Raw genomic sequence first — 57,671 nt, 5'->3', positions numbered from 1 at the left:
TAATGCCATGTAACCCGAACGTAGGTGGCAGTTCCAAAGGCCATCTGGTAAGAGAGCTTGATGCCCTGGGCGGTGAAATGGGAAAAAATATTGACAAGACCTTTATCCAGTCCAAAATGCTTAACTGTTCCAAAGGACCTGCAGTGCACTCCTTACGTGCGCAGGCTGACAAACAGGCATACAGCAATGAAATGAGAAAAACGCTTGAAAATACACCTAATCTGACTATTAAACAGGGAGAAGTAACAAAACTTCTGGTCGAGGACGGAAAGATTACAGGGGTAAAAACATATTCCGGTGCAACTTATAACTGTAAAGCTGTGGTCCTCTGTACAGGAACTTATTTAAAAGCAAGATGTATTTACGGTGATGTAAGTAATTATACAGGACCAAACGGACTGCAGGCAGCCAACTATCTGACTGATTCTCTGAAAGAGCTGGGAATTGAAATGTTCCGTTTTAAAACAGGAACACCTGCCCGTATTGCCGGAAATACAATTGACTACAGCAAAATGGAGGAACAGTTTGGAGATGAGAGAGTTGTACCATTTTCATTCTCAACTAATCCGGAAGATGTTCAGATAGAGCAGAAATCCTGCTGGCTGACATATACAAATGAGAAAACTCATGAGATCATTCGTGCAAACCTTGACCGTTCTCCGTTGTATTCCGGTATGATCGAAGGAACCGGTCCGCGTTATTGCCCGTCAATTGAAGATAAAGTAGTCCGTTTTGCAGATAAGAACCGTCATCAGGTATTTATTGAGCCGGAAGGTCTCTATACAAATGAGATGTATATTGGTGGAATGTCCAGTTCTCTGCCGGAAGATGTGCAGGAAGAAATGTATCATTCCGTACCGGGACTGGAACATGCAAAAATCGTAAAAAATGCATATGCCATCGAATATGACTGTATTAATCCACGTCAGTTATATCCTACACTGGAATTTAAGAAAATCAAAGGACTGTTCAGCGGCGGTCAGTTTAACGGAAGCTCAGGGTATGAAGAAGCAGCGGCGCAGGGACTGATCGCAGGAATTAATGCTGCTCTGGAAGTTAAAGGTCAGGAACAGCTGATTCTTGACCGTTCTGAGGCTTATATTGGTGTTCTTATTGATGATCTGGTAACAAAAGAAAACCATGAGCCATACAGAATGATGACCAGCAGAGCGGAGTACAGATTACTTCTCCGACAGGATAATGCGGATCTGAGACTTCGTAAAAAGGGATATCAGGCAGGGCTCATCAGTGAAGAGGATTATCAGAAAATCCTTACGAAAGAAGAACAGATAAAAACAGAGATCAGCAGAGTAGAACATACAAATATCGGAGCAAACAAAGAGGTTCAGACCCTTCTGGAAAGCTATAACAGCACACCGCTGAAATCCGGAACCACTCTGGCAGAACTGATCCGCCGTCCGGAACTTTCTTATGAAGCAATCAAACCACTTGATAAAGAACGTCCGGAGCTGCCATGGGATGTACAGGAACAGGTTGACATTAACATCAAGTATGATGGATATATCCGCAGACAGTTAAAACAGGTAGAACAGTTTAAGAAACTGGAAGCAAAGAAAATCCCGACAGATCTTGATTATGAGAAAGTTGGAAGCCTGAGAATCGAAGCACGTCAGAAACTGGAAGCATACAGACCGATTTCAATCGGACAGGCTTCCCGAATTTCAGGAGTTTCTCCTGCTGATATATCAGTTTTACTGGTGTATCTTTCCAGTACGAAATAATTAATATAATACGCTTTAATGTGCTTATAAAAACAAGAAATTGGCAAAAAATATTAAAATAGTACATAAAAGAGTAAAATAACGGACTATAAATAACAGATAAAATCATAAAAGCACATAAAACAACCCTGTAAAATATACAAAAATAATAAATAAAGGTAGAAAAAGGAGAATAATACATGCCGTATAATCTGACGACATTGGAAAATGGATGCAGAGAACTGGGTATAGAGCTGAGCCAGAAGCAGAAAAATCAGTTTATCCAGTTTTATGAATTTCTGGTAGAAAAAAATAAGGTTATGAATCTGACAGGTATTACTGAGTTTGAGGAAGTTCTTACAAAGCACTTTCTTGACAGTCTTGCCTGTGTAAAAGCCATTGATATGACAAAAGTAAAAACAATTATGGACATCGGTACAGGTGCCGGATTTCCAGGTGTGCCTTTGAAAATTGCTTTTCCACATCTGGAGGCATGTCTGCTGGATTCTCTGAAAAAGAGGGTAAACTTCCTTGAGGAAAGTTTTGAGCTTCTTGGATTAGAAGGGATTAAGGCGATTCATGGAAGAGCAGAAGAGTATGCAAAAAATAAAGAGTATCGTGAGAAATATGATCTCTGTGTATCCAGGGCAGTATCAAACCTTGCAACTCTGTCAGAATATTGTCTTCCTTATGTAAAGATAGGAGGAACTTTCATTTCCTATAAATCAGGAACTGTACAGGAAGAGGCAGAAGAAGCAGAGAAAGCAATCAATATCCTCGGTGGTCAGGTGAAAGACATCACATACTTTAAATTGCCGGACTCCGAGATTGACCGATCCCTTGTCATTATAAATAAGAAAAAATCTACACCTGGAAAGTATCCGCGTAAAGCAGGAACACCATTAAAAGAACCATTGTCATAATAAATCTATGTATAGTTGTCTCATGAAATCTTCTGGCAAAAAATGCCGAGATTTCGGGACAGCTATTTTTTTCAAACAAACATCACAGAATAATCACACTTTTATCCTAATTTCATCACAACTTCATCATAAACTATTTTTATAGAGATGTCCTCGGGTTCCCCCATTCTCTGTTTCACCTGGGGACATTTTCTATATTTTATTTTGGCAAAAATTAAGAGGAGGAGAACACATTGATTGAAGTAAACAATCTGGTCAAACGATATGGTAACCATACGGCAGTTGACCACCTTTCCTTTAAAATAGAGAAAGGCAAAATCTATGGATTTCTGGGGCCAAACGGTGCAGGAAAATCCACTACAATGAATATGATAACCGGATACATCGCATCCACCGAAGGAACCGTCAAAATTGACGGACACGATATCCTCGAAGAACCGGAAGCGGCAAAGAAATGTATCGGTTATCTGCCTGAACAGCCGCCGGTCTATTTTGATATGACTGTCCTGGAATACATGAAATTTGTGGCAGATCTCAAGAAAATCCCAAAAGATAAAAAAGCAAACATGATCGAAGAAGTCATGGATATGGTAAAGATTTCAGACATGAGAAACCGTCTGATAAAGAACCTGTCAAAAGGTTACAGACAGAGAGTTGGTCTTGCTGAGGCGATTATGGGGTATCCGGAGGTGATCATCCTGGATGAGCCGACAGTAGGTCTTGACCCTAAACAGATTATTGAAATCCGAACCTTAATTAAAGAATTAAAAAAGAAACATACCGTTATTCTCAGCTCGCATATACTTTCTGAAGTAAGCGCGGTATGCGATTACGTGCTGATCATTTCTCATGGAAAACTGGTAGCAAGCGATACTCCTGAGAATCTTGGAAAACTTGCAGAAGGATCCAATACTCTGGAGATGCTTATTAAAGGTGAAAAAACACAGATCAGGCAGGCTCTCGAGGGAATCGAGGGAGTCAACAGCGTAACAATGGAAAAAGATGAGAAACAGAATCTCTGGAGTGTGAAAGTTTCAACAGAGGAGCAGAATGACATTCGGGAAGAAGTATTCTACAAAATGTCGGAGATTAACAGCCCAATCTATGAGATGAAGTCTAGGAAAGTATCACTGGAGGAAATCTTCCTTGAACTTACTGCATCTGATAAACCAATATCTGCAGACGAAGTCCCAAATACACCTGAAGATAAAGATACTGATGCCGGTAAATCAAACGAGACAAACGTAAAACAGACATCAGCAGAAATACCGGAAGAACAGAATAATGATAAAGGGGGAGAGAAATAACCATGACAGCTATATATAAAAGAGAGCTGAAAAGTTACCTGACATCCATGGTAGGATATTTATTTATCTTTTTCATTCTTGTACTGACAGGTATTTATTTTTCAGCATATCAGCTTTCAGCAGCATATCCGAAATTTGAATACACCTTAAGTGCAATTACCTTTGCATTCCTGATCGGAGTACCGATTTTGACTATGCGTGTACTTGCAGAGGAAAGAAAACAGAAAACAGATCAGCTGCTTCTGACAGCACCGGTTTCTGTGAGCGGTATTGTAATAGGTAAATATCTTGCACTGGTAACTGTATTTGCTGTTCCGATGGCAGTTATGTGTACTTATCCGCTGATTATGTCCAGGTTTGGCACAGTAGAGTTTGCATCTGCATATACAGCAGTCCTGGGATTCTTTCTCCTGGGATGTGCAAATATTGCAATCGGTGTATTTATGTCAGCATTAACTGAGAGCCAGGTAATTGCAGCGGTACTCACATTTGTTTTCTTATTTGCATTTTACATGATGAATGGTATTTCTTCATTCTTCTCTCAGACATCTATGTCGACATGCGTGACATTTGGGTTATTGATCCTGGCAGCAGCCATCATTATCTATACCATGATCAAGAATATTCTGATCTCAGCAGTGATCGGTGTGATCGGAGAAGTGGCACTGATTATTATTTATGTAGTAAAATCCAGTATTTTTGAGGGCGGTATTCAGAAAGTCCTGGATGTGTTTAATCTGAGCGGACACTTTGATAATTTTACAAGTAACATCTTTGATATAAAAGGAATTGTATATTTTCTTTCTGTGATCGCAGTATGCCTGTTCCTTACAACACAGTCTATTTTGAAGAGACGCTGGAATTAGTGGGGAGGTGAAAGAAAATGAAACTGAAAGAAAAGATGAAAAATAATAACCATAAAAAATTTGACAAAAAGAAACTGATTGGCACCATCAGTAAGAAGCATATCAAAAACGGCTCTTACACAATGGTTATGTCAGTGATATTTATTGCAGTAGTTGTAGTGCTCAACATGATCGTAAATGCGATTCCGTCCAAATATTCAGAAATTGATATCAGCAGCCAGAAACTCTACAGTATTGGTGATGATACAAAAGCAATGCTGAAAGATCTGGACAAGGACGTAACAATTTACCAGATTGCACAGAGCGGTTCTGAAGATGAGAATATTACCAATCTGCTTAAGAAATATGAAGATGAATCCAAGTATATTAAAGTAGAGCAGAAGGATCCTGTAGTAAATCCTAAATTTGTAACGGAATATACAAGTGATGATCTTTCTGCAAACAGTCTGATCGTTGTATGCGGCGACAGAAATAAAGTCATTGATTACAACAATATCTATGAGAGCACAATTGATTATCAGACCTACAGCTCTCAGACCACCGGTTTCGACGGTGAAGGTCAGATCACAAGTGCGATCGGATATGTAACATCCGAAGATCTCCCGATCCTTTATACACTCGAGGGACATGGTGAGAAGGAGATGGATTCTACTATCAAAGAAGACATCGAGAAGGCAAACATGGATATTCAGTCTCTGAATCTTCTTACAGAGGGAAGTGTTCCGGATGATGCAGACTGCCTGTTCATTGATTCTCCATCCACAGATATTTCAGAAGATGAAAAGACTGCTATTATTGATTATCTTGAAAATGGCGGAAAGGCGATGATTTTCTCTGATTATACAACAGAAGACCTGCCAAACTTTGATGCAGTTCTGGAAAACTATGGTGTTCAGAGAGAAGCTGGAATCGTATTTGAAGGTGATAATCAGCATTATGCAATGCAGATGCCATATTATCTGGTTCCGACTATAAACAGCACAGATGCAAGCTCTGAGACTGTTTCCGGAGGATATTATGTACTTGTACCATATGCACAGGGAATCAAAAAAATGGATGATGTAAGAGATACCGTAACGATCAACAGTATCCTCACCACATCAGACCAGGCATATTCCAAGACAGATCTGAACAGTGATACTCTGGAGAAAGAAGACGGAGACGAAGCTGGCCCATTTGATCTGGGAGTAAGCATCACAGAGACTCTGGATGATGACAAAGAAACGCAGATCGTATACTATTCAACTTCCAATCTGATGGAATCACAGGTAAATCAGATGGTATCCGGCGGAAATGAGAAGCTGATCATCGAATCTCTGAAGTGGATGACAGACACAGAAGACAGTGCAACCGTATCTATCCCATCCAAGAGCCTGTCTGTATCTAATCTGACACTTACAGACTATGATGCTGCATTCTGGAAGATCTGCACCATCGGTCTGATTCCTGGATTCTTCCTTGTTGTAGGGTTTGCAGTTTGGATGAAGAGGAGAAAAGCTTAAATGAAGAATAAAACTGTAAAAATGGTTCTTGCAGTTGTAGTTCTTGGTGTCTGCTGCGGGGCTTACGCAGGTGTAAAAACCTACGTAGCCCATCAGGAGCAGAAAGAATCCGAAGAAGATTCTGAAGAAAGCACAACTGTATTTACTGCATCAACAGATAACATTAAATCTCTGGATTTTATGGTTGATGATACAGAGACAACATTTGAAAAAGATGATGACAGCTGGGTAAAGAAAGACGAAACAGATTTTCCGGTAAATCAGACTACTCTGGACAGTGCAGCATCTGCTATTGCATCTGTCGATTCAGACAGAGTTCTGGAGGACGTAGATGATCTTTCAGAATATGGTCTGGACTCTCCGTCAAACACGATTAAGATTGTAACAAAATCTGATGAGGAAGATGGCGATGACATAACAACTACACTGTATGTGGGAGATGAAAATTCCTCCACCAGTCAGTATTATGTAAGAAAAGATGATGATGAGAAGACAGTATACCTGATAGATTCTTCCTGCGTAGAGCCGTTTGCCAAATCATTGAATGATTATGCGCAGATGGAAGATTTCCCTGCAATTTCCAATACAGATACCATTACAAAAATTTCTGTAGACGGCGATAATTCCTATGAATTATCAAAAGACGAAGATACAAGTACCTGGTCAGTAAAAGGCAGCGAGGATGAAGAAAAAGCAGACTCAGCTACCGTAAGTTCTTTGGTATCTTCATTCGGAAGCATGGCATATAGTTCACTTGCAGATTATAAATGTGACGACAAGAGCAAATATGGTCTGGATAAACCATATGCAACAATCACAGTAGATTATCAGGAAGAAGTTGCTGATGATGACACTGATGAAGACACACAAGATGATACGACAGCTTCCGGTGAGACGGCAGATGAAGATGCTTCATCTGTGGAAGAAAACAGTGACGATGCTGAACAGGATACAGAATCAGACGAAAGTGTAAGTGAAACTACGGATGAAACATCTGAGGCTGAAGATACTGACGGTGAAGAAGCAGAAGATGAAACATCAGAAAACTCAGACAGTGCATCAGACAATGAGGATTCTTCGGAAGAAGAAACTAAGATGGCAGATAAGCAGCTTACAATTCTTGTTGGAAATGAAACAGATGACAGCAGCAGATATGTCATGGTAAATGACAGCAATGAAGTCTATACGATGTCAACGGATACTCTGTCCGCGCTAACTGATAAATCAGAAGAAGACTTCTGGGATATGACAGTAAGTTATGTATCTTTAAACAGCCTCGGAAGCCTCAAAGTAAATTATCAGGGCAGTGATTATAAAGTAAATGTTTCACGTGAAACATCCACAGATGATGATGGAAACGATACAGAAACAGTTACCTATAAACTGAATGGTTCTGATCTGGATGAAACAACATTTACAACATTCTACAATAAACTGATCAACATGACGGCTCAGAAACGTCTGACAGATAAATATGAACCTGACGGTGATGCAGAACTGACAGCTATATTTACAGAAGAAGACGGTGATACACAGGAAGTTGCATACTATAGCTACGATACAAACTATTATGCGGCAGTGGTGGATAATAAAGTATATCTCGTAAATAAGATGAATGTAAAAGAACTGTTCACAGCATTTGAATCAGTTGTCGGAACAGAAGAAGACAGTTCAGATAAGACAGATTCAGACGAAGCAACAACAGATGATACTAAATCAGATTCAACAGATATGCCAGGTGAGAGCATAGAAGAGTCCGATGACAGTACATCTGAAACAGCCGGCATAACAAACGATTCTGATACATCCGAAGAGGAGAATACAGATTCTCAGGAAACGGACAGTACAGAAGAGTAAAAGAATAAACGAATCTATAAAAGAGTGAGGCAGGCATATAGAATTTCTTACATATGCCTGCCTCATTTTTTGTTGTATTAGAGCGTGTTTGAAAAATCATTCCCACAATCTGCACGCCCCATTTTGCGGTATATTTTGTCCGAATTCGGTTGCTGTAGTCACCGCAACGTCGCCTTCTTCCGACTTGAAATAAAAAAATTTATCCTTCAAAACTGTCTCAAAATCAACTCGTCGACTCATTCTGGCTTAAATATAAGGCTTAAAAGAAGATTTTAACCTGTTCAAGAAACGCTTCAGGTGCTTCAACATGTGGAAGATGTTTTGTTTCTTTGAGAACAGAAACTTCAATAGCCGGGTTGGAGGCACAATAATCATCAGTGACAGCCTTTCCGTTTGGCTCTGTTTCACCTTCAACAATATAAATACTGTTATCCAGTGCCTTAAGTGCATGACAGATATTTATATTTATATACTTAGCTGCAAGACTGGAGTACAAAAATCTGGTATAATATCCACCTTTATGAGCTGCTTCATAATAAGCATCTGCCATTTGATTATCCACATGGAATGGATTATAATACATCTTCTCGATAAAAAGATTATTTATATTATCACGTGATACGATCATATGATAAACCAGAGTTCCGAAAATCGGAATTTCCAGAGCTGCTTTTAACAGGCGGTCCTTTCTGTTTGGCATCTGTTTTAATTGAGTCAGGCTGGGCGGATTTACCAGCATGATTTTGTTAAAAAGTTCTTTCTCATTGTGACAGGCCATAGTAACAAAAGAGCCTGAAAAACCACTTGCAATCACATCTGTTTTCTGACCAATTATTTTTTTGATAAAATCACTGATCATCTGAACATAAACAAAATTTGTATAGGTAATGCTGGATTTGTCCGAACGTCCGCATCCTAACAAATCAACAGTATATACGGTATGGTCAATTGCCAGTTCGTCTTCAATTTTGCTCCATTCATACCCGGAAGCTCCAGGTAAAGTGTCATGAATCAAAAGAATCGGTGACCCAGTTCCCTTTTTGGTATAATAAATGTTCCCAAAGCGCCATTCAAAGTAATTGTCATTAGAAATGTGGAGCATCTGTTTTAATTGTGCAGCAGTAGCAATCGTGTGGTTAATGAAATGAACAGCAACAGTTGCGCCGGTCATCAGAGCAGCAAATGTAAGAAATTTGTGCTTGTTTTTACTCATTTTCGGCCTCCTTTATCAAGCATAACAAGTGATTAGCCTGCTAAAATTATATACCCATATTATACCGCGATACTGTCTGTTTTACAAGAAAATATGATGCGAAAAAAAGAACCATATGGATTGATGATGTTACTGTTCACTCCGTTCACAGCAACACGCTTCGCGATGCACAGACTTTATGCTAATCGCATAAATTCGCGCGGTATGTCTCGGGTTTTCTGTGACCTTCACTCACAAAAAACACCTCGCGGGATATTACCAGTGAACAGTAACTTGATGATTACTGTTCACACATCACAATCCCGCGAGGTGTTTTGGCATGAATGTGCCAAAATCCCGAGACATACAAGCCAAAATTCCATTGCCGCAGGCAATCTGGAATTTTGGCTGCGTTACTGAGAACGGAGTGAACAGTAACGATTGATGGAAAAAGAAAATGTCAATCACCACAAAATATACAATATTTATGTTAAAAATAATGTGTTTTTTTATGTTTCACGTGAAACATTATGTGGCATGATTAAAATAAAAGTGTTATAATAAACATGCATATGCCTGTTGGCATTATAAAAAATAATGTAACAGGCAAAATAGGAATAACTACAATTAAAACCTCATAAAGGAGGAATGAAGTTGGGAAGAATTATAGCAGTTGCTAATCAGAAAGGCGGAGTTGGAAAGTCAACAACTGCAATTAATCTTTCAGCATGTCTTGCAGAAAAAGGGAAAAAGGTTCTCGCAATTGATATGGATCCACAGGGAAATACTACCAGTGGTTTCGGCGTTGATAAGAACGGCATAGAAAATACATTGTATGAACTTTTGCTTGGAGAGGCAGAAACGAAAGACACGATTGTAAAAGATGTTGTTGAGAATCTTGACCTGATTCCATCTAATATTAATCTTTCCGGTGCAGAAATCGAGCTGGTAGGAATCGATGATAAAGAATTTATCTTAAAGGGAATCACAGATAAGCTTCGACGTAAATATGATTACATAATACTGGATTGTCCGCCATCATTAAATATGCTGACGATCAATGCATTAACCGCAGCTACATCTGTATTAGTGCCGATCCAGTGTGAATATTATGCGCTGGAGGGACTTTCACAGCTGATTCATACCATTGATCTGGTAAAAGAAAGACTGAATAAACGTCTGAAAATGGAAGGCGTAGTATTCACAATGTATGACGCAAGAACAAACCTGTCTCTGCAGGTAGTGGAAAACGTAAAAGAGAATTTAAATCAGAATATTTATAAAACAATTATTCCACGTAATGTAAGACTGGCGGAGGCTCCAAGCTATGGACAGCCGATTAATATCTATGATCCGAGATCAGCAGGAGCAGAAAGCTACAGGCTTCTGGCAGAGGAAGTGCTCAACAGGGAGGATAATTAATGGCAGGAAGAAAAAACGGTCTTGGCAGAGGCTTAGATGCATTTTTTCCAGACAGAACATCTGTTGTCAAAGAACCTGCCAGAAAGACAATAACCAAAACAGTTAAAACAGAGAAGAAATCTGACGTAGCTGAAAAACAGACAAACCCTACTGTTGCAAAGAAGCAAACAGCGGATTCGAAAACAGGGGCAATGATCGTAAAGATCTCAAGTGTAGAGCCGAATATGGATCAGCCACGTAAACAGTTCGATGAAGATGCACTCATGGAACTGTCTGAGTCTATTAAACAGTACGGCGTACTCCATCCGCTTCTCGTGTCTGATAAAAAGGACTACTATGAAATAATTGCAGGTGAAAGACGATGGAGAGCGGCAAAGCTTGCCGGACTGACAGAGATTCCTGTAATTGTTAAAGAGTTTTCTGAGCAGGAATTAGTAGAAATTTCCCTGATTGAGAATATTCAGCGGGAAGATTTAAACCCTGTGGAAGAAGCGATGGCATATAAACGACTGATTGATGAATTTCATCTGAAACAGGATGAAATCGCAGAGCGTGTAGGGAAGAGCAGAACAGCAGTAACAAATGCAATGAGACTTCTCAAACTCAGCGAAAAAGTGCAGCAGATGCTGATTGATGAGATGATCACTGCCGGTCATGCCAGGGCAATCCTTTCGATAGCAGATAAGGAAAAGCAGGAATCAATTGCAATGAAGGTTTTTGACGAGAAATTAAGTGTTCGTGAAACAGAAGCGCTTGTAAAACGTATGCTGGAGCCGCCAAAAACAGCAAAGAAGAGCAAATTCAGTTCTGCTGAGGATGCAATATATGAGAGTCTGGAAGAAAAAATGAAAAGTATCATGGGTACCAGAGTCCAGATTCACAGAAAGAAAAATGACAAAGGTAAAATTGAAATTGAATATTATTCCAAGGATGAACTGGAAAGAATCATAGATCTTTTCGAATCCATTGGTTAGGAGTGACAGTAATATGAGTGGCATTTTTGAAAATCTTGGAATTGATTCCGGGATCATCATTATTATACTGCTGATTCTTACTATCTTCCTGCTGGTAAGGAATATCAGTATGAATATGCGCCTGAGCCGTCTGGAACGTAAATATAAGACGTTCATGAAAGGTTCAGATGCACAGTCTCTGGAAAAAGTATTCGTTAGAAAATTCGCTCAGATAGATAAGCTCTATGATGCGAAGGAAGAACATGATCATGATCTTCTTTTTATCAAAAAGAATCTTGATAAAATGTTTAATAAATATGGTGTAGAAAAGTATGACGCATTTGATGATGTAGGTGGAAAGTTAAGTTTTGCGCTGGCTTTGCTGGACAAAGAGAATACAGGTCTTATCTTAAATGCAGTACACAGCCGGGACAATTGTTTTTTGTATATGAAAGAAATTGTAAAAGGCGAATCCTACGTTATGCTCAGCCAGGAAGAAGTAGAGGCACTTCGTAAGGCAGTGAATTTTGGACTGGATAATATTGAAGAATAAAGTTTTTTAAAAGTTACTGTGAACGGAGTGAACAGTAATGTTTAAAAGCTGAAAATAAGAGCATACTAAAAGAGAATCTGTTTTGTGCAGGAATGCACATGATATGATAAATTGATATCAGGGGGAAAGTTGTTGCCAGATTTTACCCTGACATCATTACATAATGTAATAGAATATTTCAGGAGGAACAAGATGTTAGATATTAAATTTGTGAGAGAAAATCCGGAAGTTGTAAAACAGAATATCCGCAACAAATTTCAGGATAATAAACTGGAATTAGTGGATAAAGTTCTGGAACTGGACAAAGAGAATCGCGAAATCAAACAGGAAGTAGAAGCTCTTCGTGCAGAGAGAAATAAAATTTCCAAACAGATCGGTGCACTGATGGCACAGGGAAAGAAAGAAGAAGCTGAAGAAGTAAAGAAACAGGTAGCTGCTTCCGGAACCCGTATTGAAGAACTTTCCACAAGAGAAAAAGAGGTAGAGGAAGAACTTCTCAAAGATATGATGGTAATTCCGAATATCATTGATCCATCTGTACCGATCGGTAAAGATGACAGCGAGAACGTAGAAATCGAGAAGTTTGGTGAACCGGTTGTTCCGGATTTTGAAGTGCCATATCATACAGAAATTATGGAAAATTTTGATGGAATCGATCTTGACAGTGCAAGACGTGTTGCGGGAAATGGTTTCTACTATTTAATGGGAGATATCGCAAGACTTCACTCAGCAGTAATTTCCTATGCACGTGACTTCATGATAAACAGAGGTTTTACTTACTGTGTACCTCCTTTTATGATCAGAAGCAATGTTGTAACAGGTGTAATGAGTTTTGCTGAAATGGATGCCATGATGTATAAGATTGAGGGTGAAGATTTATACCTGATCGGAACAAGTGAACATTCCATGATCGGTAAATTTATCGATCAGATCATTCCTGAGGAAGAACTTCCGAAAACTCTTACAAGCTATTCTCCATGTTTCCGTAAGGAAAAAGGTGCTCATGGACTTGAGGAGAGAGGCGTTTACCGTATTCATCAGTTTGAAAAACAGGAAATGATCGTTGTCTGCAGACCGGAAGAGAGTCCGATGTGGTTTGATAAATTATGGCAGAATACAGTAGATCTGTTCCGTTCTCTGGACATTCCGGTTCGTACACTTGAGTGCTGCTCCGGTGACCTGGCAGACCTGAAAGTAAAATCTCTTGACGTAGAAGCATGGTCTCCACGTCAGAAAAAATATTTCGAGGTAGGAAGCTGTTCAAACCTTGGTGATGCACAGGCACGTCGTCTTAAGATCCGTGTAAACGGAAAAGATGGTAAGAAATATCTTGCACATACATTAAATAATACTGTTGTAGCACCGCCTAGAATGTTGATCGCATTCCTGGAGAATAACCTGAATGAAGACGGTTCTGTAAGTATTCCTAAAGCTCTGCAGCCATACATGGGTGGTATGACAAAGATTGAGAAAAAGCACGCTTAATGGAGGGTGAGCTTTTTCAGGGAGGTGTTCTTATGCACAGTTATCTGAGGGCAGTTGGTTTTTCCAGGATCACCAAAAGAAGCAGTATCAGACAGATCATTACGGATGTGGTTGAAACTTATGATGAGAAAACGGTCATAGAGAACTACCCTGATGGTATGTTTGCAGAGTTTTCCAAGAATTATGGATGCGATTGTGGAATTACTGTCTGCGGGCAGTATGATGAAAACAACGTATTTTATCCGGATTATTATTTTCCTTTTTTTCGCGGAACAGGCATTACAACACAGGAGAGTGTTGTGATAGAAAGACATGCAGACAAAGAATCTTTTGCAGGTGCCTGTGACGATCTGAGAATTGGGGTTACTTTAATTTTCTATCTTCAGAATGCTGCTGAGTATCTGCAACAGCGTGAAAAAGGCAACATACTTCCGGGTGGCCAGCCTTTAACCCTTTCCGGGCTGGCCAGGGAAGGAAAAATCCTTTTTCCTGTAGAGAAAGATAAAGAAGCAGTAAAAGCAGAACGTGAACTGACAAAGAACAGAAATCATCTCATTGCAGCCGCCAGAAACGGTGATGAAGAGGCTATGGAGAGCCTCACGATGGAGGATATGGATACATATTCCATGATTTCTCAGCGTATAGTTACAGACGATATTTTTTCTATAGTGGATTCCTATTTCATGCCATATGGAATTGAATGTGATCAATATAGTATCATGGGTGAGATTCTGGATTTTATGACATTCAAGAACATTATAACAGGAGAAGAAATCTGCCAGCTTACATTAGACTGTAATGATATGCAGTTTGATGTTTGTATCAATAAGAATGATTTGCTGGGGGAGCCAAAGATCGGACGTAGATTCAAAGGAATCATATGGCTCCAGGGACAGTTGCACTATTAATTAAAATGATTTATGATGGCATGGACGAATATTTCGCCTATGCCATCTTGTGATTTACAAGAATATGTTTCACGTGAAACATGCTTATAACAATCCGCTTGACGAGGGAGTGTTATAGATATACATTTGTTACTGTTCGTACACCACTATCCTGCGAGGTGTTTTGGCATGAATATGCCAAAATCCCGAGACATACAAGCCAAAATTCCATTGCCGCAGGCAATCTGGAATTTTGGCTACGTTACTGAGAACGGAGTGAACAGTAATATACATTTCACGCCGGATATTTGCAATTTATTCCAAGGGTAAGAAAAGAAAGAATTACTATGATATACTTGGGGCAGGTAAGTCGGAAAACTAAAAAAAGGAAGATGACATTATATGAAAAATAAATTATGGAAACAATGGATGTTAAGTGGAGTTCTGGTTTCTGCAATGGTTGTATCATGCGGGGTATCTGTAAGTGTACAGGCAGAAGAAACAACAGAGACAGAAGAAGCAGCAGAAACCGATTCCTCTGCTGAAAGTGAAGATGATCTGCGGATTCTTTTTGATCAGGCAGTTGAAGATGCGATGATTGCTGAGGATGGTGAGATTCTTCCGGTAGTAAGCCTGGATGAGGGAGAGCCTTATGCAGTTTATAATGAAGAGGGAAGAGTTCTTCTATATACATTCCATAAATATCCGGACAGTTATCCGGATGGCACTGATGTGAAACTGGAATGGGGAAATGTATGGACATTTACAGGTGGTGAACTGGAAGACTGGTATCAGGAAAATAAAGAGGGTGTAACAGACTGGCAGACAAGAATGAAAGAATTGCTTGGTCTGACTCCTGATAATGAATCTAACTATGTTACAGCTATGTGGGTAAAACCGGAAGATGTTTTTCGTCCGGCATATATTTCGGATATTGGAACAGTAGAAATGACAGATTCATTCTCCGAAGATGTTGATGCGGATTATAAAGCATGGTTTGATGCGAACATTATTTCCAGCTATTATGATGGCGAATATCCATGGACAAGATTGGGATATACTTATGACTGGGCGGATAATGGACAGGCTTACGGGTTGTCTGAGTTTATCGTTAAACAGGATAGTGATGTAAAAGTAGCATATACTGTTGAACTGGGTGAGATGATTCAAAAGCTGGAAGATAATACATGGAATCCGGAAGCAGAAAATTAGATAAGAAAAGCCAGATTGCACTTGTAATTTTCTTTGAAATATAGTATATTAGTTACTGTTCATACACCATTATTCCTCGAGGTATTTTTGCAAAAATATGCCAAAGTCCCGAGACATACAAGCCAAAATCCCATTGTCGCAGGTAATCTGGAATGAATTTTGGTTAAGTTACTGAGAACGGAGTGAACAGTAACTTATATTATGGGTGTTGATTAAATGTCCATATAGCTCAGCTGGATAGAGCACTCGCCTCCTAAGAGAAAGCCGAGGCATTCCCCAAAGGAAAAAATGAAAAACAACTTTCAGTTCGAATCTATTCTGAAAAATGCCAAAGGTGACAACAAAGCATTCCCCAAATTTGGGAACGTTCTAATGTTACCAACTCAAAAAAATCTGTAGATTGACAACTCAAAAAAGAGTTGATAATCTTATATATGGCCGAAGGGAAAAATCCCAGAACCCCAGTAAAATCAAGGGTTTGCGGCATGTGTCGTCATAGCTCAGCTGGATAGAGCACTCGCCTCCTAAGCGAGGGGTCGGAGGTTCAAATCCTCTTGGCGACGGGCTTCAAAGCGTTCGAAAATGTTAGCTGGATTAGCTGACAACGAACGCTTTTGTTATTTTTAAATCACGTTCGTGACACAAAATTCCATTCAAAATGATCAATTTCTAGCTAACGAAATCCGATTTTTGTTAGCTGACAGCTAATCAAAATTACCGGTTTGCAAACATGGGTTTTAAGAAGTCCAGCTAACATTTGGGTTCCGCTCCGTTGTCACCCCTTATTCGGGGATGTAAATCAGAAAAAAGGCGGGAAAAGAAACAATCTCTCCCAAACCTGCAAACATGAATTAGCTGAAACAGTATTCAATTCTATTAGCTACAGCTAATGGTCAAACAGCAATGTCTGTTTGGAACTTTACTATCTATAAAAGTTCCAGGCAGGCATTTTTTATTTCCTGAATCCTGGAGGAAAGGAGTCAAGATGACTGAGCCAAACAGACAATCAGGAGAAAACGAAGAAAGAATCATAGAAATTGAGATTGAGCGTCTTCGTCCGTTCAAAGAGCACCCGTTTCAGGTAAAAGATGATAAGGAAATGTTTCTTTTGCAGGAAAGCATTGAGAAGTATGGAATTTTAAATCCGCTGATCGTCAGACCGGTACCGGATGGATACTATGAGATCATATCCGGTCACAGAAGAAAACATGCTGCTGAGAAACTGGGATAGCGTAAAGTACCGGTAATCATCCGGGTATTAAGTGAAGATGATTCCATCTTGAGCATGGTAGATTCCAATCTTCACAGAGAACGGATCAGCTACAGTGAAAAAGCTTTTGCTTACAAACTGAAGAATGACGTATTAAAAAGAAAAAGTGGTCGAAAAAAGAGCCAAGTTGACCACAAAACACCAAGAAAGCGGGCAATAGAAATCATCAGTGAAGATTGTGGTGATAGCCCAAAACAGGTGCAGCGTTATATCTCACTGACAAAACTGATACCGGAGATGTTGCAGAAACTGGATGATGAGATTATTTCTTTTTGTCCGGCTGTAGAGATAGCTGCATTAAGTGAAAAAGAACAAAGAGAACTGCTTGTAGCAATGGAGTATGCACAGGCAATCCCATCACTCTCACAGGCCCAGAGGATCCGGCAACTGAGTAAAGAAAAACAGTTGTCACTGGAAAAGATGGAAGAGATCATGTGTGAAGTGAAAAAGGGTGAGATCACAAGAGTGGCATTCACAAACGAGCAGTTGCACAAGTATTTTCCAAATTCTTATACACCGGCAATGATGAAACGGGAAATACTGGCACTGTTGAAATTATGGAAAAAAGAATCATGGGAAAGTTAAAGGAGGAAGAAATCATGTGTAAAGTTATATCCGTAGTAAACCAGAAAGGTGGCGTCGGAAAGACCACCACAACCGTAAATGTAGGCATTGGACTGGCAAGAGAAGGTAAGAAAGTGTTGCTGATCGACGCGGATCCACAGGGAAGTTTAACCGCAAGTCTTGGATATGAGGAACCGGATGATCTTCGCATCACACTGGCAACGATTATGATGGATGTCATTAACGAAGAAGAAATCTCTCTGGAAGATGGTATCTTACATCACCAGGAAAATGTAGATCTACTTCCGGCAAATATTGAGCTTTCTGCCCTGGAAGTAACGATGGGAAATGTTATGAGCAGAGAAATGATCATGAAGGAATATATCGATGCGATAAGAGGCCGATACGATTATATCCTGATCGACTGTATGCCAAGTCTTGGTATGATGACAATCAATGCACTGGTCTCTTCCGATTCCGTGCTGATACCTGTACAGGCCGCATATCTGCCGGTGAAAGGACTTCAGCAGCTGATCAAGACCATTCTTACAGTAAAGAAAAGGCTGAACCGGAAACTGGCGATTGAGGGCATTCTGTTGACTATGGTTGATTTCAGAACCAATTACGCAAGGGACATTGCATCGAGAGTACATACAACATACGGAAGCCAGATAGAAGTATTTGAAAATGTGATCCCGATGTCTGTAAAAGCAGCTGAGACCAGTGCAGAGGGAAAAAGTATTTACATGCACTGTCCGAAAGGAAAAGTTGCCGAGGCATATAAGAACTTAACACAGGAGGTTTTGAAGAATGAAAAATAGAAGTGGCGAAAAGATTAAACTGGCAAGCATAGATGAACTGCTTGGTGTGGTAAATGAAGAATCTGCAATGGAGATAGAGATCAGTAAGATCCATCCGTTTAAGAATCATCCGTTCAAGGTGCTGGATGATGAAAAGATGCAGGACCTGGTTGAAAGCGTAAAGATCAATGGAGTATTGACACCGGTACTACTTCGCATGAATGAAAATGAAGAATATGAAATGGTATCCGGTCACAGAAGAATGCATGCGGCACATCTTGCAGGACTTACGACTATTCCGGCAATCGTAAGAGAATTATCGGATGATGATGCCATTGTGGCCATGGTGGACGCTAACATTCAGCGAGAGGAACTGTTGCCAAGTGAGAAAGCTTTTGCTTATAAGATGAAACTTGAGGCAATGAAAAGACAAGGAAGCAGGACAGATATAACTTCTGGTCAAAATGACCAGAAGTTGAAACCAGTAATATCGAGAAATATACTTGCAGATCAAGTTGGAGAAAGTTCTAAGCAGATTCAGCGTTACATCCGACTGACAGAGTTAATACCAGAACTTCTTGATCTGGTAGATAACAAAAAGCTTCAGTTCACGGTTGCCGTAGATATTTCCTACATCGATAAGGAAGTACAGGAATGGATTTACGAATATATCAGCGACACCGGATTTATTAAGCCAAAGCAGATTGCAGCACTCAGAAATCAGCTGAATGATGGACCAATCAATCAGATCCAGATGTTATCAATTTTCAATAACTGTGTGATGGCAAAGAAAGTATCCAGGTCTCTCACTTTCTCAGAAAAGAAACTGACAAAGTACTTTCCGGATGATTATACAGCCAAAGATATGGAGCAGGTGATTGAATCATTATTAGAAAAGTGGATGCAGGAACAGTCCTGTTAAGGATAGAAAAAGCTAAGAAAACAAAGTCAAAGAAGTTTAAAAAGAGGACTTCTTAGCAGAAAATGAAAGGAGGAAATTATGGAGAAAAAAATGACATTTAATTATTTTTACGGTACCGAAGCTGATCAGTTCAGCTTCTACCGCATACCAAAAGCATTATTTACAGACAGTTACTTTAAAGATTTATCGAGCGATGCTAAAATTTTATATGGACTGATGTTGGATCGAATGTCTCTTTCCATCAAGAATCAGTGGTTTGATGACAAAAACAGAGCATATATCTATTTTTCCATCGAAGATATCATGGAATTACTGAACTGTGGCAGAAATAAAGCCATCAAATCCATGAGAGAACTGGATGACGAAACAGGAATTGGTTTGATTGAAAAACGCAGACAGGGATTTGGAAAGGTGAACGTTATCTACGTGAAAACCTTTATGCCCGAGAAAACAGATGAGAAAAAATTTGAAGAGGAATTAAAGAAGTTTAAAAAACAAACTTCTGTGGAAAATGAGGAATCTACAGAAGTTTACAATTCAAACTTCATGAAGTCCCAAAATCAAACTTCTAGAAGTCCCGAAAACAAACTTCAAGAAGTTTACATTTCAAACCCTAATAATACTAATCTTAGTGATACTGAAATGAATGATAATAAATCTAATCCTATCATATCTGTGGATGAGAAAAGATTTGATAGCGATAATCACTCTGAGGATTATCAGGCTTATGAAAACCTTGTCAAAGAGACCATTGATTATGAATCACTGAAAGTAACCCATCATGACGATATGCGAAAGGTAGATGAAATCGTGAACCTGATCGTAGAAACTGTGATGTGTAAAAACGACAAGATATTGATTGCCAGCAATTGGTATCCGGCATCACTGGTGAAGAAAAAATTTCTGATGCTGACCTATTCACATATCGAGTATGTCTTACACTGTATGAGTGGTAACACCACAAAGGTGAAGAATATCAAGAAATATTTGTTAGCAGCCCTGTTTAATGCACCGTCAACGATGAACGGGTATTATCAGGCAGAGGTGAACCATGATATGCCAGGACTGGTAAGATAGGAGGTGCACATGTTTATTTTAAAATTTGCTGGGAAGATATTATTACTGCCGGTATGGCTGATCCTTTTTGTGATCGGCTTGGCAGTAAAAATGACAGTACAGACTTATGCGGTTGTCAGAGGAATCCTTGGGTTTATATTCACTTTATTGATCATAGCGACTGCATACTGTTACCATGATTGGGTACAGGTTGCATTCCTGTTTTCGCTGAGTGTTATTCTGTATCTGATCCTTTTTGCAGGAGTGTTCGTAGATACTGTACTGGACATGACAAGAGAACGTATTATTGATTTTATTATATCGTGAGGAGAATATGAAAATGAGTGAAAACAATGATTATATTCAGTTACCACCACTAAAAAAAGACACACCATCTGATGTGGTAGCATTTATGTGGAAGTACATGAAAGTACCGGAGAATTCAAGAGAAAAAGTTAAGAATCTGCTTAAAGATGCAAATGAAAATGGAGTAAAATTAAGTCATCAGGCACCAACCCTGTATGATGTTGTCCCAAAAATGGAAATAAAATGAAGGAGAAAAGGCGGCAGTTTAGAAAGGCTGTTGCCTTTTAGGAATTGTTGTTTATTTGTTGTTTTTTATAAGCTATACTATAAGGAAAAGATAACATTAGAGCCAGAGGTGAAATTTATGAACTATAAAATTTTAATGGTTGATGATGATAGAGAATTGCTAAAAATGCTGAATCAATACTTTACATTGAAGAATTATACGGTAATGATTGCAGAAAATGGCATAGAAGCAATGGAAAAGATAAGTGCAAATCCCGATATTATTTTATTGGACGTAAATATGCCGGGAATGGACGGAATTGAAGTGTGCAGAAGAATCAGAGATATGGTTTCCTGTCCGATTATTTTTTTGACTGCAAAAGTAGAAGAACAGGATCGAGTAATGGGATTGTTGTCTGGTGGTGATGATTATGTTTTAAAACCATTCAGTTTGAAAGAATTAGATGCTAGAATTATTGCCCATTTGAAACGTGAAGAACGTTTACATAGGAAAAAAGAACAAAGGTTTTATGGAGAATTAGTGATTGACTATGCCAGTAAATGTGTACATATTAAAGGGAATGCTTTAGAGCTTACGAAATTAGAGTATGAGATCATAGAATTTTTGTCTATGAACCCTGAAATGGTATTTGATAAAGAACGAATCTATGAGAAGATTGGCGGATATGATGCAGAAGGGGACAGCCGGGTGGTTACGGAGTTGATTCGCAGAATCCGCAAGAAAATGAAAATGTATTCGGAACACGAATATATTGCAACGGTATGGGGGAGGGGATATAAATGGGCAAAATAAAAAATCTTTCGTTAAGGAAAACCATTGTTTTGTATATGATAATTAGTTTAATAATTAGTTTTTATCTTTCAGCACTAATTATGCGAATAGCAAGCACAGTACAAAACAACATTTGGTGGAATTATGTAGACCAAGAAGAATATTTTGAAATGGCTGAAGGGGATGGTAGAAGGTATTTGCCAGATGTTCCGAGACCACATTCTTATGAAATGAAAGAATTTGATTATCATGTATCGGAAATATGTGATTTTCTTCAGACATTTACAGTGCTTATCGTATCTGTTGCAGGGAGTATTATAGCGGTATTTCTTTTTTATAAGCATAAACTGAAATGCCCTATCGAAGAATTAGAACTGGCTTCCCGACAAGTTGGTCGAAATAATTTAGATTTCCATATCACTTATGAAAATGAAGATGAGATGGGCGGATTGTGCAAAGAGTTTGAACGAATGAGAGGACAGCTGGCAGAGAATAATCAACAGTTATGGAAAATGCTTGAGGAAGAAAAGGCTTTGCGGGCTGCCATTGCACATGATATACGTTCTCCGCTCTCTGTGCTGGAGGGGTATCAGGAAATGCTTTCAGAATATCTTCCGAAGAAAGAGATAAATATGGAGCAAGCCTTAGAAATGGTAAATGAAAGCAAAAAACAGATTGAACGTATGGATATCTTTGTGGAAACTATGCGAAAGATGAGCAGTTTAGATACAAGGGAGTTAGTAGCAGAAGAAATTACCAGTAAACAGGTAGAAATAGACGTACGGGCAGAGATGAACGTGTTTAGGAAAAAATTTGGAAAGCTATATGAATTAGAATGTTCGGAAACAGAAGAAAAATTTTCAGGAGATAAGGAAGTGATTTTAGAGGTTATAGAAAACCTTTTGTCAAATGCCTTTCGTTACGCCAAGACAAAAGTGGAAATGGAAGTGTTTCTTACCTGTTCTGAATTACAGATCAGAATAAAGGATGATGGAGTGGGATTTACAATAGATAAGCAAAAGGCAACAGAGCTTTTTTATCAGCAAAATGTGAAAGACAGTTTGAAACATTCAGGAATGGGCATGTATATCAGCAGATTGTATTGTGAAAAGCATGGTGGTCAGTTATTGATAGAAAATGAAAAACAGAGTGGAGCTGTAATAACAGCAGTATTTCATCGGATTGCATGAGCGGTCCGATTTTTTTATACTGTTGTCTTTTTGTTGTGATTTATATTTTATGATGTCTATAACGAAGGAAAGGAGGAATACGTATGATTGCTATTTTTAAAAGAGAGATTAGGAATTATCTAAAGCGACCGTTATTTTGGGTAGGTGTTCTGCTTGTGATTTATGGTGTGTTTAATGCGACAAGTCCATATTTAACCACACATTATCTTACAACGGGGGAGGAAATCATCAATGATCAGTCCAACACTTCGGTTGAAGGAGAAGTGTATGAGGGCTATATTCCAGCCACGCCTGAAAAGCACAGAGAGGTATGGCATGAAAAGGTAAAAATAAAATTAACGGATGTGTTTGGATTGACGGATTCAGAAGCACAGAATGTCATTGAAAAGCTGGAAAGCATGAATTTAAAAGAGGCCTATGCGTATTTGGAGCAGGAATATGACTGGTACGGGGCAAGGTGTTTATACGAGGACAGTACGTATTATAAGGGAACGGCAGAAGAAATCAACGCATATCTAGATAAAAAATTGGAAGATAAGACATTTTCTTTTTATTACGCAAGAAAATTTGCTGATTTTGCGGGTCTGTATATGGTGTTTTTTGCAATTATTATGTTGGCGGTTTTATTTTTACAAGATACAAAAAAGCATACTTATGAATTGTTGCATACAAAGCCTGTGACTGCCGGGAAGTATGTAATGGGAAAAGTGAGTGCAGGATTTACAATTTGTTTGCTTGTGCTAACTATTTTGAATATACTGTTTTGGGTATTGTGCCGCATCTATACAAAGGATAGTGGATTTGAAGTGCGACTATGGGATTTTGTGGCTTCTACGGTACTTTATATATTGCCTAATATGCTGATGATTGTGAGTATATATACATTGATTTCACTCATATTTAAAAATCCACTTCCGGGTGTACCACTTTTGATTCTTTATATGGTGTATTCCAATTTGGGCGGAACTAATGCAGAGGGAGTTTACGGATATTGGGGCAAACCTTTGGCAATCATGGTACGATTTCCGGGGCAGCTTTTTGATACGACACCGCCCCCGATGGCGCTCTTAAATCAAAGTTTTCTTATTATTGTATCGGTAGTAATTATACTGATTTCGATACAGATTTGGAAGCGGAGGCGAATATAAATGAAGAAGGAAATGAAGATTGTTCTGCCATTTTATAAAATTGCTTATGCAGTATCCTTTGTTGTAATTTTAAGTGTGATTCGTGCAGTTGTTTTCACATATGAAATAGGACTATCCATAGAGCCGCCTTTTGCGATATTGACTGCTGTTTTTTGTGCAGATACTTATGTGCAGGAAATTACAAGCAACCGTTCCGAAGTTCAGAGACTGTATCAGATAAAAAAGAGAATCTATTCTATTATACAGAGACTGATGATACAGGGAACTTTTTTGCTGCTGCTCGCTGTTCTTGGATATGGATTGTTTTTTGCGTTTCAGAAACCAATTACACATCCAGTAACAGAAAGTGAAATACTTCAGTTTATTACCTGTTTTGGGGCGATTGTAGTAACTATTTTCTTTTGGGGAATATTGGCTAATACATTGTCTATGCTTTTTCGCAATATGTGGATGGGAATTGGAAGCAGTCTTTTGATATGGGTAGCAACAAATTCCACAGGTGGAGATAAACTTTTTGGAGCATGGAATCTGTTTTCTTATTCTTTTAGAGATATAGAAAATACTGCCGATATTACATGGCTGTATGGGAAAGGCTTGTGTATTTGTATCGGACTGATTTTGTTACTGGCATTGCCGAAGATCGTAAGAAAGAGAGGGTAAATTTATGAGTATTCATATTGAGGATTTAACGGTAAGATTTAAGAATAGTGTCACAGCAATCGACCATGCAGATTTAGATATACCAAATGGGATATTTGGACTATTGGGAGAAAATGGAGCGGGAAAGACAACTTTGATGAGAGTTTTGACCACTGTGCTTAAACCTACAAACGGAATGGTTACATTAGACGGAATTTTGTATAGCGAAGGAAACTATGAAAAAATCCAAAGAAAGATAGGGTATTTACCACAGGAAATTGAACTGTATCCTAATTTGACGGTTCAGGAGTGTTTGGAGTATATGGGAGATCTGGCAGGTGTTCCGAAAGCAGAATGTAGAAAGCGGATAGATTATTATTTGAAAAAGACCAGTCTTATAGAACATCGTAAGAAGAAAATGAAGCAGTTATCAGGCGGTATGAAGCGACGGGTAGGATTGGTGCAGGCGCTTTTAAATGAACCGGAATTTTTAATTGTGGATGAGCCAACTACCGGTTTAGATCCGGAGGAACGTATTCGCATCCGCAATTTGTTAGTAGATTTTTCTGAAAACAGAACGGTTTTGTTTTCAACTCATGTGGTAGAAGACTTAGCTGCCACCTGCAATCAGCTTGCAATTATGCATAAAGGTCGATTTCTGTATGCGGGTTCTATGAAGAATTTGACAGAAGAAGCACAGGGGAAAATCTGGATTTGCAAAGTACCTGATGAGAGAAAAGCAAGAGAAGTGGAACAGAAGTATCGTATTACATCTAAACAGTATGTTGAGGGGGGATTGCAGTTAAGAGTGATTTCTGAAATACAGCCAGAATTGGAGTGTATGTCAATTCCTGCAACGTTGGAAGATGCTTATATTTATGTGACGAATCAATACGAGTAGATAAAGCACCATCTGATGCTTTACTACCAGTTGCACGTTGTTCGCTTTGAATATTTGTGGAGAAAAAGTATGTATTATTTTGGCTTTCTATAAAACCTATAAACCAGCCATTTATATCCTGCCCGTTCACTCGTCCGGTTCCGGTTTTTCCATAAATTCTCCATTTTCAGAGGCGGTAAGATGGATGGAATTTTTGACGGCATGAATATTAGCAGGAGTAAAGTTGAAGTTGTTTCGATATAAATTTTTCAAAAGTTCAACTTGTTCTACTGGTGAAATCTTTAAGGATGACTGCATCCAGTAGAAAGAGAAATCTCCGGATATATTTTTATTGCCATATCCTATTTGCTGAAGGTATGAATTTATAGTGGAAGATCCGAGCTGCTTGTCGATTGATTCAAAATACCAGTTTGTATATATCTTTTAAAAGGTATATGATTAAGAAAAACGGCAGGAGGTATCTGAATGAAATCACATAAATATTGGTCTATCGGTGCACTGATTACAATGCTTGGAACTTTTTATACAGGTTATAAGGGATCAAAAGAAGGCCATAAGTACTTTGCAGCAAGTTCTTTGCTTTGCATGATTATGGCTATTTATACAGGACACAAGATGATTTCTGGTAAAAGTAGGAAGAAAAAAGAAGTTTCAGTAGAGAGTGTTGAAGATTAAAAAACAAAATATTTTAATAAATAACGCCGGTGCGGGATTTTTGATATCCAGTACTGGCGTTATTTATTCTACAGGGGCTTGGGGGTGTAGCCACCAAATATACTATTCGTTTTCTGCTTCGGCAAGTTTGTTAAGGATCCACTCCCTATTGCTAACTATTTCATCATCATTGCGGAGATCCTTGAAATCATCGCAGTGTGAAGAAGCAGATTCATACATATTGTCAATGTCAACTGCACCAGTAATCTCACCCTTATTAATGATTACAAGAATATTTGTTCCGTCGTTGTCGACAGCAAAGCGCAGTTCATCAAATTCTTTATATCAAAGATTGGCTGGAAGATACGATTGCAGAACAAAAAGAAGTTTCGGAAATGGATGATGTAGAAGAAATCATTTCGAAGATATCAGAAGAAAGTCCTTACAAACGGCGTCCAACACAAAAGCGAACCTGGATGACCGTGCCGGAAATGGGAAAGCTGCTGGGATTAAAAAAGACAGATCGATACTGGCTGGTGCATAAAAATGTTTTTGAATCTAAAGAGATTGCCGGAAAGATACGAATCAATATTGCCAGCTTTGAAAAATGGTACGCCAATCAGATTAAATATCATAAAGTTACCGGAGAAGAACCGGGGAAAGAATTGAAATCCTGGTCCTATTCCGTTAAGGAAGTCGCGGATCTGTTAGGTGTTGATGATTATCTTGTTTATGAATTACTCAAGAAAAATCAAATGGAAGCGGTTATTGTCGATTACTGGAAACGAATACCAAAAGAATCTTTTCAAAACTGGTATAAAAGCCAGTCTCGGTATCGAACAAAGGAAGACAGAGAAAAAGACGCTCTTCTGGAAGATGCAACAATTACGATGCCTGAGATGGCACAGCTGCTTGGAACAACCAGAAGTGCAGTATATACAACTCTTGATAATCCAAAGTATAGTCATTTTTTGAATTCATTGTGATTGCAGAAAAGAAAAGGATCACAAAAGAGAGTTTTCAAAAATTCCTGGAAGGTCAGGATTGGTATAAGCTGGATGTCTTCATCAACAAAGAATCACAGCGTATAAGAAAAGAATCGTTGAATGCATTGGATGAAGTCGATCCGGAACTTCTGGCAAAAGTATTGGCTAATCCAGAGATGCGGGCATTACTCAATTCGTTGGCGAAGACGATGAAGTAATGAATTCTATATCCCAATGAGTATATTTATTGGTTACTGTTCACACACAATGTCATTAACTTAAGCAATTTGCTAATACTGCATTGATGAAAATATCAGCAGAAGGATTTGATTATGATAAAAAAGGGGATATTGAGGGATTAAGATACAATGTTTTACTGAAATTTGGGTATAACAAAAAGACAAAATCAATATTTAACATTGAAATTTGTCTAAAGATGAAATATAGTAATATATGAGTTAATGCTAATGTCTATAACAAAAACTCATCGGAAGTTTAAACCTATGCTGGCGGGCAAAGGTTCTTCCAGGTCTGATCGGCTCAATATTTTGAGCGATCAGACCTTCTACATTTATCTTTGTTATCCCATCGTGAATCCTTAAAAAATCCCTGCATGTTTTAAGCGCGGATGAATAATTCGCCTGATATTCATAAGCACGATCTTCCCGATCAATAGTTACATTTATGATTATGCTGGAACTGAAATTATATAGAATAACTCTTGCCCATACTTCCTGCACAATATAATCATATTTTTTTGAGTGAAACGCTTTCAGACACAGGGAATATTTTAAATCTCGGAAAGAGTTTTCCTCCTGCCATCTCAGATGATAAAGAGCTTTGAAATCTTCAGCTTTAAACTCTTCTTCTGGAAGATTCGTAGCAATGTTTTCATAAGAGCCATCATCAAGCTGTACGCGTAACAAACGTAAAGCAAGGTCATATTCCGTTCTTTGATCATTGAGATAATCCATCGGAGCATTCTGATAAATGTATCGGTATGAAGAGAATAGTTCAGGTCTGGAATATTTGCTTACAGCTTTAGACCTCGTCAGTATAAGAGAGATATCTTCATCAAAAGCTGGCAGGGTATCAACCGGATATCCCATCATTCCGGAAGCTCTTTTATCGTTACATCGGATAAGGAAGTACTGCCCCTTTTCAATCACATGGGCAAAGTTGTTGTAAGAAGTATAACCTCTGTCCCCAAAGAAAATGACTTTGTAGTGTTCATGGATATCTGCAGAATCAACCATGGAACAAAAAGCAGAATACTCATTTCGCTTTCGGGCAGGCTGGACTAAAATATCAGTAAAACGCTTATCAAGTAAAGAAAACATAGCATTGATATGGATCTGGTTAAATCCTCTGGTAGATTTACCATTTGGTTCAAAATAGGTATCCTTATCTTCAGGGTTAAGGAAAATATCACAGGAAGAACCATCGCAGGCCCAGAATTCATATTTACCGTTATATAGTTTTTTAGGAAGTTTCCTGTTAAAAGCAAGAAGAAGATTCCGAAAAGCATCTTCCCTGATCTTTTTACGCTGTCTGTAAAAAGCCGCTTTGGAAGGTGCATCGATAGTACGTCCGAAAAAACGGTACAGTTCTTCCCTGATACAGTCAGCTTCCATAGTCAGAAACATCAGCATATAATCTTTAAAACCAAGTTTTCTGTTTCTGATAAAATCAACTCCGGGTTTGACAGCATATTTTTCCGGTGTTTTGGAAAGATCATTGATAGCAGCAAGTAAAATAGCTTTGATAGAATCTGAATAGTTCATAAATAAATACTCCTTTGATTAAGTAATTAAAAATAACAGTGCCTAATTAAAGGGCGTTATTACTGATTGATCAGTAATAACGCCGCATATTGAGGAGTATTTGTCAAGTAATATTTTAGGAAATATCAAGCAGGTATCAGAGAGAGCATTGCCCGTTTAACAAGCAACAATCTCTTAAGTTAATGACATTGGTTCACACACCACTGTCCCGCGAGGTGTTTTGGCATGAATATGCCAAAATCCCGAGACATACAAGCCGAAATTCCATTGCCGTAGGCAATCTGGAATGAATTTTGGCTACGTTACTGTGAACGGAGTGAACAGTAACATTTATTGTGCATATGGAGAATCTATCTCCATCAAATCTATTGAAATCTCCATCATTTAGCATTAAAATGATGGAGATAAATTCAAAATGAAGGAGATTTCAATGAGAAATTTTGATTATATTACAAATCCTGCGAAGTTGCTGACACCTGAAATTGTTCAGATGATTGGCAGTATTCATGAGCATAAAGGTAAACAGGAATTATTTCTGGAAGCAAACATAGATGAACTGAAAACATTTCTGGAAGTTGCTTTAATTCAAAGTACGGGAGCATCTAACCGAATTGAAGGTATATTTACAAGTGATAAACGTTTGGAAGAACTGGTAAGTCAGAAAGCAGAGCCACGTAATCGGTCTGAACAGGAAATTGCCGGCTACCGTGAAGTGCTGGCTACGATTCACGAAAGTTATGAATATATCACTCCAAGACCAAACATTATTTTACAGTTACATCGTGATTTATATTCTTATTCCCAAGGAAACATCGGTGGTACCCATAAGAATTCAGACAATGTAATTGCAGAAACCGATGCCGAGGGACACCAGAAAGCTCGTTTTATTCCCGCTCCAGCTTTTCAGACTGCAGAAGCAATAGACGAACTTTGCGCTCGTTTCCTTGAAGCATGGGAAGCTGACCGCATTGATAAACTGGTTTTGATTCCTATGTTCATTCTGGACTTTCTGTGCATCCATCCTTTCAATGACGGAAATGGTAGGATGAGCCGTTTGCTCACTTTACTGCTTTTCTATAAGGCTGGATATATCGTTGGAAAGTATGTCAGCATGGAAATGCTGATTGAAAAAACGAAAGAAACATATTATGAAGCCCTTCAAGCAAGTTCTACTGGCTGGTATGAGGGCGAAAACAGCTATGAGCCTTTTGTTAAATATTATCTGGGTATCATACTGAAAGCATACAATGAATTCGAAAGCCGTGTAGAACATTTGAAGTACCATAATCTTTCCAAACCGGATAGAATTAAGGCGGTGATTGATAATAAGGTCGGTAAGATAACGAAGAAGGAAATTATGGAACTATGCCCTGACATAAGTAAGGTTACCGTGGAAAGAACACTGACAGATTTAGTTAAGAGTGGGTATATCGCAAAGGTCGGTGCAGGTCCATCCACCGGTTATGTTCGTATTTGAAAAATTATTTTCAGATTTCCATAATAATAATAGTACTACTTTGAATTAACCAATTTGCCAGTCAAAAACGCATGGACAAACCGTCTCGTATGCGTTATATTATTTATAGACAAGAAAATATCTTGTGCTTTCGATAGGAAGTTTAATTGAATAATTGCGCGTCGCATTCTCGTTACTTAGTGATGAGTTAGACGCGCAAATTTTTTACCCAAAGGAAAACATATGTTTATTTTTAGCGCTATATGTGCTAAAATATAGCCATGGGTAGTAGAAAAAACAACAGAATCTGAGAAAAGAGTTATCAGGGAAAAATAAAAATGCAGATAATATCCAGTTATGGTGTAGAATTACGAAAACAGAATATCCCAATCTGCCAGACACTGGAGATCTATCGTTTTGCTGTCAGCTATCTGATTGGGATTTATGTGCAGGTATGGGAAGAATTAGCAGAAATCCCGGATGCAAAGAGGCGTTTTAATGCTGCAGAACATCTGGTACATACTACGAAGAAAAACCATGCCTGTTTTGATTTTGATATCCGGTTCCCAAAGATGCCTTCCTATCTGCGCAGATCTGCCATCCAGCATGCACTGGGGACAGTATCCTCTTATAAAACACGGCTGGATCTGTGGGAAAAGACCGACGGAAAGAGCGGGAAACCAAAGCTTGTATATGAAAATCACGCCATGCCGGTCTTCTACCGTGATGTCATGTATCGTGAAGGCGCGGAAGGGAAAGACGAAGCATACCTGAAACTCTATGACGGTCATGACTGGAAATGGTCCTGTGTACGTCTGGATCATACGGATATGGAATATCTGAGAAAATGCTGGTCAGGGAAAAAGGCATCTGCCCCGACTCTGGAAAAGAGACACCAGAAGTATTTTTTGCGTTTTTCCTATATAAAGAGGAAGTAACACTTACCAAAACACCTGTGAAAGAACAGATTATCTGCAGCGTGGACTTAGGGATCAATACCGATGCAGTCTGTACGATCATGCGGGCAGACGGAACTGTCCTGGGAAGAAGATTCATAGATCATCCCAGTGAAAAAGACCGGATGTACCGCACACTGGGACGGATCCGCAGATTCCAGAGGGAACATGGCTCTGCGCAGACACAGGGAAGATGGGCATATACGAAACGTCTGAACACAGAACTGGGTAAAAAGACTGCAGGTGCGATTGTAAGATATGCGGAAGAAAACCATGCAGATGTGATCGTGTTCGAGTATCTGGAGATGCAGGGGAAGATATCGGGAAAGAAAAAACAGAAACTGCACCTGTGGAGAAAAAGAGATATCCAGAAGTGTTGTGAACATCAGGCACACAGGAAAGGGATGCGGGTATCCAGGATCTGCGCATGGAATACCAGCAGATTGGCTTATGATGGTTCCGGGACGGTAACACGTGACCGGGAAAATCACAGCCTCTGTACTTTCCAGACAGGAAAACGATATAATTGTGACCTGTCAGCATCCTATAATATAGGGGCGAGATATTTTATAAGGGAACTTTTAAAACCCCTTCCGGCAACGGAAAGGTCTTTACTGGAGGCAAAAGTCCCTCCTCTAAAGCGTAGAACCTCATGCGTCTATGCAGATCTGAGGAAACTCCATTCAGAAATGGAACGTTTAAAAGCAGCATAGATACAGGCAGATATACAGCGGACTACCTGTAATGTGGGAACCTGCCATATCTGGCATGGGAAATGCGCATAACTGCGTACCTAAGTTACAGGCGTATCCACCGATATTCAGTCGGACGCCTAAAGCGTCTGGAAGCATGTGACTTCAGTCATGTGAGGTTCACCCATAAAGCTTTGGGGCGGAAGCACAATTCAGGACTGTGGTGACTCCTAATGTGGATCCGATCACATTTTTTAATAAGGCCAATGAGTTGATGGTAAAGAATTCTCCGGCAGCTGCGGATAAGGAAATGCTTGAAAAAATAGCAGCTGTGAATATAGGTCCTGGTATGGAATTTGACACTTCTGTTCTTACCGGTGATGTTGCAGAAAACTGGAAGACAATGCTGACAGAAATTCGGCTAAAGCTTATCAAAGAGGGCCAGAAATTCTCAAAAAAGCTTGGTCAGTGGGACTATTTTGGTGAACCGATCGGAGATTTCAATACAGAATATGCTTATCGTGCACTGGTAGCTCTTGCAGGGCTTGGTGCCAATACAGTTGAAGTTGCGCTGTATCCAAAGATAGAGCAGGATGCGGATGGAAATACTCTTCTTAACTTCCTGTAAAATTAACTCTCGATTCAAAAGAATGGCTTATTTATGCGGTTTATTCAAGATATGTAGTTAATAATATGAGAATTAATTACCTCTCGAGAGTTAACTTATAAAACAGCCACAAATCCATTGAGGTCAGAGTTCCTTATCGTGGAGCGACGACCTCAGTTTTTTTATAACCGTAAATTAACAAGGAAGATATTTGCATATGGACGGATATTGGATTCAGGTCTAAAAAAGAACTTTTCTCATACAGGTATATGATTTATAATCATAATAAAAGGAAGATACTATAGTAATTCTTGTAAATAATGTATATTGATTCAGCTCATCAGAACATGAAATCCTGTTGAACTGTCTTAAATGCATTAATTAAGAGGATTGTTAAACAGTGGCAACCGATGTTTCACGTGAAAACGAAAAGGATGGGATGATTATGAAAAATTACTCAGAAGATGTAAACAGACAGTATCATATTCAAGTGGCAAAAGGTGAAGTGGGCCGTTATGTGATCCTTCCGGGAGATCCGAAAAGATGTGTAAAGATTGCACAGTATTTTGATAATCCTGTGCTGATTGCAGACAACAGGGAATATATCACTTATACAGGAACACTGGATGGAGTGAAGGTCAGTGTAACGTCAACCGGTATTGGTGGCCCATCAGCGTCCATTGCAATGGAAGAGCTGTATCGCTGCGGAGCGGATACTTTTGTCAGAATCGGAACCTGTGGTGGAATGCAGACGGAAATAAAAAGTGGAGACATTGTAATTGCGACAGCAGCAGTACGTATGGAAGGAACAAGCAGAGAATATGCGCCAATTGAATATCCGGCAGTGGCAAATCTGGATGTGACCAATGCTCTTGTTGAAGCTGCGAAGGAGAAAGGATTTATATATCATACAGGTGTGGTACAGTCCAAAGATTCTTTCTATGGACAGCATGAGCCGGAAGCAATGCCGGCAGGTTATGAGTTGATCAATAAATGGGAAGCCTGGAAACGAATGGGATGTCTTGCTTCTGAAATGGAATCTGCGGCACTTTTCATCGTAGCCGGTAAACTCAGGGCGAGGATGGGTTCCTGTCTGTTGGTATTGGCAAATCAGGAGAGAGAGAAGCTGGGTCTTGAGAATCCGGTTGTACATGACACAGACATGGCAATCCGGGTAGCTGTAGAGGCAATCCGCAGAATGATTAAAGAAGATCAGGGACAAGTTCTGTAAGGACGGAGGTGACAGAGAATGCAGAATCTGGAAAAATCAATGATCAGCAAACTGATTGAGAATGCAATGGAACAGCTCAAATTTTCTTATACACCCTATTCAAATTTTAAGGTTGGTGCATCATTACTTACAAAAAACGGACAGATTTATACAGGGTGTAACATTGAAAATGCAGCATATACACCTACGAACTGTGCAGAACGAACCGCAATTTTTAAAGCAGTGAGCGAAGGCGTCAGGGAGTTTGACGCAATTTGTATTGTGGGTGGAAAAGATGGGATTTTGACAGAGTATACAGCTCCCTGTGGTGTCTGCCGTCAGGTAATGATGGAGTTCTGTGATCCGGAGACATTTCGGATTATTCTGGCAATAGATAAAGAACATTATGATATCTACACACTGAAGGATTTGCTACCGCTGGGATTTGGACTACGAAATCTGATAAATTCCCGAGAAATATAAGGTAAACGCCCATCATTGCAAGTGATTTTTAATTGCGAAAAGTAAAAAAGTGAATGACGAATAAAAGGGAACAGGAAAAGGTCAGCGATTAATAAAATGTAAGAGAAGGAGTAAACATAAATGAAAAATTACGACAGAATTTTTGTAATTGTACTTGATTCTCTGGGGATCGGGGCAATGCCGGATTCAGCAAAATTTGGTGACATTGGGGTGGATACTTTTGGACATATTCTTGAGAAAATGGGCTCTCTGGAGATCCCAAATCTTAGAAAACTGGGAATGTTGAATCTTCATCCGGCAGGAAAAATGGCGGGTGTTGAGAATCCCAAGGGGCGATATACGCATCTGGGTGAAGCTAGCAATGGAAAAGATACCATGACCGGACACTGGGAGATGATGGGAATCAAAACAGAAAAACCATTTAAAACCTTTACAGAAACAGGGTTCCCGCCGGAATTGATCGCAGAACTGGAGAAAAGATGCGGAAAAAGAGTGATAGGAAACAAGAGCGCAAGCGGAACGGAGATTATTGAGGAATTGGGTGAAGAGGAGATTCAGACGGGTGCAATGATTGTTTATACTTCAGCTGATTCTGTTCTTCAGATTTGCGGAAATGAAGAAACTTTTGATCTTCAGAATCTGTACCGCTGCTGTGAAATTGCAAGAGAAATTACCATGAAGGATGAATGGAGAGTTGGCAGAGTTATTGCAAGACCGTACATTGGTAAGAAAAAAGGTGAATTTAAACGTACCAGTAACCGTCATGATTATGCATTGAAACCCACCGGACTTACCACGTTAAACGTGTTGAAAGATCATGGATTTGATGTGATCGGTGTTGGAAAGATTCATGATATTTTTTGCGGAGAAGGCATTACAGAAACTCATCATTCAGACAGCTCTGTACATGGAATGGAGCAGACAATTGAAATCTGCAAGAGAGATTTCAGAGGGTTATGTTTTGTTAATCTTGTAGATTTTGATGCATTATGGGGACACAGAAGAAATGTGGAAGGTTACGGAAAAGAGATTGAGAAATTTGACAAAAATTTGGGTGTGTTGTTAGAAGAAATGAGAGAGAATGATCTGCTTATTCTCACTGCAGATCATGGAAATGATCCGACTTATACAGGAACTGACCATACAAGAGAATATGTACCATTCATTGCTTACTCAAAGAGAATGAAAAATGGCGGTGCGATAAAAGACGAAGATACTTTTGCTGTGATCGGTGCTTCTGTGGCGGAGAATTTTGGAGTGCCAATGCCTGAGGGAACAATTGGACATTCTGTTTTAAAAGAGTTAATGTAATAACGATTGTAAAAAAAGACAGGAATATTGAAAACAGGCGTTTTCAATCTCCTGTCTTTTGTGCTAAAATAGGAAAAGAATTTATCTGACTAAATCGTTAAAGAGAGACAAGTGATAAATTGTAAAAAGATAAAATGATACAGAAAGGAAACCGTTTTTATGGAAACAGGAACAATTTTTAAATTTCATAATGACCTGGATACAGACCAGATCATAGCATCACAGTATCTGTTACTTCCTAATCTGGATGAGATGAAAGGTCATGCATTTGAATCTCTGGATCCGGATTTTTCAAAGAAAGTAAAACCGGGAGATTTCGTGGTAGGTGGAGAAAACTTTGGATGTGGTTCTTCCAGAGAGCAGGCGCCTGGTGTTCTGAAAGCGTTGGGAGTACAGGCAGTTGTAGCAAAATCTTTTGCACGAATTTTTTACAGAAACTCTATTAATATTGGTTTGCCGGTAATTGTCTGCAAAGATCTTCCGGACGAAGTAAATACCGGAGATAAGATGGTTCTTCATATGTCAGAGGGAACAGTTGAAGCTAACGGAAAAACATATTCCTGTACAAAGCTTCCGGAATATATGCAGAATATTTTGAATCAGGGTGGTCTGATCGCATCTCTGAACAAGGAGGAGAAGTAAAATGGGAATGACAATTGCAGAAAAGATTATTGCTGCGGCAGCAGGTGTTGACAGCGTAAAACCGGGAGATATCCATACAGTTAAACTCGATCGTCTCATGAGTAATGATGGAACCACACATCTTACGGTTGATATGTATAACAATAAATTGAAAAATCCGCACATTGCAGATACAAGCAAGCTGGTGTTTGTCGTGGATCATAATGTACCATCTGACAGCCCGAAAACAGCAGCATCTCAGAAGAAGATGCGAGATTTTGCAAAAGAACATAACATTGATTTCTGGGAAGGAAAAGGTGTCTGCCATCAGGTTATGATCGAGAATTATGTCCGTCCGGGTGAACTGATCTTTGGTGCAGACAGCCATACCTGTTCATACGGTGCATTAGGTGCATTTGGAACAGGCGTAGGATGTACAGATTTCCTTTATGGTATGGTAACAGGTACTTCATGGGTACTGGTTCCTGAGAGCGTAAAATTTAATCTGACAGGTAAACTTCCGGAAGGAGTTTACGCAAGAGATCTGATTCTTACAATCATTGGGGAAATCGGAGCAAATGGATGTAACTATCAGGCAATGGAATTTACAGGCGAGGGTGCGAAAACACTCAGTATCAGTGATCGTATGGCGCTTTGCAACATGGCAGTAGAAGCCGGTGCAAAGACAGGTATCTTTGAAGCAGATGAGAAAGCTATTGAATATCTGAAAGAACATGGACGTGAGCCAAAGGCTGTATATCACAGTGATCCGGATGCAGTTTATGCGAGAGAATATACATTTGATTTATCAAAAGTCCGTCCTGTAGTTGCAAAACCTGATTTTGTAGACAATGTTGTGCCTGCAGAAGAAGCCTGCGGAATTGAAATCAATGAAGCATTTTTGGGATCCTGTAACAACGGACGTATTGAAGATCTGCGTGTCGGTGCAGAAATTATCAAGGGCAAGAAGGTTGCTGAGGGCGTCAGATTTCTCGTTGTGCCTGCAAGCCAGACTATTTACCGCCAGGCATTAAAAGAGGGGCTTATTGACACGTTTATGGAGGCTGGAGCCATTGTTATGAATCCGAACTGCAGTGTATGCTGGGGAAGCTGTCAGGGTGTGATCGGTGAGAACGAAGTTCTGATCAGTACAGGAACACGTAATTTCAAAGGTCGTGCAGGACACCCAAGCTCCAAAGTATATCTGGGATCAGCAGCTACTGTTACAGCATCTGCCATTACAGGAAAGATTGCGCTGGCAAGTGAGGTGTGATGCTAATTATAAATGTTTCACGTGAAACATTTAACCGAATCAAGTAAATTTCCTGCGAAGGTCGCGAAAAGCAATAGACAGCAGGTGGAGATTTGTTTGTATCAGGAGGAGAGCAAGCTCATCCTGATAAACTGCGGAGTAGTTATTCGGTATGGTATAGAGTCGCGTAGCAAAGCGGATATTCACAATTCATTTGAATGAATTTTAACTTGTGACTGTGAAAGTACTGAACAGTTACAAGTGAAGATAGAAGATAAGAGGTAAGATTATGGAAAAATTCACAGGAAAAGTGTGGGTTCTGGATGATGACATTGATACAGATATTATTATTCCAACAGAATATCTCGCACTGAAAACAATCGACGATATGAAACAGTACGGATTCAGTCCTCTGCGTCCGGAACTGGCAGGACAGATTCAGAAAGGCGACATTATTGTTGCAGGAAAGAACTTTGGATGTGGTTCTTCCAGAGAACAGGCACCGGAAATTATCAAAGCACTGGGAATTCAGTGTGTAATTGCCAAATCTTTTGCGAGAATTTTCTTCAGAAATTCTATTAATAATGGTCTGTTACTGATCGAGCAGCCAGATCTTCATGATGATATCAAAGAAGGTGATGAAGTCACTGTGGTAATGAATGAACATGTAGATTACAATGGAAAACAGTACCCGATTGCTTCTCTTCCGGAAAATCTGATGAGCATTATTCAGGCTGGCGGACTTGTAAAAGCCATGCGCAAACTGAATGGGCTGGATTGATTTGGAAAGGAGAGGAAAATGGGCGAGACAGTTATTGAGAAAATTATAAGAAACAATGTTGGAAAAACAGTAAAGCCTGGAGACATTGTAACGGTCAATGTAGACAGGGTTATGATTCATGATATATTTATTCCATTTGTAGCAGAAAAGTTTGAAGAAATGGGCTTTACGAAGCTCTGGGATCCAGATAAAGCAGTACTCATATATGACCATCTGGTTCCTGCAAGTCAGTTAGATGATACCAGACATTTCCATGCGGGAGATGCTTTTGCCAGGAAATATGGCATGAAAAATGTTCACAGAAGTGATGGAATCTGCCACCAGTTAATGACAGAGGCAGGTTATGTAAAACCGGGAAATATTGTATTTGGTACAGACAGCCATACCACTACCTACGGATGTGTAGGCGCTTTCTCTTCCGGTATCGGATATACAGAGATGGCAAGTATTCTGGGAACAGGAACTATGTGGATCAAAGTTCCTGAGACAATTAAGGTTGTGATCGAGGGAGAACTTCCGGAAAATGTTATGTCCAAAGATATCATCCTGCGTCTGATCGGTGATCTGGGAGCTGATGGAGCAACATACAGAGCACTTGAATTTACCGGCAGTACAGTAAAGAATATGACAGTAGCAAGCCGCATGACTATGGCAAATATGGCGATTGAGGCAGGGGCAAAATGTGCGCTGTTTACACCGGATGAAAAAACTGCAGAATATTGTGACATAGAGTTAAATGAGTTCCAGAAGAGCCTTACAGGAGATGAAGATGCAACCTATATGAAAACAATCACTTATCGCGCAGAGGATTTTGTACCGGTTATGGCATGTCCGTCTCAGGTAGATAAGATTAAAAATGTAAGTGAGCTTGAAGGAACAGAAATAGATCAGGTATTTATCGGTTCCTGTACAAATGGCCGTCTGGAGGATCTCAGAGCTGCAGCAGAGGTGTTAAAGGGCAAAAAGGTAGCAGATTACGTTAAATTGATTGTAACTCCTGCAAGTCGTAAAATATACTGTCAGGCAATTGCAGAGGGAATTATGGATACTCTGGCAGAAGCAGGTGCAATGATCACACATCCCGGATGTGGATTATGCTGTGGACGTGCAGGAGGTATCCTTACCGATGGTGAACGTGTAGTAGCTACAAATAACAGAAATTTCCTTGGACGAATGGGAACATCTAAGGTAGAGATTTACCTTGCATCACCAAAAACAGCAGCAGCGTGTGCAATTGCTGGTAAAATTGTAAATTCAGAGAAATAAAACGGACAATAAAACAAATGCAACATAAATCGTACAGATAAGCAACCAAACTACAGAATAACAAAAGAATAAAATTAACGGATAAGTCCACTGCATTATTTATAAAAGGAGTAAGCAGTGGACTTATTTTATGTTATAGGAGATTACTTTGTAATGTTCCTATAACATACATAAAGGCGCAGAGAAAGTAAAGCCTTCCGGGCAGGAGCGCACTGCGGTGTAGAGGAATTATGTCGCTGAAGCTAACCACCGCAGACGGAGAATCTTGCTTTCAGGATTTTCTTGTGTCAGAGAACGACACTAGAGCGTGTCTGAAAAATCATTCCCGCAATCTGCACGCCCCACTTTGCGGGATATTTCACCCGAATTCAGTTGCCGTAGCCCACTACGGCGCCCTCATCCGGGCAAAATATCCCACAAATTGTGACGCACATCTTGCAGAAAGCCTTTTTCAGACACGCTCTAGGATATGTTTCATATCACATAATAAATCATCTGACGGGATAATAAGGAAAGAAAAGGCGTGGAAAAGCCTGTAAATTTGATTGCATAGAAAAAGTTTCTCAGACAGAATTGTCCAGTGTGAGTCTGATCTCCGGCTAAAACATGTGGTTTTTGAACTTGAAATTGAACAAATAGAATCTGCAAAATGACGTAAAAACCGCATAAATAAAAGGAATTTCAAAAATACCAAGACTAAAATTGAACAGATATTGAACCAAAATAAGATAAGCTAAATTGTGGTTCAATATATAGTTTAAAGTATAAATTAAACTAATTGAACCAGAATAACAAAACAATTAGCATGTTCAATATAGTTCAATTAACAATGAACTGCAAAATGAACTAAATATTGAACCTTGCTGATAAAATTGAAAATAATAAAATTTACCGTTGAATTATTAGTTCAATTATAGTATAATAGCAAAGAAAAAAACTTGAAAAAGCTGATAAAATGCGGGATTTAAAAATGAACAGAACATATATTCACGTATGATGCTGAAAGAAATACATTTGAACTTAATTAATGTTTGTAGGTCTGTATTTTGATTCCCGTATAAACAATATAATATATCTGTTCTTTCTATAACATATATGCGAAAGAATTAAGAAATATAACAATAACCATTGATTATAAAAATGTAATTTGTTTTTTACAGAGAACGGAGATAGTATTTATGAATAATATATTTGCTGAACGATTAAAAAAAGCAATGGAACAGAAGAATATGAAGCAGATCGACCTTGTAAAAAAGGCGGCAGAGCAGGGCGTGAAACTTGGAAAGAGTCATGTGAGCCAGTATCTGAGTGGAAAAACAACTCCCAGATCAGAAATTCTTAATTTTCTGGCGACAACATTAGGAGTAGAAACTGAATGGCTGAAAGGAACCGATGTATCTGTAGACACTTTAAAGAAAGAGACAAATGAGGCAGGAATTCAAATGGAAAATATGAAATTTGATTACAATTATAATAATATGAAAGAAAATACCAGGGAGACAGTTGAGGAAGTACAGGTTCGTGAATTTAAAAAATCATCTAAATTAAACAACGTATTATATGATGTAAGAGGACCGGTTGTAGAAGAAGCTGCACGTATGGAAAACGCAGGAACTCAGGTTTTGAAACTGAATATCGGAAATCCGGCACCATTTGGATTCAGAACACCGGACGAAGTGATTTATGATATGAGACAGCAGCTGACAGAGTGTGAGGGATATTCTCCTGCAAAAGGTTTGTTTTCTGCCAGAAAAGCAATCATGCAGTATGCACAGTTGAAAAAGCTCCCTAATGTATCAATTGAGGATATTTATACAGGAAACGGTGTCAGTGAACTGATTAATCTCTGTATGTCAGCTCTGTTGGATAATGGAGATGAGATTTTGATTCCATCTCCGGATTATCCGTTGTGGACTGCATGTGCAACTTTAGCTGGTGGAAAAGCAGTACATTATATTTGTGATGAGCAGGCAGAATGGTATCCGGATATGGATGATATCAGAAAGAAAATTACCAGCAGAACAAAAGCAATCGTTATTATAAATCCGAATAATCCGACTGGTGCCTTGTATCCGAGAGAGGTATTACAACAGATAGTAGATATTGCCAGAGAACATCATCTGATCATTTTCTCTGATGAAATCTATGACCGTCTTGTAATGGACGGAGCAGAACATATTTCCATTGCTTCAATGGCTCCGGATTTATTCTGTGTAACGTTCAGCGGTTTATCCAAATCACATATGATCGCGGGCTTTAGAATCGGATGGATGATTCTCAGTGGCAATAAGGCAGTTGCAAAAGATTATATAGAAGGAATCAAGATGCTTTCTAATATGAGACTTTGTTCTAATGTACCGGCGCAGTCAATTGTTCAGACTGCATTGGGCGGACATCAGAGTGTGGAGAGTTATATTGTTCCTGGTGGACGTATTTATGAGCAGAGAGAATTTATTTATAATGCGCTGACAGATATTCCGGGAATTACCGCTGTGAAACCGAAAGCTGCATTTTATATGTTCCCTAAGATTGATACAAAGAAATTTAATATCGTAAATGATGAGAAATTTGCATTAGATTTATTAAAAGAGAAGAAGATTCTGCTTGTACATGGCGGTGGATTTAACTGGCATCAGCCGGATCACTTCAGAGTGGTTTATTTACCAAGAATAGAAGTATTAAAAGAAGCAGCCGGCAAAATCAGAGATTTTCTGGAATATTACCAGCAGGAAATATAATCTGTCAGTGAGAAATGGGTACTATGTTTCACGTGAAACATAGTACCCATTTCCTGATATTATAAAAACTTTTGGTTAAACGGATAAAATCATCCATTTTGCTACGCAGCTCTACACCGAATAACTGTTTCGCAGTTTATCAGAAGGAGTTTACACTTCTCCTGATACAAGCAAGTCCTCACCCATTGCTTATTGCTTTTCGCAACCTCCGCAGGGGACTTAATTGATTCGGTTAAATTGTGGAATTACTACAGGAATACAATATGTTTGTTTCACGTGAAACATAATGTGCCGACAAGATTATCCAAGAATCAAATAGTGACAAAATTTTATAAAAAATTAAGTGGTGAATAACTATCAGATGTGATAAACTATGTTTAATGCGTTATTTGCGAAATAGTTATTATTCTGATAACAGTAAATGAGGTTAGGTTTAAAAGTATTTTGCCCCTGATATCATCAAATGATGCTGTGATATAAATTTCTGGAGGTATGACGAAAAATGGAAAATGAGGAAAAAAACCAGACAGAACAGTCAGACAAAAGCAGGTCTGTGTGGAGGGAGTTGTGGGACTATGCAAAGATTATCATTGCAGTCTTTGTTATAGCGTTTCTGTTGGGACACTTTGTATATATTAATGCACGAGTGCCGTCAGGTTCTATGGAAGAAACAATTATGACAGGTGACAGAGTATTTGGAAATCGTCTGGCATATATAAAAGATGATCCGGAGAGATTTGATATTGTAATATTTAAATATCCGGATGATCCATCTCAGCTTTTTGTAAAACGAGTAATTGGTCTTCCGGGAGAAACAGTAAACATTGTAGATGGAAAAGTGTATATCAATGATTCCGAAGAACCGCTGGATGACAGCTTTTGTCCGGAAACACCGGAAGGAAGCTTTGGACCGTATACAGTTCCGGAGGGATGTTATTTCATGTTAGGAGATAACAGAAACCACAGTATGGATTCCAGATACTGGCAAAATCCGTTTGTAGAGGAAGATGCAATAGAGGCAGAAGTAGCAGTTCGTTACTGGCCGTTAAATAAGATAGGAACTGTAAAATAATCGTGACGGTTCCATATTTTCAAAAGTCAAGCGGATAAAATCATCCGCTTCGCAGTTTATCAGAAGGAGCTTGCACTCCTCCTGATAAAAGCAAGTCCCACCCACTGCTTATTGCTTTTCGCAACCTCCGCAGGGGACTTACTTGATTCGGTTAAACTGCCGGGTGGTTACAGGTAATTTGGAAATTTTATAAAAGACTGTTAAAATCAGGAAAATCACATATTAGTGTCCTGATTTTGACAGTCTTTTGTTGTCTGTGGATTTTTCAAATGTTATACTGTAAGACAGGAGGAAAATGAAGAAAATGGAATGCTGGATAGTTACAACAATTTCGTAAAATGTAAAAAGAGAAAGGAAGACGAATATGAAAAGATGGAAAAAGTTTATAGCAATGGGACTGGCGGTATCTATGACAGTTCCGTCCTGTATACCGCAGACATTGTGGGCTTCAGAGTTTTCGGCAGGAAGTGTTGAATCAGCAGCAGATGTTTTTGAAGATGGTGCCGGATATGAGACAGGAAATGAGTCAGGAAATAAAATATCTGATGAGAATAACAGTAGAGATGAGTTTGGAACAGGAGAGTTAAAAGATCAGGAACCGGAACAGTCGGAGACAGAAGATTCAGTAAATGCCGGACAGAGTGCGGAAGGTTATAACATTCTGCTTTACAGTGATGGTAAACTGGAAAAAACATATGTGATACCCTATGCAGATGTGGATATTGCTAAAGTACCGGAAGCACTGAGGGGAAAGACAGGTTATGTTTTTAAAGAGTGGAATACGAAAGAAGATGGAACCGGTGAAACTTATAAACCGGGAGATTCTATTAAGAAACTTCTTGAAACAGCAGATATGGCAAAGCAGGCTCAGGAAACCAGTGAGAGGACAGAAGCCGGAGAAGAAATAAAACCAGAAAAAGATGTGATGCAGGAAGAAAATGATGTGGCACAGACGGACAGCGCATCATGGGAAGAAAAGACTGGTAAGGCAGAAATGCAGATATCAGATACAGAAAATGATGGAACAAGTCCGGATATATCTACAGATAAGGCTATTGCAGCAGGAGATACAACAGCAATAACCCTGTATGCAATCTGGGAGAAAGCATCCGAATATAAAATCACATATAAACTTAATAAAGGAAAAAATAATACTGCTAATCCTAAAACTTATACTTCAGAAGATGAGATTAAATTTAAAAAGCCGACGCGTTCCGGATATCATTTTGTGGGATGGTATACAGACAGTAAGTATAAAAATCAGATAAGCGTGATTGAAAAGGGTTCAGAAGGTTCCCTTACTTTATATGCAAAATGGACAAAGGAAATCAGTCCTTCAGCGAAAGCTGCATCACTGGATTATGTAAAAGGAACAAAGGCGAATACCATCACTGTATCCGCAACTGTTTCCAATTATGTGAAAAGTTCGGATGGTTATTACTATCTGGTGTATGTAGATTCTAATTCCGGTAAAGTGAAAAAAACGGTGGGTAAAGTAAAGAAGCCGGAGAAGGCAAAAGGGAAGATCACATTTAAGCTGAACATTTCCGGACATCCGGAATATGCACAGGGAAAATTTGCTATAGGGATAAAAAAATCTAAATCTGCGTATAGTGTGATCAGTCCGAAAAGCTATGTCAGCAATCCGGAGAAACTCAGTACAAATACAGCAGCATATTTTGTTCCGGGGACAAAAAAAGGAATTCAGGCTACAGATATCAACGAGCTGACAGATACAAAATCCAAAACAGTATTTTTTAATTTATATATTTCAGACCTGATGCGAAAAGACAGTGGTGTGGAAACATATAAATATAATGGGAAAACATATCATTTTAATGGTCTGTACGGATATGTATATCTTGTTCAGCAATGTAATGCAAAGGGAATCCAGGTGACTGCACAGATTAGTATTGACAGGAATGCCAGTACGCAGAGCTTTATTACGGGAAACAGTCCTTATGCAGAAACAGCTTATTATGGATGGAACACAGATAACAGCACAACTAGACAGACTATGGAAGCAATGTTTGCATATCTGGGAGAGAAGTTTGGAAAAAATAACTGTTATATAAGTAACTGGATCCTGGGAAATGAAGTAAACAGTGCAAGCGGATATTATTATGTAGGGAATGTCAGTTTTTCAAAATTTATCTCCATGTACAGTGAAGCTTTTCGCTGTCTTTACAATGCAGTGAAAAGCAGCCGGGGAAGTTCCAAAGTATTTATCTGTCTGGATAATTGCTGGAATCAGAAAAATGCCTTTACTATCTGCTATAGTGCAAGATCAACTCTGGAAAGCTTTGCGGCGAAGATTTCTGATATGCAGAAAGATGTGAACTGGAATCTGGCATATCATGCATATAATCAGCCGCTTTCAGATTCACAGTTCTGGTCAGGTGCAAATGCATCCATGTTTACCAGTGATGCGAACACCACCACGTTTATCACTATGCGTAATATCCAGACACTTACAGATTATGTGAAAAACAGATTTGGTTCCAATACAAGGATTATTCTTTCGGAACAGGGATTTTCTTCCACTTATGGAGGACAGGCAAATCAGGCGGCAGCAATTGCACTGGCCTATTATAAGGCTGCCTGCAATCCAATGATTGATGCATTTATTATAAGAAGCTATAAAGATGAAGCCCATGAGGTGGCTCAGGGATTGGCAATGGGATTGAAGGATGCCAATGGGAAAAAGAAAACAGCGTATAATGTCTTTAAAAATATGGATAGTTCCAATTCCCTGAAATATACAGAAAAGGTACTAAAAAGTCAGGTTGGAAACTGGAAATCACTGGTTCCGGGATATAGTACCGGAAAAATTTCCTCCATGTATCGAAAGTGATGTAACTGACAGACAGGACTGTTTTTAAAAATTGCTGTCATATTGGAAATGTATAAAATTGTCACAAATTAAACACATTTTTCCCACACAAAGAACACAAATCATTCCTATACTTAGAAGCATCAAAAGGAAACAGAGATAAATAAATGACATAGATAAATGACATAGATTCATGGAGGGACTTTATTATGATGAACAAAGATAACAGAAATGATAAAATCAGAAAGATTGCAAAGAAAGGTCTTACATTCAGCTTATGTGCAGTACTTGCAGGAGGACTGGCAGCAGGAAGCTTTGAGGGAGTAAATAAACTTGCAGGATGGAGCGGAGCCACAACGGTAGAAGCTGCTTCAAATAAGGACGAGACAACCCTGACATATGCAAAATCCGAGAAGAAGGATGCAGATGCCAGTGATTCCAAATCAGATACCGGCAAAGATACAGGCAGCACAGCAAAAGGAAGCCTTGATGTGTCTGAAATCGTATCAGAAGCACTTCCATCTATTGTATCTATTACAACCAAGTCAGTTCAGGAGGTACAGAATTACTTCGGAATGTATGGAATGTATGGATATGCGCCACAGCAGCAGGAACAGGAAGTAGAGGGCAGTGGTTCCGGTATTATTGTTGGTAAGAATGATGATGAACTTTTGATTGCTACAAATTATCATGTAGTAGAAGGTGCGGATACATTGTCAGTTGCATTTACAGATGGAAATGCAGTGGAGGCATCCGTAAAGGGATTTGATGAAGAGAGAGATCTTGCAGTTGTATCTGTATCTCTGGATGATGTTGAAGATGATACAATGGACGCCATTTCAATTGCGAATATTGGCAGTTCTGATGATCTGAAGGTGGGCGAGCAGGTAGTTGCAATCGGTAATGCTCTTGGATATGGACAGTCTGTTACAACCGGTATCGTAAGTGCCAAGAACCGCAGAATGGATTCTGACAATAACACAGTAACAGATGGAAGTGATGACAGCAGTGACGGTGTAAACCTGATCCAGACAGATGCGGCTATCAACCCTGGTAACAGTGGCGGTGCTCTTCTGAATATGAAAGGCGAGGTTGTTGGTATCAACTCTGCAAAACTTGCTTCTACTGAAGTAGAAGGTATGGGTTATGCAATTGCAATCTCAGACGTGACTGACATTCTTCAGAATCTGATGAATGAGACATCAAGAGATAAACTGGATGATTCTGAACATGGTGTACTTGGAATCAAAGGTTCTTCTGTAAGTTCTGAGGCAGTTCAGATGTATGGCATTCCGGCAGGAGTTTTTGTAAAAGAAGTAACAGAAGGTGGAGCTGTTGATAAAGCAGGTCTGAAAGCAAACAGCGTTATTACTGAATTTAATGGAAAAACTGTTTCAAGTATTAATCAGCTGATCGAATATCTTTCCTATTATGAACCAGATGAAGAGGTAGAGTTGACTGTGCAGGTTCCTCATGGAACAAGTTATAAAGAAGAGACTGTTAAAGTAACTCTGGATGAGAATACAGATGCTGATGACAGTGATGATAACGATAAAGACAGTAAGAAATCTAAAAAGGATTCTAAGAAATCCTCAAAAGATGCTGATGAAGATGTAGACGAAGATACAGACAGTGAGGATAGTATGGACTCCGATGATACAGAGGAAAGTGAGAATCCATTTATCCAGTACTTTGAGAATCAGGGATTTTTCAGATAATACCGGCAGAAAATAAAATTATATGATATCCGGATATAAAATCTGTGATAGTGTGTAGTGATGCGGATGATTTCATCTGCCTGATATCAGCACTTTCATATGTGAGAAAATTACATGTGAAAGTGCTTTATTATGCTATGGGAAACCATTCCATAATATTCTTATAGCATAATAAAGCCCTCCGGGCAAGGATCACACTGCGGCGGGTTGATTATATTTTGGAAAAGATTCTAAGGTGCTTTTGCGAAAGAGCACTTGAGAACAGCTATATGGCGTGATATAATAATATCATTGCGAAAACGCAGGTTTAACAGTGCAGATGGGGATAAAGAGGAGAAAAATATGACAGTAAAAGAATGTTATGAACAGATGGGTGCAGATTATGAAGGTGTACTTGGAAGACTGAGAAGTGAGGTTCTTATTAAGAAATTTGCAAAGAAATTTCTGGATGATGGAAGTTTCCGGAGTCTGAAGGATAATCTGGTACAGAAAAATGGGGAAGAAGCTTTTCGTGCAGCTCATACCTTAAAAGGTGTATGCCAGAACCTTGGATTTGATAATCTGTATAAGGCAAGCTTTGATATTACAGAGAAGCTCAGAGGAAGAGATACTGAAGGCTGTGAAGAACTTCTGGCAAAAGTGGAAGAGCAGTACAATAATACAGTAGATGCGATTCATATGATGGAAGACTGATGAAGGCAGCGATTTTTGATGTAGATGGAACGCTGCTGGATTCTATGTCTGTGTGGGAGGATATTGGAGAACGTTATCTTGCGAGTCAGAATATCACAGCGGAGAAAAATCTCCGGGCTGCTCTGCACACCATGAGTCTGGAGCAGGGAGCTGCCTGGATGAAAGAAAAATATCAGTTGGATAAGTCCATTTCACAGATTATAGAAGAGGTTCTGAAAATTGTAAGTGATTTTTACCGGTTTGAAGCACCGTTGAAACCAGGAGTGAAGAAAACTCTGGAATGGTTTAAAGAGAGAAATATACAGATGACAGTTGCAACATCTGGAAACCGGGAACTGACAGAAGCAGCACTTGCGAGAAACGGGATTCTGGATTATTTTGAGCAGATTTACACCTGTACAGAAACAGGTGCAGGAAAAGATGAACCGTTGATCTATCTGAAGGCAGCAGAATCTATGCAGGCAGAACCGAATGAGACACTTGTATTTGAGGATGCGCTTCACGCAGCGGAAACTGCAAAAAAAGCAGGATTTGTGGTTGTTGGTGTCTATGATGAAGAAAACAGGAAGAATATTTCCAAAATGAAAGAAGTCTGCGACTGTTACTGTGACAGGATGGATACGGCGATTAAGAATATATGTTTGACAATATAAAGAAGAGGTTTCGTTAAACTTTGGGGTAACGAAACCTCTTCTTTTTAGTAAGTTATCGGTAAATTAGTACCAATGTGTCATTGGCAGATTATTATTAATTTCTTTGATCATAAGAATCTGGTGAAGATTAATGATTCCGTTATGAAAAGTAGCTGCACATACGGACAGGTAAAGATCCCACACAGGACTATGATATATCTTGAAAGGGAGTTAGCGCCAATGGAAGAATTGTACAAAGACAGAGAAAAAAGTGGTGGAATCTTGTGAAAGGTTGATTATAAAAAACTGGAAGTTTTTGTATAAAAAGTCGTCGTATTAATTGAAATGAACTCTTCAATATACTATAATTGTAATATAAAATTCAAATGTACTCTGAAGAGTATATTTCAAAAGGAAGGGAGGAAACTTCGAGCAAAATTTCTCAGGAGGAATAGAAAATGAAGAGGAAAAGATTTACAGCACTGAAGGTTACACTCACAGCGATGATGTTGACGGCAGCACTTACATCTGGAGCAGGAAGTGCTTATGCGGCTGACCTGTCACAGGAGGGTGGAAGTGAGCCGACAGTTACAATAACACCCTCACCGGAGATAACGCCGGAACTGCCATTACCGACACCGACGCCAGTGCCTAAAAATGGACTGTTGAAGGAAGGGAAAGTATATCGCTATTACGTAAATAATAAACCAGTTAGAAATAAATGGAAAAAGATCAATGGTAAATACTACTGGTTTAAATCCAATGGAGTTGCAGCTCATGATGGACATTACAAGATTAAAGGAGTTTTTTATCTGTTTAATAAGAATGCACAGAGAATAATTCCGGGTAAGAAATCAATTGTAAAGGTTAATGGTGTAAAGTATTTTGTTGATGCCAAGGGAAGACCTGTTACAGGATGGAATGAGTTTAATGGTAGAATGTACTATGTGCATAAGAACGGTAAATGTGCAACAAATGAAACTATAGGTGGAATAAGATTTAATAAGAACGGATATGCTTCAAATCTGACACAGGCGAGATGCAAGCTTGCGGCAAGGAACTTTATTGCACGTCACAGTAATGCCAATGCAAGTAATTATGAAAAATTCCGTTCCTGCTTTTATTATATTATGGCCTATACAAACTTTGTAGGATACATGGATCCTACACCTCAGGAGTTTAAGACAAAAGATTGGGTTTATAAATATTCCCTTCAGATGTTCCAGAACGGTCTTACAGGAAACTGTTATGGAATTGCCAGCAGTGTGGCTGCAATTGCGAAGGAACTGGGATATGAACCCTATGTTATTACAATTCCGGATGGACACAGCTTTGTTATGATTAACGGGCTCTATTACGATAATATGTACGGAACGTTGTTTGGCGCAGCTACACGTCCTGCATATACAATAGAACATAAAATTAAATTTTAAGAAAAGGAGTATGGAGAATGAAGAAAACAAAGAGATTCCTTGCAGTTGTACTTTGTATGCTTCTTATGCTGACACCGTTGGCTGTTGTAGCAGAAACAGTGACAGTACAGGCAGCAGAGCCGCAGACTGTTAAGGTAAAACTGGACAAAAAGACAGGAAAGAGATATGGATATGATGAGAATAACCAGAAAGTCACTCAGCAGTGGGGAGTAACAGCAAAGGGTTTCCGTTATTATTTCGGAAAAAACGGAGCTGCTTATCAGGCTGATCAGGATATGGTTGGTAAGTATGGTATTCTGATGAAGAAGATTAATGGTAAGTACTATGGGTTTGATGTAAGTGGTCACACAGTAAAGGGAATACGTGTAGGAAGTGTCAGCATGTATGAGGTTCCGAAGCTGTATTACTTTAATCCAAAAACAGGAGCTGTAGATAAAAAGAAGACGTCTTTATATAGAAAATATGCGGCAACATCTACTCTGGCAAAACAGAACAATGCGTCAAAGATTAAGAAGGTTCTGGGAAAATATAAAAAATGTACGATAAGTAAGAGTAATACATGTATGCTTGATGGAAACGGCAAGGATGTCACCTACACATACGATTATGTACAGTTAAATGTTGTGCGTCCTACAGGAAAAGGAAGCAGCGCAGAAGTTGTTGCGAGTATCACGGTAAGACGATAATTATCCAGGTTAATCGGTTGCTTCGGCTGTGAAAAATTATAAAGCAGCTGAAGCAATTTGCAGATAGTAAGTTAACAAAAAAGAAAGGAACAGAGTTATGAACAGGAAAAAAATCACAGCATTATTACTTAGCTCAGTAATGGCATTTACACCTGCCATGTCGGCTATGGCAGAACAGTCAACGATCATTGATTATGTGGATGGAACAACTGATAGTACAGTTGAGACACCAGATGTAACTCCGACACCACTTCCGGAGAAGAAGGAAGGATGGGAAACTGTTGATGGAGTTAAATATTATTATGTAAATGGTGAGAAAATTACAAACAAGGTAGAGAAGATCGGTAAATATACGTATTGTTTTGATAAAACCGGAAAACTTGTGACTAATAAACCGTATTATAAGGTTAATGCAAAGACTTATTATAAGATTAAAAAAAATGGACAGGCAACAAAGCTGTCAGCAGTAGAAACTATGGCTGCAGTCCGACTTCAGAAGTGTAAAGGAAATCTGAAGAAGGCATTCAACTGGTCTGTTTCTCTGCAGTATGCAGGCAATGTAAAGGTTTCTAAAAAAACACCTACAGAATATGGTTTATATGGATTTAAAACAGGCAGTGGCGATTGTTATGTAATGGCAGCTACTTTCTACTGGATGGCTAAAGTCGCAGGATATGATGCTCATTATGTAAAAGGATATTTCCAGAAATCCGGTGGTAAGAAGGGAGCACATGCGTGGGTTGAAATAGATCAGAAGGTGAATGGTAAAAAGAAAACTTATGTGTATGATCCGAATTTCCAGAAGGAATACAAACTGAATGGTTATAAACTTACATATGGTGCGAAACGTACTCTGAAATATGTAAATTATAAGAGAGTTAACTAAGCATTGAAATGTTTTTGACTTTGGTTACGAGCAAGTAACGAAGTGAATGATTTTATCTGTTTAACAGTAAGGCAAAAAAAGAACTATAAAGGATGAACAGAAAGGATTTAAAGACAATGAAGAAAAAAGTTGTAACAGCATTTATGATGGCTGCACTTGGAAGCAGTCTTGTATTCAGTCAGGCAGCGATGGCAGCAGATACTACAGCAAAAACAGAAACTTCAGAAGATGCGGATAAGGATGCCACAGAATCTGAAGATAAAGATGTAGCAGAAGATGCAGATAAAGCTGATGAAGAGAAAGAAGATTTAAAGACAATTGGTGAGAAACCGGAAGAGGACACAGAGGGTGTTTTTTCTGTAAAATTGAAAAATCTTACAGGTAAAGTTATCACAGGTGTTACTGTTAAGAATGAAAAAGACGAAGAATATCCGGATAATTTCCTGAAAGAAGAAGATAAGTTCGAAGCAGATGAGGAAAGAGTTCTCTGGTTTGATCCCAATGCTAAAGATAAAGCAGATGAGGAAAACAAGGATTCTTCAGATGATGCAAAAGAGACCACAGATACTGAAGAAACAAAAACAGAAGATGCCAAAACAGATGAAAAAGCAGAAGGCGAAGATAAGGATGATGCTGAGAAGGAAATCCCGAAATATAATATTCAGTTAACTTTCGAGGATGGAACAACTGCTGAGATCCACACTTTCCCATTTGGCGATACAGAGGAAGCAGAACTTCATCTGGAAGGTGAAGTAGCATATCTGGTATTTGACAGTATCAGCCAGAAGAAAGAATACAATACTCTGGAAACAGAGAAAGCATTAGCTCCGAAGCCAACTGAGGCAGCTGCACAGGCAGCTTCTGAAACAACTCAGAGTTATGATAACAGTAGTGATTACAGCAATGACTATGATTACAGCAATGATTATGATTACAGCAATGACTATGATTACAGTAATGATTATGATTATGGTAATGATGATTCCGGTGATTATGATGGTTCTGATGATGGTGGTTCTGATGACGGTGGAGACGGATGTCTGGATGATGGGTTATTAAATTAATCAGATTCAGCAGTTGTAAAGGGAAAATGCATTAAAAAGTATAATAAAACAGGGCACTGCATTATCTGAGGGAATAACATAGTGCAGTGCCCTTATTATAAGTACAACTGAAGAATTGTACATATTTAGGGAGAAAGATCATGTCATTAGTTTCAAACTTGTTTTTACTGTTTGTGGCGGTGAGTGTGCTTGTTTATTATATTGTGCCGCACAAATTTCAGTGGCTGGTTTTGTTATGTTTCAGCTATATTTATTATCTGGCAGGTGGCGTCCGTTACGTGGGATTTATCCTGTTTTCCACATTGGTTACCTGGGGGATTGCACTTGCAGTTGAAAAGGCAGAGGCAGGTGGAAGCCACAAAAGTGCAAGAAATTTTCTGGTGCTTGGATTAATATTGAATTTTGGTATGCTTGGAGTGATAAAGTATACAAATTTTATGATTGAGAACCTCAATGCTTTGTTTCATATGAATTTAAGAGGAATGGAAATCCTGCTTCCATTGGGAATATCGTTTTACACTTTCCAATCCTCCGGGTATCTTCTGGATGTGTACTGGAAGAGATGTGATGCAGAGAGGAATCCTGTAAAATATGCATTGTTTGTTTCTTTCTTTCCACAGATTCTGCAGGGACCAATTGGAAGATACAGTCGTTTGGCACATCAGCTTTATGAACCTCATAAATTCGAAGGTAAGAATATTACCAGAGGCTTTGAGCGCATTCTCTGGGGATTTTTTAAGAAGATGATCCTGGCGGACTGGGCAGCAGTGTTTGTAGATGCGATTTTCGACAATCCGGATCAGTACAGCGGGCTGGCAATCTTTGGTGTATTATTTTACACAGTTCAGCTATATGCAGATTTTTCCGGTGGTATGGATGTGGTAATTGGTATTGCGTCTATGTTTGGAATTGAGCTGGATGAGAACTTCAAGCGTCCGTTCTTCTCCATTTCCATTACAGATTTCTGGCACCGCTGGCACATTACTCTTGGTACCTGGATGAAGGATTATGTGTTCTATCCTGTGACATTATCCAAGTGGATGGGAAAATTTGGCAAATGGGGCAAGAAGGTATTTGGCAAAAAGACCGGACGTACATTACCAATCTGTCTGGCGAATCTGATCGTATTCTTCGTTGTTGGTGTATGGCATGGTGCTGCCTGGAAGTATATTGTATACGGTATGTACAATGGTATTATCATTGCTTTCAGCGGACTTATGGCAGAGCATTACAGAAACTGGAAAAAGAAATTCAACATCACTGGAAAAGAGAACTGGTATCATGTATTTATGATCATCCGTACTTTTATCCTTGTAAATATCAGCTGGTTTTTTGACAGAGCGGACACAGTAGGACAGGCTTTTCATATGATGAAGCTTTCTGTCACAAAGTTTGCACCGTCACAGTTACTGTTGATCCCGGCCGGTAAAGAAGGAACTGCTTTTACCCCTTATGCGCTGGCAATCCTGGCAGCAGGCTGCATCATTCTGTTTATTGTAAGTGTCCTTCAGGAACGTGGCATGAAGATAAGAGAATCACTTGCAGGACTGAGTCTGCCAATTACTGTAGCAATTTATTTTTGTCTGCTGGCATCCATCGGATTCTTTGGATCAACAGCAGTAGCGAGAGGATTTATTTATGCACAATTTTAAGAAAGTTTTAAAAACGTTCCTGGTATTGGTCGTGTGTGGGGCTCTTTTGGCAGCACTTGACCTGGCACTTTATCCATGTACATTTATGAGAAATGATGTGCATGCAGTTGTGACACAGCAGTTTGACGATATTATTGTTGGAACTTCCCATGGAAAAATGGATATTAATCCGGATGTGATGGAGGAAGTTACGGGACGCAGCGGACATAATCTCTGTGTCGGCGGCGAGTATGGAATTGATGCATATTATCTGGTCAAACTGATCAAAGAGAAACAGAATCCAAAGAGAATTATCTACGAGGTTGACCCGGGATATTTTGTATCAGAGAAGGAAGAAGGAAATAACTATCTGCTTTTCTATCATGAATTCCCGATCTCAAAAGCAAAGGTGGAGTACTTCTGGAATTCTATTGCAAAATGTAATTTCCGTACTGTGCTTTTTCCGTGGTATGAATATTCTCTCAGCTATGAATTGCCGAAGGTAAAGGATACATTCACCCAGAAAGTATCCGGCGATTATGATGTATCTCATCTGAAGAGTGATTCTCAGGAATATCATGAGAGCGGATTTATCGAGAGATATCCGGTGGACGTGACGAAGCTTAAGAAGTCTGAACCGAAGCTCTATGAAGAGGGTCAGGTAAATGAAGAAAACATGGAATATCTGAAAAAGCTGATCGCATACTGCAAAGAAAATGATATTGAATTTGTGGCAGTAACAACACCGATTCCGATTAATACACTGAAGGATTACAGCGATAATTACAATGCTGCATGGAAATATTTCGGCCAGTTCTTTGAGGAACAGGGTGTGGAGTATCTGAACTTTAACACAGAATATTTCAAGACATTTACACATGACCTGAAAGCTTATACAGACTATGACGGACATATGAATGGAGATGCGGCAGAAGCATATTCAAAGGTTCTTGCACAGGTTCTGGATAGCGTCGGACAGAAAAATTGATTAGTTAAATATTAGTTACTGATTATGGTTACTGGTAATTGAAGCAGGAACTTACCTGATTTAGTTTGAATGAATCAAAAAAGTTTCCTGCTTTAATTGTAAATATTTACTTGTTGATATTGTGAAAATAGGACAGACAGTAGTAAAATGAATAAAAACCTTGTGAAGTACAGAGGGGAGGAATTACATATGAAAACAAGTATTCTGGAATATCTGGAAGAATCCGCACGGAAATATCCGGATAAGACAGCTTTTGCGGATGAACATACATCCTGCACATTTAAAGAACTGGAGCAGACTGCACGCAGAACAGGAACTGCACTTGCGAAACATTTCACACCGAGAAATCCGGTGCCTGTATTTATGGAGAAGAGCGTAGAAACCATCGGAGTTTTCATGGGTGCTGTTTATGCAGGATGTTTTTATGTACTGATGGATACAAAACAGCCGGCGAGCAGACTTCAGCAGATCCTTGGAATTCTGGACAGTGATGTGATCGTTACATCTGAGAAATATCTGAAGGATTTGGAGAAACTGGAGTTCAAAGGAAAGGTTCTGATGGCTCCGGATCTTGCAGCTGAGCAGGAGAATGAAGCTGTGCTGAATGAGATCAGAGAACAGGCATTGGATGTGGACCCGCTGTATGGAATTTTTACTTCCGGGTCAACAGGCGTTCCCAAGGGAGTAGTGGTAGGTCATCGTTCAGTGCTTGATTTTATCGATTGTTTTACAGAGCTTTTTGATATTACAGATAAAGATGTGATGGGAAATCAGGCACCCTGGGATTTTGATGTATCTGTTAAAGATATTTATTCCGGACTGAAGACAGGAGCAACTGTCCAGATTATTCCGAAGCAGCTATTCTCTTTCCCGATGAAGTTGATTGACTATCTGATTGAGAGGGAAGTGACCACGCTGGTGTGGGCGGTATCTGCGCTGTGTATTATCTCAACTTTGAACGGATTTGAATATAAAGTTCCGGATAAGATTAAGAAGATTCTTTTCTCAGGAGAGGCTATGCCTGTGAAACATCTGAATATCTGGAGAAAATATCTGCCGGATGTTATGTATGTAAATATTTATGGACCAACTGAAATCACATGTAATTGTACGTATTATATTGTAGACAGGGAGTTCCAGCCTGGAGATGTACTTCCTATGGGCAAGGCATTTCCAAATGAAAAAGTATTCCTTCTGGATGAAGAAGACAAGCTGATCACAGAGAAAAATAAAAATGGTGAACTCTGTGTAACAGGAAGTGCACTTGCACTGGGATATTACAAAAACAGAGAACAGACTGCGAAGGTCTTTGTTCAGAATCCACTGAATGACAGATATCTGGAGCCAATGTACAGAACCGGTGATCTTGCTTATTATAATGAACGTGGTGAGTTGTGCTTTGCAACACGTAAGGATTTCCAGATTAAGCATATGGGACATCGTATTGAGCTTGGAGAAATCGAAGCTGCTATGGATAAGGTTCCGGAGATTGTGAGAAGCTGCTGTATTTTTGATACAGTTAAGAGCAAGATCGTAGCTTTTTA

At 39.1% G+C, this 57,671-nt stretch carries 51 protein-coding genes, 1 tRNA gene and 7 pseudogenes (2 of these 59 running past the window's edge); 53 read left to right on the top strand and 6 right to left on the bottom strand.

Annotated elements, in window-relative coordinates:
• From mnmG to NQ550_RS22730, 7 genes and pseudogenes are all read left to right on the top strand, one after another.
• On the top strand, positions 1-1,742 hold the 3' portion of the coding sequence (gene mnmG / locus NQ550_RS21875) for a tRNA uridine-5-carboxymethylaminomethyl(34) synthesis enzyme MnmG (RefSeq protein ID WP_020993345.1). 133 nt of this gene lie to the left of the window's left edge; only the last 1,742 of its 1,875 coding nucleotides appear in the window; the start codon falls outside the window, past its left edge; its stop codon occupies positions 1,740-1,742.
• Positions 1,743-1,921: 179 nt separating this feature from the next.
• Positions 1,922-2,644, top strand: coding sequence for a 16S rRNA (guanine(527)-N(7))-methyltransferase RsmG (gene rsmG / locus NQ550_RS21870; RefSeq protein ID WP_025578457.1), 723 nt, complete (start codon positions 1,922-1,924; stop codon positions 2,642-2,644).
• Positions 2,645-2,877: 233 nt separating this feature from the next.
• Complete coding sequence (locus tag NQ550_RS21865) at positions 2,878-3,951, top strand: ABC transporter ATP-binding protein (RefSeq protein ID WP_008708017.1); 1,074 nt, start codon at positions 2,878-2,880, stop codon at positions 3,949-3,951.
• Between the two features lie 2 nt (positions 3,952-3,953).
• Positions 3,954-4,817, top strand: coding sequence for an ABC transporter permease (locus NQ550_RS21860; protein ID WP_025578455.1), 864 nt, complete (start codon positions 3,954-3,956; stop codon positions 4,815-4,817).
• A 17-nt stretch (positions 4,818-4,834) separates the two neighbouring features.
• Positions 4,835-6,319 (top strand): GldG family protein, encoded by a 1,485-nt coding sequence (locus tag NQ550_RS21855; RefSeq protein ID WP_025578454.1) that lies wholly within the window; start codon positions 4,835-4,837, stop codon positions 6,317-6,319.
• Positions 6,320-8,176 (top strand): DUF4340 domain-containing protein, encoded by a 1,857-nt coding sequence (locus NQ550_RS21850; protein ID WP_025578452.1) that lies wholly within the window; start codon positions 6,320-6,322, stop codon positions 8,174-8,176. It abuts the gene before it with no gap.
• Between the two features lie 121 nt (positions 8,177-8,297).
• Positions 8,298-8,369: pseudogene (locus NQ550_RS22730) on the top strand (hypothetical protein); the annotation flags it as partial.
• A gap of 66 nt (positions 8,370-8,435) precedes the next feature.
• On the opposite strand, the gene NQ550_RS21845 reads toward NQ550_RS22730, so the two are convergent.
• Positions 8,436-9,389 (bottom strand): alpha/beta fold hydrolase, encoded by a 954-nt coding sequence (locus NQ550_RS21845; protein WP_008708024.1) that lies wholly within the window; start codon positions 9,387-9,389, stop codon positions 8,436-8,438.
• A gap of 633 nt (positions 9,390-10,022) precedes the next feature.
• Here NQ550_RS21845 and NQ550_RS21840 point away from each other — a divergent pair.
• From NQ550_RS21840 to NQ550_RS21750, 18 genes and pseudogenes are all read left to right on the top strand, one after another.
• Positions 10,023-10,790, top strand: coding sequence for a ParA family protein (locus NQ550_RS21840; RefSeq protein ID WP_025578451.1), 768 nt, complete (start codon positions 10,023-10,025; stop codon positions 10,788-10,790).
• A complete protein-coding gene (locus tag NQ550_RS21835; protein WP_025578450.1) occupies positions 10,790-11,764 on the top strand; it encodes a ParB/RepB/Spo0J family partition protein in 975 nt (324 codons plus the stop codon). The genes NQ550_RS21840 and NQ550_RS21835 overlap by 1 nt, the downstream gene beginning before the upstream one ends.
• A 13-nt stretch (positions 11,765-11,777) precedes the next feature.
• Positions 11,778-12,296, top strand: a complete 519-nt coding sequence (locus NQ550_RS21830; protein ID WP_020993348.1) for a DUF4446 family protein — start codon at positions 11,778-11,780, stop codon at positions 12,294-12,296.
• A gap of 192 nt (positions 12,297-12,488) precedes the next feature.
• Positions 12,489-13,781 carry a serine--tRNA ligase gene (gene serS, locus NQ550_RS21825; protein WP_008708031.1) on the top strand — a complete coding sequence of 431 codons (1,293 nt, stop codon included), beginning with the start codon at positions 12,489-12,491 and terminating at the stop codon, positions 13,779-13,781.
• 32 nt (positions 13,782-13,813) lie between these two features.
• On the top strand, positions 13,814-14,689 hold the full coding sequence (locus NQ550_RS21820; RefSeq protein ID WP_008708032.1) for a DUF3881 family protein: 876 nt from the start codon (positions 13,814-13,816) through the stop codon (positions 14,687-14,689).
• 381 nt (positions 14,690-15,070) lie between these two features.
• Positions 15,071-15,880 carry a hypothetical protein gene (locus NQ550_RS21815; protein ID WP_020993350.1) on the top strand — a complete coding sequence of 270 codons (810 nt, stop codon included), beginning with the start codon at positions 15,071-15,073 and terminating at the stop codon, positions 15,878-15,880.
• Positions 15,881-16,369: 489 nt separating this feature from the next.
• A tRNA-Arg gene (locus tag NQ550_RS21810) sits at positions 16,370-16,443 on the top strand.
• A gap of 326 nt (positions 16,444-16,769) precedes the next feature.
• Positions 16,770-17,735, top strand: a pseudogene (locus NQ550_RS22725) (ParB/RepB/Spo0J family partition protein).
• A gap of 14 nt (positions 17,736-17,749) precedes the next feature.
• A complete protein-coding gene (locus tag NQ550_RS21795; RefSeq protein ID WP_005334870.1) occupies positions 17,750-18,535 on the top strand; it encodes a ParA family protein in 786 nt (261 codons plus the stop codon).
• Positions 18,525-19,436, top strand: a complete 912-nt coding sequence (locus tag NQ550_RS21790) for a ParB/RepB/Spo0J family partition protein (RefSeq protein ID WP_025580967.1) — start codon at positions 18,525-18,527, stop codon at positions 19,434-19,436. Before NQ550_RS21795 ends, NQ550_RS21790 begins: the two co-directional genes overlap by 11 nt.
• 78 nt (positions 19,437-19,514) lie before the next feature.
• Entirely contained in the window at positions 19,515-20,513 is a 999-nt protein-coding gene (locus NQ550_RS21785; RefSeq protein ID WP_025580966.1) for a DUF6017 domain-containing protein, read from the top strand.
• 9 nt (positions 20,514-20,522) lie between these two features.
• Positions 20,523-20,819 carry a hypothetical protein gene (locus NQ550_RS21780; RefSeq protein WP_008708038.1) on the top strand — a complete coding sequence of 99 codons (297 nt, stop codon included), beginning with the start codon at positions 20,523-20,525 and terminating at the stop codon, positions 20,817-20,819.
• Between the two features lie 7 nt (positions 20,820-20,826).
• Positions 20,827-21,039 (top strand): annotated as a pseudogene (locus tag NQ550_RS21775) (hypothetical protein); the annotation flags it as partial.
• 123 nt (positions 21,040-21,162) lie between these two features.
• The gene (locus tag NQ550_RS21770; RefSeq protein WP_025580965.1) at positions 21,163-21,837 is read left to right on the top strand and encodes a response regulator transcription factor; all 675 of its coding nucleotides are present in this window, start codon (positions 21,163-21,165) and stop codon (positions 21,835-21,837) included.
• A 149-nt stretch (positions 21,838-21,986) separates the two neighbouring features.
• Entirely contained in the window at positions 21,987-23,006 is a 1,020-nt protein-coding gene (locus tag NQ550_RS21765; RefSeq protein WP_242833687.1) for a HAMP domain-containing sensor histidine kinase, read from the top strand.
• Between the two features lie 83 nt (positions 23,007-23,089).
• Positions 23,090-24,154, top strand: a complete 1,065-nt coding sequence (locus tag NQ550_RS21760) for an ABC transporter permease (protein ID WP_025580963.1) — start codon at positions 23,090-23,092, stop codon at positions 24,152-24,154.
• Positions 24,155-24,814, top strand: a complete 660-nt coding sequence (locus NQ550_RS21755; RefSeq protein ID WP_015521696.1) for a hypothetical protein — start codon at positions 24,155-24,157, stop codon at positions 24,812-24,814. It begins immediately after the preceding gene.
• Positions 24,815-24,818: 4 nt separating this feature from the next.
• The gene (locus tag NQ550_RS21750; RefSeq protein WP_015521697.1) at positions 24,819-25,694 is read left to right on the top strand and encodes an ABC transporter ATP-binding protein; all 876 of its coding nucleotides are present in this window, start codon (positions 24,819-24,821) and stop codon (positions 25,692-25,694) included.
• A 73-nt stretch (positions 25,695-25,767) separates the two neighbouring features.
• On the opposite strand, the pseudogene NQ550_RS23120 reads toward NQ550_RS21750, so the two are convergent.
• Both NQ550_RS23120 and NQ550_RS23115 read right to left on the bottom strand, forming a co-directional pair.
• Positions 25,768-25,824: pseudogene (locus tag NQ550_RS23120) on the bottom strand (hypothetical protein); the annotation flags it as partial.
• Positions 25,821-26,060 (bottom strand): penicillin-binding transpeptidase domain-containing protein, encoded by a 240-nt coding sequence (locus NQ550_RS23115; RefSeq protein ID WP_465220386.1) that lies wholly within the window; start codon positions 26,058-26,060, stop codon positions 25,821-25,823. The pseudogene NQ550_RS23120 and the gene NQ550_RS23115, both read right to left, overlap by 4 nt.
• Positions 26,061-26,159: 99 nt before the next feature.
• Here NQ550_RS23115 and NQ550_RS21740 point away from each other — a divergent pair, with 99 nt between their 5' ends.
• The 3 genes from NQ550_RS21740 (at position 26,160) to NQ550_RS21730 (ending at position 27,552) form a co-directional block, all read left to right on the top strand.
• Positions 26,160-26,369 (top strand): DUF6219 family protein, encoded by a 210-nt coding sequence (locus NQ550_RS21740; protein ID WP_008392833.1) that lies wholly within the window; start codon positions 26,160-26,162, stop codon positions 26,367-26,369.
• 374 nt (positions 26,370-26,743) lie between these two features.
• Positions 26,744-27,334, top strand: a complete 591-nt coding sequence (locus NQ550_RS21735; RefSeq protein ID WP_259838861.1) for a helix-turn-helix domain-containing protein — start codon at positions 26,744-26,746, stop codon at positions 27,332-27,334.
• On the top strand, positions 27,331-27,552 hold the full coding sequence (locus NQ550_RS21730; protein WP_173698303.1) for a hypothetical protein: 222 nt from the start codon (positions 27,331-27,333) through the stop codon (positions 27,550-27,552). Before NQ550_RS21735 ends, NQ550_RS21730 begins: the two co-directional genes overlap by 4 nt.
• A 246-nt stretch (positions 27,553-27,798) precedes the next feature.
• On the opposite strand, the gene NQ550_RS21725 is transcribed toward NQ550_RS21730, so the two are convergent.
• The gene (locus NQ550_RS21725; protein WP_118568905.1) at positions 27,799-29,118 is read right to left on the bottom strand and encodes an IS4 family transposase; all 1,320 of its coding nucleotides are present in this window, start codon (positions 29,116-29,118) and stop codon (positions 27,799-27,801) included.
• A gap of 415 nt (positions 29,119-29,533) precedes the next feature.
• Between NQ550_RS21725 and NQ550_RS21720 the strand changes: the two genes are divergently transcribed.
• The 11 genes from NQ550_RS21720 (at position 29,534) to NQ550_RS21670 (ending at position 39,753) form a co-directional block, all read left to right on the top strand.
• Positions 29,534-30,595, top strand: a complete 1,062-nt coding sequence (locus NQ550_RS21720) for a Fic family protein (RefSeq protein WP_044997026.1) — start codon at positions 29,534-29,536, stop codon at positions 30,593-30,595.
• Positions 30,596-30,912: 317 nt separating this feature from the next.
• The gene (locus NQ550_RS21715) at positions 30,913-31,512 is read left to right on the top strand and encodes a hypothetical protein (RefSeq protein WP_259838857.1); all 600 of its coding nucleotides are present in this window, start codon (positions 30,913-30,915) and stop codon (positions 31,510-31,512) included.
• 17 nt (positions 31,513-31,529) lie between these two features.
• Positions 31,530-32,243: an IS200/IS605 family accessory protein TnpB-related protein gene (locus NQ550_RS21710; RefSeq protein ID WP_259838856.1), complete on the top strand. Its 714-nt coding sequence runs from the start codon at positions 31,530-31,532 to the stop codon at positions 32,241-32,243.
• Positions 32,244-32,457: 214 nt separating this feature from the next.
• Positions 32,458-32,850 carry a DUF1254 domain-containing protein gene (locus NQ550_RS21705; protein ID WP_025581080.1) on the top strand — a complete coding sequence of 131 codons (393 nt, stop codon included), beginning with the start codon at positions 32,458-32,460 and terminating at the stop codon, positions 32,848-32,850.
• A gap of 424 nt (positions 32,851-33,274) precedes the next feature.
• Positions 33,275-34,060: a uridine phosphorylase gene (gene udp / locus NQ550_RS21700; protein WP_025581079.1), complete on the top strand. Its 786-nt coding sequence runs from the start codon at positions 33,275-33,277 to the stop codon at positions 34,058-34,060.
• 18 nt (positions 34,061-34,078) lie between these two features.
• Positions 34,079-34,522 carry a cytidine deaminase gene (gene cdd, locus NQ550_RS21695; RefSeq protein WP_029677283.1) on the top strand — a complete coding sequence of 148 codons (444 nt, stop codon included), beginning with the start codon at positions 34,079-34,081 and terminating at the stop codon, positions 34,520-34,522.
• Positions 34,523-34,642: 120 nt separating this feature from the next.
• A complete protein-coding gene (locus NQ550_RS21690; RefSeq protein WP_008708264.1) occupies positions 34,643-35,833 on the top strand; it encodes a phosphopentomutase in 1,191 nt (396 codons plus the stop codon).
• A gap of 159 nt (positions 35,834-35,992) precedes the next feature.
• The gene (locus tag NQ550_RS21685) at positions 35,993-36,475 is read left to right on the top strand and encodes a LeuD/DmdB family oxidoreductase small subunit (protein ID WP_008708263.1); all 483 of its coding nucleotides are present in this window, start codon (positions 35,993-35,995) and stop codon (positions 36,473-36,475) included.
• Position 36,476: 1 nt separating this feature from the next.
• Positions 36,477-37,727 (top strand): 3-isopropylmalate dehydratase large subunit, encoded by a 1,251-nt coding sequence (locus NQ550_RS21680; protein WP_025581077.1) that lies wholly within the window; start codon positions 36,477-36,479, stop codon positions 37,725-37,727.
• Between the two features lie 268 nt (positions 37,728-37,995).
• On the top strand, positions 37,996-38,487 hold the full coding sequence (locus tag NQ550_RS21675) for a LeuD/DmdB family oxidoreductase small subunit (RefSeq protein WP_022380260.1): 492 nt from the start codon (positions 37,996-37,998) through the stop codon (positions 38,485-38,487).
• An 18-nt stretch (positions 38,488-38,505) separates the two neighbouring features.
• The gene (locus NQ550_RS21670; RefSeq protein WP_025581076.1) at positions 38,506-39,753 is read left to right on the top strand and encodes a 3-isopropylmalate dehydratase large subunit; all 1,248 of its coding nucleotides are present in this window, start codon (positions 38,506-38,508) and stop codon (positions 39,751-39,753) included.
• Positions 39,754-40,040: 287 nt separating this feature from the next.
• On the opposite strand, the pseudogene NQ550_RS22715 reads toward NQ550_RS21670, so the two are convergent.
• Positions 40,041-40,187, bottom strand: a pseudogene (locus tag NQ550_RS22715) (DUF6783 domain-containing protein).
• On the opposite strand from NQ550_RS22715, the pseudogene NQ550_RS22710 reads away from it, so the two are divergent.
• The 7 genes and pseudogenes from NQ550_RS22710 to NQ550_RS21635 form a co-directional block, all read left to right on the top strand.
• Positions 40,125-40,292, top strand: a pseudogene (locus NQ550_RS22710) (DUF6783 domain-containing protein); the annotation flags it as partial. The pseudogenes NQ550_RS22715 and NQ550_RS22710 sit on opposite strands and share 63 nt — an antisense overlap.
• A 639-nt stretch (positions 40,293-40,931) precedes the next feature.
• Positions 40,932-42,491 carry an aminotransferase class I/II-fold pyridoxal phosphate-dependent enzyme gene (locus NQ550_RS21660; protein ID WP_025581324.1) on the top strand — a complete coding sequence of 520 codons (1,560 nt, stop codon included), beginning with the start codon at positions 40,932-40,934 and terminating at the stop codon, positions 42,489-42,491.
• Positions 42,492-42,993: 502 nt separating this feature from the next.
• The gene (lepB, locus tag NQ550_RS21655) at positions 42,994-43,563 is read left to right on the top strand and encodes a signal peptidase I (protein WP_008708256.1); all 570 of its coding nucleotides are present in this window, start codon (positions 42,994-42,996) and stop codon (positions 43,561-43,563) included.
• A gap of 364 nt (positions 43,564-43,927) precedes the next feature.
• Positions 43,928-46,417, top strand: coding sequence for a DUF5722 domain-containing protein (locus NQ550_RS21650; RefSeq protein WP_025580618.1), 2,490 nt, complete (start codon positions 43,928-43,930; stop codon positions 46,415-46,417).
• 188 nt (positions 46,418-46,605) lie between these two features.
• Positions 46,606-48,114 (top strand): S1C family serine protease, encoded by a 1,509-nt coding sequence (locus NQ550_RS21645; RefSeq protein WP_025580619.1) that lies wholly within the window; start codon positions 46,606-46,608, stop codon positions 48,112-48,114.
• 342 nt (positions 48,115-48,456) lie between these two features.
• Complete coding sequence (locus tag NQ550_RS21640) at positions 48,457-48,807, top strand: Hpt domain-containing protein (RefSeq protein ID WP_025580620.1); 351 nt, start codon at positions 48,457-48,459, stop codon at positions 48,805-48,807.
• Positions 48,807-49,460, top strand: coding sequence for an HAD family hydrolase (locus tag NQ550_RS21635; protein ID WP_242833667.1), 654 nt, complete (start codon positions 48,807-48,809; stop codon positions 49,458-49,460). The genes NQ550_RS21640 and NQ550_RS21635 overlap by 1 nt, the downstream gene beginning before the upstream one ends.
• 63 nt (positions 49,461-49,523) lie before the next feature.
• Here NQ550_RS21635 and NQ550_RS22705 read toward each other — a convergent pair.
• Positions 49,524-49,643 (bottom strand): annotated as a pseudogene (locus NQ550_RS22705) (SAM-dependent methyltransferase); the annotation flags it as partial.
• Positions 49,644-49,897: 254 nt separating this feature from the next.
• Here NQ550_RS22705 and NQ550_RS21625 point away from each other — a divergent pair.
• From NQ550_RS21625 to NQ550_RS21595, 7 genes are all read left to right on the top strand, one after another.
• On the top strand, positions 49,898-50,872 hold the full coding sequence (locus tag NQ550_RS21625) for a hypothetical protein (RefSeq protein ID WP_025580623.1): 975 nt from the start codon (positions 49,898-49,900) through the stop codon (positions 50,870-50,872).
• A gap of 17 nt (positions 50,873-50,889) precedes the next feature.
• On the top strand, positions 50,890-51,558 hold the full coding sequence (locus NQ550_RS21620; protein ID WP_025580624.1) for a hypothetical protein: 669 nt from the start codon (positions 50,890-50,892) through the stop codon (positions 51,556-51,558).
• Positions 51,559-51,655: 97 nt separating this feature from the next.
• Positions 51,656-52,444, top strand: a complete 789-nt coding sequence (locus NQ550_RS21615) for a transglutaminase-like domain-containing protein (RefSeq protein WP_025580626.1) — start codon at positions 51,656-51,658, stop codon at positions 52,442-52,444.
• Positions 52,445-52,536: 92 nt separating this feature from the next.
• On the top strand, positions 52,537-53,508 hold the full coding sequence (locus tag NQ550_RS21610; protein ID WP_025580627.1) for a hypothetical protein: 972 nt from the start codon (positions 52,537-52,539) through the stop codon (positions 53,506-53,508).
• A 140-nt stretch (positions 53,509-53,648) separates the two neighbouring features.
• A complete protein-coding gene (locus NQ550_RS21605) occupies positions 53,649-55,160 on the top strand; it encodes an MBOAT family O-acyltransferase (RefSeq protein WP_020993151.1) in 1,512 nt (503 codons plus the stop codon).
• Positions 55,147-56,127 carry a hypothetical protein gene (locus NQ550_RS21600; RefSeq protein ID WP_025580629.1) on the top strand — a complete coding sequence of 327 codons (981 nt, stop codon included), beginning with the start codon at positions 55,147-55,149 and terminating at the stop codon, positions 56,125-56,127. Before NQ550_RS21605 ends, NQ550_RS21600 begins: the two co-directional genes overlap by 14 nt.
• Before the next feature lie 189 nt (positions 56,128-56,316).
• A protein-coding gene (locus NQ550_RS21595) for an amino acid adenylation domain-containing protein (RefSeq protein ID WP_025580631.1) crosses the window boundary here: on the top strand, positions 56,317-57,671 show its 5' portion. The gene runs 166 nt beyond the window's last position; 1,355 of the gene's 1,521 nt are visible here — the first part of the coding sequence; the start codon lies at positions 56,317-56,319; its stop codon lies off the right edge, out of view.

This window comes from Blautia wexlerae DSM 19850 (assembly GCF_025148125.1).
Classification (GTDB): domain Bacteria; phylum Bacillota; class Clostridia; order Lachnospirales; family Lachnospiraceae; genus Blautia_A; species Blautia_A wexlerae.
This window is presented reverse-complemented; position numbering and strand designations above follow the sequence as displayed.

Bases quoted from the DNA above. Each gene is read 5' to 3' on its own strand.
- NQ550_RS21770 (WP_025580965.1), top strand. From the start codon at position 21,163: ATGAACTATAAAATTTTAATGGTTGATGATGATAGAGAATTGCTAAAA.
- NQ550_RS21600 (WP_025580629.1), top strand. From the start codon at position 55,147: ATGCACAATTTTAAGAAAGTTTTAAAAACGTTCCTGGTATTGGTCGTG.
- lepB (WP_008708256.1), top strand. From the start codon at position 42,994: ATGGAAAATGAGGAAAAAAACCAGACAGAACAGTCAGACAAAAGCAGG.
- NQ550_RS21650 (WP_025580618.1), top strand. From the start codon at position 43,928: ATGAAAAGATGGAAAAAGTTTATAGCAATGGGACTGGCGGTATCTATG.
- NQ550_RS21635 (WP_242833667.1), top strand. From the start codon at position 48,807: ATGAAGGCAGCGATTTTTGATGTAGATGGAACGCTGCTGGATTCTATG.
- NQ550_RS21715 (WP_259838857.1), top strand. From the start codon at position 30,913: ATGCAGATAATATCCAGTTATGGTGTAGAATTACGAAAACAGAATATC.
- NQ550_RS21605 (WP_020993151.1), top strand. From the start codon at position 53,649: ATGTCATTAGTTTCAAACTTGTTTTTACTGTTTGTGGCGGTGAGTGTG.
- NQ550_RS21845 (WP_008708024.1), bottom strand. From the start codon at position 9,389: ATGAGTAAAAACAAGCACAAATTTCTTACATTTGCTGCTCTGATGACC.
- NQ550_RS21850 (WP_025578452.1), top strand. From the start codon at position 6,320: ATGAAGAATAAAACTGTAAAAATGGTTCTTGCAGTTGTAGTTCTTGGT.
- NQ550_RS21680 (WP_025581077.1), top strand. From the start codon at position 36,477: ATGGGAATGACAATTGCAGAAAAGATTATTGCTGCGGCAGCAGGTGTT.
- rsmG (WP_025578457.1), top strand. From the start codon at position 1,922: ATGCCGTATAATCTGACGACATTGGAAAATGGATGCAGAGAACTGGGT.
- NQ550_RS21820 (WP_008708032.1), top strand. From the start codon at position 13,814: ATGCACAGTTATCTGAGGGCAGTTGGTTTTTCCAGGATCACCAAAAGA.
- NQ550_RS21720 (WP_044997026.1), top strand. From the start codon at position 29,534: ATGAAGGAGATTTCAATGAGAAATTTTGATTATATTACAAATCCTGCG.
- NQ550_RS21725 (WP_118568905.1), bottom strand. From the start codon at position 29,118: ATGAACTATTCAGATTCTATCAAAGCTATTTTACTTGCTGCTATCAAT.
- udp (WP_025581079.1), top strand. From the start codon at position 33,275: ATGAAAAATTACTCAGAAGATGTAAACAGACAGTATCATATTCAAGTG.
- NQ550_RS21830 (WP_020993348.1), top strand. From the start codon at position 11,778: ATGAGTGGCATTTTTGAAAATCTTGGAATTGATTCCGGGATCATCATT.
- NQ550_RS21750 (WP_015521697.1), top strand. From the start codon at position 24,819: ATGAGTATTCATATTGAGGATTTAACGGTAAGATTTAAGAATAGTGTC.
- NQ550_RS21785 (WP_025580966.1), top strand. From the start codon at position 19,515: ATGGAGAAAAAAATGACATTTAATTATTTTTACGGTACCGAAGCTGAT.
- NQ550_RS21860 (WP_025578455.1), top strand. From the start codon at position 3,954: ATGACAGCTATATATAAAAGAGAGCTGAAAAGTTACCTGACATCCATG.
- NQ550_RS21855 (WP_025578454.1), top strand. From the start codon at position 4,835: ATGAAACTGAAAGAAAAGATGAAAAATAATAACCATAAAAAATTTGAC.
- NQ550_RS21780 (WP_008708038.1), top strand. From the start codon at position 20,523: ATGTTTATTTTAAAATTTGCTGGGAAGATATTATTACTGCCGGTATGG.
- NQ550_RS21795 (WP_005334870.1), top strand. From the start codon at position 17,750: ATGTGTAAAGTTATATCCGTAGTAAACCAGAAAGGTGGCGTCGGAAAG.
- NQ550_RS21765 (WP_242833687.1), top strand. From the start codon at position 21,987: ATGGCTGAAGGGGATGGTAGAAGGTATTTGCCAGATGTTCCGAGACCA.
- NQ550_RS21625 (WP_025580623.1), top strand. From the start codon at position 49,898: ATGAAGAGGAAAAGATTTACAGCACTGAAGGTTACACTCACAGCGATG.
- NQ550_RS21620 (WP_025580624.1), top strand. From the start codon at position 50,890: ATGAAGAAAACAAAGAGATTCCTTGCAGTTGTACTTTGTATGCTTCTT.
- NQ550_RS21670 (WP_025581076.1), top strand. From the start codon at position 38,506: ATGGGCGAGACAGTTATTGAGAAAATTATAAGAAACAATGTTGGAAAA.
- NQ550_RS21660 (WP_025581324.1), top strand. From the start codon at position 40,932: ATGAATAATATATTTGCTGAACGATTAAAAAAAGCAATGGAACAGAAG.
- NQ550_RS21760 (WP_025580963.1), top strand. From the start codon at position 23,090: ATGATTGCTATTTTTAAAAGAGAGATTAGGAATTATCTAAAGCGACCG.
- NQ550_RS21645 (WP_025580619.1), top strand. From the start codon at position 46,606: ATGATGAACAAAGATAACAGAAATGATAAAATCAGAAAGATTGCAAAG.
- NQ550_RS21615 (WP_025580626.1), top strand. From the start codon at position 51,656: ATGAACAGGAAAAAAATCACAGCATTATTACTTAGCTCAGTAATGGCA.
- NQ550_RS21675 (WP_022380260.1), top strand. From the start codon at position 37,996: ATGGAAAAATTCACAGGAAAAGTGTGGGTTCTGGATGATGACATTGAT.
- cdd (WP_029677283.1), top strand. From the start codon at position 34,079: ATGCAGAATCTGGAAAAATCAATGATCAGCAAACTGATTGAGAATGCA.
- NQ550_RS21755 (WP_015521696.1), top strand. From the start codon at position 24,155: ATGAAGAAGGAAATGAAGATTGTTCTGCCATTTTATAAAATTGCTTAT.
- serS (WP_008708031.1), top strand. From the start codon at position 12,489: ATGTTAGATATTAAATTTGTGAGAGAAAATCCGGAAGTTGTAAAACAG.
- NQ550_RS21640 (WP_025580620.1), top strand. From the start codon at position 48,457: ATGACAGTAAAAGAATGTTATGAACAGATGGGTGCAGATTATGAAGGT.
- NQ550_RS21735 (WP_259838861.1), top strand. From the start codon at position 26,744: ATGGATGATGTAGAAGAAATCATTTCGAAGATATCAGAAGAAAGTCCT.
- NQ550_RS21835 (WP_025578450.1), top strand. From the start codon at position 10,790: ATGGCAGGAAGAAAAAACGGTCTTGGCAGAGGCTTAGATGCATTTTTT.
- NQ550_RS21610 (WP_025580627.1), top strand. From the start codon at position 52,537: ATGAACAGAAAGGATTTAAAGACAATGAAGAAAAAAGTTGTAACAGCA.
- NQ550_RS21815 (WP_020993350.1), top strand. From the start codon at position 15,071: ATGAAAAATAAATTATGGAAACAATGGATGTTAAGTGGAGTTCTGGTT.
- NQ550_RS21690 (WP_008708264.1), top strand. From the start codon at position 34,643: ATGAAAAATTACGACAGAATTTTTGTAATTGTACTTGATTCTCTGGGG.
- NQ550_RS21790 (WP_025580967.1), top strand. From the start codon at position 18,525: ATGAAAAATAGAAGTGGCGAAAAGATTAAACTGGCAAGCATAGATGAA.
- NQ550_RS21685 (WP_008708263.1), top strand. From the start codon at position 35,993: ATGGAAACAGGAACAATTTTTAAATTTCATAATGACCTGGATACAGAC.
- NQ550_RS21740 (WP_008392833.1), top strand. From the start codon at position 26,160: ATGAAATCACATAAATATTGGTCTATCGGTGCACTGATTACAATGCTT.